This window comes from Sphingomonas sp. S2M10 (assembly GCF_012650175.1).
In the GTDB taxonomy this organism is placed as follows: Bacteria; Pseudomonadota; Alphaproteobacteria; order Sphingomonadales; family Sphingomonadaceae; genus Sphingomonas.
On record NZ_JAAILI010000086.1, the window covers coordinates 111,392 to 168,372 of the forward strand.

Consider the following 56,981-nt stretch of genomic DNA (forward strand, 5'->3'; position numbering starts at 1 on the left):
CACGGGTGCGCGCACGATCACGACATTGGTGCCGCGGCCGTCCGAAGAATAGGGTTCCACCCAGGCATCACCGAACGCGATGTCGGCGGTTTCCGCGACGACGTCGTCGCACATGTTGCACGCGCTGTTCTGGAAGAATCCCGCGCCCCAGTCGCCGTCCGCCAGATGCCACCAGTCCTGCCAGCGCGCGCTGCCGTCGGCGAGGGTCAGGTGCGCGGTGTACCAGTTGGCAGGGCGATCGGCATCCTTGCGGCGATATTCGACCGCGGCAACCGCGCCCGGATCGACGTCCAGCTGCCAGGCGAAGCTGTCGACCAGCCGCCCGCTCTTCATGTGCCCGCAGAACAGCCCGAGCGTGGCAGTGATGCGTTCGGCGAGCACCGGCTCGGCGGCGCGGGCGAGGTGCACCGCCTTGATGAAACAGGGCACGCCGACCACGGCATAGCGTCCTGGCACGCGGCGGATCTCGTCCAGCACATGGGCGAGATGCACCGGATGGTAGCGCGAGCGGGCACCCTCGGCGATCTGCGCCAGGCTGCGGGAGATGCGATAGCCGAAATGCGGCGCGCCGGGTCCCGGCAGCGGCACCACATGCGCGACGCCGTCGATCATTCCCCGCCGCAGCAGCTCCGCCGCGACCCAGCTGACCATGCCGCCCGAGCTGCCGCCGGCGCGGAACGCCCCTTCGGCGACATGGCCGACATAGGCGGATTCGAAACGGCCGATCCGCGCGTCGGCCACCGGCGCCTGGGCGAAGCGGTCGCCGGCGATGGCATCTTCGTCCGCCGCTTGCGGTGAGAAGGGGCAGGTGGCGGCAAAGCGCGGCGTCGGCGTCTCGCGCCAGCCGGGCGGCCCTTGCGGCTTCAGCTGGCGATAGCCGTCCCAGCCCATATGCCCGCCGCCGTCATCCGACGCACAGCCGCCGCAGCCGATGCACAATCCGGAGCGAACAATGGCGGCCGGGCTGAGCGCCTCAGCCAAGCACCTTGTCCAGATACGCGTTCGACTGGTCACGCATTGTCGCGATCCGGGTGCCGATCGCGGGGGGCAGCGGCGCGTCGAGGATCGCGGCGAGATCGATCGGGGCGCCGGGCACGAGCAGATGCCGCTCGGCGCCGACCATCTCGGTCAGGTCGCGCACCTTGTTCATGCGGTACGGCGAGGTTGCGCAGGCGAAGGGCCTGTCGTTGAGCAGGGCGAACACGCAGCCATGGAAGAAGTTGGTGAGCACCGCCTCCGCGCCGGCCATCGCGGCGGCGAAATCATGCGGGCCGGCATCCAGCCACTGTTCGTCCGCCCAGTCGTTGCGATAGCCGATGCTGACCAGCCGGATGCCACGCGACGATGCCCAGGCACGCGCCGCGTCGGTGAAGGCGTCGGGCATGCTATGGCCGTAGACCAGGGCATAGCGCCCTTCGGGTACCGCCACCGCCGCGTCGGGCGCGGGCGGAAACTGCAGGCAGGGATCGAGCACCAGCGCCGGGTCGCGGCCGATAGCCTCGGCGACCAGTCGGCGGCTGTTGGCGTCGCGCACCGCGATCATGTCGAAGCGGCGCAGCTGGTCCTGCCAATAGCCGTCGAGCCCGGCATCGGCGTCATAGCTGCCGAAGCTGGCGGCATAGGCCGCGACGCATTCGGCGTTGAGGCCCTGGCCGAAGAAGATCGACGCACCGCCATACCAGGGGTGGCGCAGGTTCCACACCTCGTCGCTGCCGACCAGCACGGTATCGACATGGGGCATCTCCAGCGGATCGACCAGGTCGAATCCCGGGGACAGCGGCAAGGCGTCGAACGCGCAGAGGAATTTGCGCAGCTTGGCGCCGTAATGACGCCGATCCTCGGCGCTGGCGCGCACCGGAAGCGTCGGCTGGAGCGCGCTTCGCCATTCGGCGCGCGTCACGCGCGGCGACTCATGATCGAGCAACATCACCCGATGGCCGCGTGCATGGACGCCCTCGGCCAGGCAGCGCGCCTGCCAGTACGAGCCGTAGTTGATGCAGCGATGGAAGGTGAGGATGCCGACGCTGCGCGTGTCGCTGCGCAGGTCGTGGAGAAGCGTCGAAGAATCGTCGGTCCCGGGCAGCTTCATGCGCGCGCGCACCCGGTGCCGAAAACGGCCGAAGCCATGTGATGTCCTCCCTCTGGTTGCGCGTTGAACGTAGGGGAGGGCGGCGGGTTTCGCCGCGGTGCGAAAATTTCGAACCGGTCGCGCCTTGGTTAGCGTCCGCGGCGACAGGACGCGCAGACAGACGTTGGTCCGGCCGAGTGATGCGCGGCCGGTGACCCCGCGAGCTGGTCCGCTACTCCCGATCGGCCGGAAATATTCTGGCATCGCATCGACGGTCTTGTTTGCTTCCCGCTTTTAGCTATCCCGGGGGGCCATGCTACGTGACGACATGCGGCCGGTGATCCGCGTTATTGCCCTAAAGCTGCTAGCTTTTTCCGTACATAGTGGAGCTTTTCGGCGGGCCCCGCGGGCGTATCTGATCGCCTGCTGGTGGTATTTGCGGGGGAAGAGGCTGCGGGCGCGCAACCAGTTCGCTCCGCTGCTGGGGGCGAGCAGCGGAGCCTTCCAGCTCTGGAGGCTGCGGAACGCGGCGCGGCCGGCACCGATCGGGGGCGGGTACGTGCCTATCGTCGCCTTGATCGACGCTCACGGTGGGGGCAGCGTCGAGGCGACGCTGCAAAGCCTGGATGCGGCCGGCATCGCTGCCATCGTCGTCGACGGTCCCCATGCGCGCGATGGGGCAGGCCTCCTCGAACGACTCCCGGGTCCGCTGCAGGATACATGGCTGATGCCGCTTTATGCCGGCGATCGCGTGGCGCGGGGGGCTGCCGCAGCCTATGTCGGCGCCATTGCCGAGGCTGAGCCGGACGCGGCGTTGATCTACGCTGATGACGACATCGTCGATCCGAACGGCCACAGCCATACACGCCCGCACTTCAAGCCGGCATGGAATGCCGAACTGTTTTGCCACTTCGACTATCTTTCAGGCAGCTGCATTCTACGCGCGCGCACCACGGAGATCGGTGCGGTGGAAGGCGGGGCGGATTGGGTCGCCCGGCTCGTGCACGCCGTTGCCGATCGGGCGCATCCCGTTCGACTGACGGAGATCCTGCATCATCGGCAGCGCAGACCCCGAAAGACCCCCATCGCGCCGCTGACGATCGTTCGGGACGCGCTGCCGCCGGTGACGGTGATCGTGCCCACGCGCAATCGGGCCGATCTGTTGGCCGTGTGCCTGGATGGGCTGGCGGCCACGCAATATCCCGGATTTGATACGATCGTAGTCGACAATGGCAGTGACGAGCCGGAGGCCCTTGCACTGCTGGCGCAGATCGATGGCAGATCCTGCCGCGTTCTCCGGCACGCAGGACCGTTCAATTTCTCGGCGATCAACAATCGGGCGGTGGCGGAAGCCGATGGCCGGATGATCTGCATGCTCAACAACGATGTCGAGATTGCCCAGCGGGACTGGCTGGCCATTCTGGCGACGCAGGCAGGCCGTTCCGATGTCGGTGCGGTCGGTCCAAGACTGCTGTACCCCGATGGGCGGATTCAGCATGCCGGCGTGGTATTGGGCGTGGGAGGCGGGGCTGCACATGCCCATCGCCTGCAGGATCCCGAGGAGGAGGGATATTTCTGGCGGCATGCGCTACCGCAGTTCACCTCCGCCGTGACCGCCGCGTGTCTGGTGGTCCTGCGCGAGCGGTTTCTCGAAGTCGGCGGACTGGATGCGCAAGCCTTTGCGGTCGCCTTCAACGACGTGGATCTATGCATGAAGTTGAACGCGCGCGGCTGGCGCAGCCTCTATGAACCGCGCGCCACGCTCGTTCATCACGAATCGCTGTCGCGGGGCTTTGACAAGGACCCGGTGGGGGCGGCCCGGCTTGCGCGCGAGCTGGCCGCGCTGAAAAGCCGCTGGGCCACGGACCATCGCTCGGACCCCTTCCATCACCCGGATCTTAGCCGTTTCAGCGAGCAGTTCGTGGTCGGGCTGTGAACGGGCCCGTCGCACCAGCCGCCACGCGCGCGGCACCCGACCGATTGAAGCTTCCCGCGGTAACCCTGTGCGCGGTCACCTCCGTCAACGTCGCGGCGACCCTCGCGGCGGTCGAATGCTGCATCTCCCAGATCCAGTTCGGCGCCGTGGTGATCCTGACGGACGCGGACCTTTCGCCACCCGATCCCGAAATACGCGTCGTAGCGATCCCGCGCATCTGCTCCGCAGAAGACTATTCGACCTTCATGATAAAGTCGCTGCATGCATATGTTGAGACCTCGCACTGCCTTGTTGTGCAGTGGGACGGCCATGTGCTTTCGGCAGGCAGGTGGCGCCCCGAGTTTCTCGACTATGACTATATCGGAGCGCGGTGGCCCCAGTTCAGGGACGGGGCGGACGTCGGCAACGGCGGGTTTTCGCTGCGGAGCCGGCGATTGCTCGACGCGTGCGCCACCGGGGATCTTCCTTATGCCCATCCCGAGGACCTGGCCATCTGCCGGGCGTATAGACCCCAGCTGGAGGAGCAAGGTCTCCGCTTCGCGCCCCCCGATGTCGCGGACCGCTTCTCGACCGAGCGCGCGGGCCTTCTGCGCGACAGTTTCGGCTATCATGGCGTGTTCAACATGCCCCGCGCGCTGGGCGCCGAACAATTTTGGCGGCTATACCGGTCGCTGGACTCGCGCGGCTCGGTCGTGCCGGACTTCTGGGCGATCCTGTTCCAGGTGGCGCGTGGCACAAGGGGCTGGCGGCGCGCAGCCCTGCTGATCCTCCACAGGCTGCGGGCCGCCCGGCCCGTACGGTGGGTGCTTCGTTGATGCAGCCTTCGACTTGGCGGCCGTAAGGAACGACGCTGCGTCCCGCACCGCGCGATGCCCCGCACGACCACCGATCACGGCGTCCGGGCGGGGCTCAGTCGATGCCGAGCCTCGCGAGTTCGGTTTCGATCAAAGGCACGTCGCTGGGATTGTTGAGCTCGATGACGTTCCACGGAAGCGCGTCGATCTGCAGGAGCGACACCGGCAGCCCCAGATGCAGGAAGCGGAGCTGCTCCAGACCCTCGACAAGCTCCAGCGGCGACGGCGGCAGGGCGACATACTGCTCCAGGGCGCTGGGCCTGTAAGCATAGATGCCCAGATGCAGGTGCACGTCCGCCAGGTCCTGCGGTTTGCCGGTCCGCGGGATGTAGGGGATGATGGCCTTGGAGAAGTAGAGTGCCTGCCCCGCGGCGTTCATCACGACCGTCGTCCCGCCCACACGGCCGGCGGCTGCGTCGGTCAGGAGGTGCTGCACCGTCTGGGCCGATGCCCGCACGGCCGGCGTGGCCATCGCCGCGGTCGCGTCGGCGGTGAGCCGGTCGATCAGGGCGGGGATCAGGCTGGCGGGGGAAAGCGGCGCATCGCCCTGCAGGTTGACGATCACGTCCGCGACATTGCCCAGCGTTCGCAGCGCATCGGCGCAGCGTTCGGTGCCGTTCGCGCAATCCGGCGATGTCATCACGATCTGGCCGCCGAATCCATGGACCTCCGCCACGATGCGGTCGTCATCCGTCGCCACCCAGACGCCGGCGCAGTCCGGTACCTGCATCGCGCATTCCCAGCTGCGCTGGATCAGCGACTTCGAAATGCCGCTGGCGCCCTTGAGCTTGGCCAGGGGCTTCCCGGGGTAGCGTGTGGACGCATACCGCGCGGGGATGATGATGGCGAAGCTCGGCTTGCCGCTGGTGGTCATGCGAGGCCCAACCGGATGAAGTCATGGACGTGTACGATGCCGACCGGGACGGCATCCTGATCCTCCGGACGGCACACGAAGGCGCAGGTTATCTTCTCGTCATTGAGGAAGCGCAGTGCATCTTCCGCAAGAAGATCCGCGCCGATGATCCGCGGCGTGCGCGACATCACCGTTTCGGCCGTGGCGCGTTGCAGCACATCAAAGTGCCGGCGAATGTCGCCGTCCGTGATCACGCCGAGCAGCTTGCTGGTTTCGTCCACGACGCCCGCGATACCGAACCCGCCGGCCGTCATGACGCTGATGACCTTCTTCATCTCTTCCGTCGGGCTGACAAGGGGCATGCGGCTGATACCGTGCATGATCTCCGAAACCGAGGTGAGACGCAGTCCGATCGCACCGCCGGGGTGCAAGGCCTTCATGCCATCGCGCGAGAAGCCGCGAGCATCCATCACCGCCATCGCCAGGGCATCGCAGAGCGCGAGCTGGACCGTCGTGGACGTCGTCGGCGCGATGTTCGCCGCACAGGCCTCGCGGAGCGCCGGGATGCACAATTTCACGTCGGCAAATTGCATGACCAGTGAATCGACCCGCGATGCGATCCCGACAACGGGGACGCGGATCGTGCGCGCATATGCCAGGAACGGACGAAGCTCATTGGTGTTGCCGGAGTTCGACAGCACCACCAGCACGTCGCCCGGGACGAGCATGCCGAGGTCGCCATGGGCTGCCTCCGCAGGGTGCACATAGCTGGAGGGCGTTCCCGTTGCGGACAGCGTCGCCGCGAATTTGCGCCCCACATGACCGGACTTGCCCATGCCGGTGATGACGACCCGTCCCCGGCAGCCGAGGATCGCTTCGCACGCCGCGATGAAGGTGTCGTCGAGTGACTCGGCCAGCTTGGCGAGAGCATCCTTCTCGATATGGACAACCTCGATACCGCGTTCGAGCAGCTTCTGAACACCTGTATCTGATTGCGAGTGAATAGCTGTCGCCATCTTGCTGAACCCCTTACAAACCCAACGCGTTAAGATCAATTGCAGGAAATGAAATTTACTGATCCGAACTGGAATAGCTCATGATCTTTTTGTATTCTTTCAGAGCTATACCGAAATCGGGATATTCTTCTATGTGGCCGTCGTTCAACAGTAGAAATCTGTTGCAGACATCTTCCAGATAGCGCCTGCTGTGTGAGACAAGAAGCATGGCCTTGTCTTTGCGCTTTTCGAACAATTCCACGCGGCAACGCTCACGGAAACGTTCATCACCTACCGCGATGACCTCGTCGATCAGAAAGCAATCAAAATCGATCACCATGGAAATGGCAAATGCCAGTCGCGCCTTCATGCCCGACGAATAAATCCTGACGGGCTCGTCAATGAAACTGCCCAGCTCGGAAAAATCCTGGACGAATTCGAAGCGCTCCTTGAAGTCGACTCCATAGATGCGGCAGATGAAACGAAGATTGTCCGCGCCCGTAAGCCTGGCGTGAAAACCGCCGTTGAACGCGAGCGGCCAGGAGACGCTCATCTCCCGCTCGACTTTGCCGGCGGTGGGCTTTTCCGCGCCACTCACAATCCGGGTCAGCGTCGACTTGCCCGCACCGTTGCGGCCGAGAACGCCGATGCGCTCGCCGGGACGAATGTCGAAGTTCACCTTGTTCAGGATCGTTCGTTCGCCGCCCTTCACGGGGTAGCGTTTGGTGATGTCCAGAAGCCGGATCATGATTCTTGCTCGCTGCCGCCAATCAGGCGCACCTGGCTCAGTCCGAACAGCGACAGGCCGAGATTCCATGCGCACAGATACGAAAGGCTGTAATGGGCCGTGAAATGCGAGCCGAAAAAGCCGTCCCGGATGAATTCGACGGCATGCAACATCGGCAGATACAGGACGATTTCACGCGCCTTTTCGGGCAAGGTGTCGGCGATGAAGGCCGCGCCCGAGAAGGGGAACAGCATGTACGACAAGGGCGACCAGAGCTTCTCGACGATTTCGTACCGGTCCGCCAGCGCTGCCAAGGTCAAGGCAAGGCCGATGCCGAACCAGGCCAGCAGCAGCCAGCCGGCAAGTACCTGCAGGGCATCCTCGGGCGGCACCAGCCAGCCATAGACCCAGAACAGCACGCCGAGGACGACGAAGCTTGTCGTCACCGCGCCTTCTTCCAGCAGGATTCGTGAATAATAGACGTCGATCACCGTGACCTGCCGATGGTGCAGCAGGTGGATGTTCGATTGAACCGCACTCATGCAGCGCCCGGGCAGGTTCCGCCACAGGAGCATGGCCGAATATCCCGTCAGCGCGAACTCGGTGATGGGAATGTCCGAACCGTGGATGCTCCTCGTCGCCGTCCAGATCAGCGTGATCGCGATCGTGAACATCATCGGCTCGAGAAACAGCCACAGGAACCCGAGATTGTTTCTGCCGTAGCGTGTCAGCAGTTCGCGCATCAGCAGCGCGTAGATCACGCGCAACTGTACGCGCAGAGCGCCGCGAAAACCGCGTTCCAGGCCGACAGGCGTGTGGCGCTCAGCTGCCATGTTCACGAATACCCGAATACAGCATCGACAAGATGCCCCAGCTGACCAGCCCGATCAGCAGCGTCGCGATGATGCCCCGCAGGCGCCGCGGCTCCTCGGGGGATTCCGGCAGGGCGGGCTCCACGATGCGCTCCACATAGGCCTGTTTGCGCCGCGCGTCGTTCCGTGCTTCCTCAAGCGAGGCCAGGGCACCCGCGAGTTGCTTCTCGGCGAACTGGTTCTCCAGCGAGAAGCGTTCATAGTCGACCGCCGATGCGGCCAGCGAGGTCCGGCCACCGGCGATCATGCTCATCTGCTTCGCGATTTCCGACTGGATATCGGAGATGTTGCGCTGCAGGATGGGGATTTGCGGGTTGGCAGGCGTGAAGGCGCGAAGCTGCTTCAACTGCGTCTGCGACAGGATCAGCTGGTCCTGGAGCTTGGAGATCATCTGCAGGCCTGCCGTGGCCTGGATCTGCGGATCGACGATATGGTTGCGGTTGCGGTACGCGGCGAGCGCGAGCGACGCCCTGCTCGCCTTTTCCTTCGCTTCCTGAACCTCCGTCGTCGCGTAGCCGATCAGATCCTGCCGCGCGCGCTGATTTATCTTGTTGACGGTCGCCTCCGCCATTTCCAGCAGCCGCTTGTTGATGCGCAGCGCGTCCTGTGCCGTATACGCCCGCACCGACAAGGTGCTGATCGACGTCGTGCTGTCCTGCTGAATGGTCACATGCGACTGGTAGAACCGATAGAGATCCTCGAAGGAATCGTTCACGCCCATCGGCGCGAACCGATCGACGATCGAGATGGCCGGTCGCGTCGAGGCCTTTTGATAGAAATCGTCTTGGTTCAGCGCGCGGAGCGCGTCGCGCGACTCCACAAAGGCCTTGGCGGCGAAGGCCTCGTCGCTGGCGTTGGAAAAGCCTGCGGTCTGCAGGATCATGCCCAGTCCGGTCGCCGCCGGCTTTTCCGGGCTGCGAACGACGAACTTTGATTCCGAAATATAGATGTCGGAAGCAAGAAAGCCAAAGTAGACAATCGCGATCATCACCGGCATTGCCACTGACAACATGAACAGCCCGTCGATCTTCTTGGGCCAGCGGCGCGCTGCACTCAACATGGTTTCGGTTCTAATCTTCTCAAAGGGCGACCGCGTGCGGCACGGCGCGCGTCGGTACGTTTGCACAACGCGCTAACCATGCCGCAAATGTAAGTCCAGCACATAACCACGTGCGGATCAAACCGCGAGACCGGGCCGCTCGACGCGCGACTGAAAGCGGCGCGAGGGTGACCCGGGGAAAGAGTGAAAGACAAGCGGCGCACGCCATGGAAGGAGCGGGCGGTCAACCCGCTCCTCCACGCACCGCCTATGCCGCGAGCGCGTCGCGATCGGCTGCGGCTTGGTACTGCCGGTTTTCCTCGAGCCAAAGGTCGCCATAATCGACCTCACGCCATTCGTCGAACCAGGGCCCGCCATTGGTATAGTGGATGACGCGCGGCGTCATCGCCGGCTTCTCATATTCGCCGACCAGAAAATTCCAATCGAGCGCGAGCGCGCCGATATCCTCGTCCTTGGCGATCCAGGCAAGCCTGTGCAGATGTGCCGGCGAAGCGCTGTTCACCACGTCGGGCGTGAGCGCCTGGACATCCGGGTGCGCACAATTGAACACCATGAACGACGACCAATTCTTGCGGGGATAGGTCGTCTGCTGCTGGTTGTCCATCTTCACCGCGAATGCGGGCGTGTAATCATGTTGGACGCAGTACAGCGCCTTGCTCGGGTCGAGGCCGTCCAGCACCGTCCGGACGTCGGTGGTGAACAGGAAGTCGCAGTCGCAGAACACGACCCACCCGGCCGTCTGCGCAGCGAGATACGGCGTCAGGAACCGCGTGAGGGAAAATTCGGTCGAGGCCGTCTTGTCGAAGGGGCGCGTGTATAGCCCAAGTTCGCGGAGCATCGGCTGGCGGAGCGGGATGCTGCGAACCGCATCGCCCGAATGGCGAGCGATGGAGTGGCGACATACCTGCCACGCGATATCTTCCCGGCTGTCATAGCCTACGAAGACCTTCAAAGCTGTTTCGTCTGTCAAAACCCCGATCCCATATTCCCAAGAAATCTGACAAGCGCCCGGCGACATGGTGCGCCGGGCACGGCTCAGTCGCGCCCGATCGGGGCGAAAGATTTCACAACGCGATCAATCGCCTGCATCTGCTGAAGATAGCCGCTAAGTGCATGGAGTGGAAGGGCGCACGGGCCGTCGCACAGCGCCTTGTCCGGATCGGGGTGCGCCTCGAGGAACAGGCCCGCGATGCCGAGCGCGATTCCGGAGCGCGCCAGCGCGAACGCCTGGTCGCGACGGCCATCGGCGCTGTCGGTGCGGCCACCCGGCTTCTGCAGCGCGTGGGTCGCGTCGAACACCACCGGCGCCATCGGCTTCATCAGGTCCATGCCCAGCATGTCGACGACGAGGTTGTTATAGCCGAACGAAGAGCCGCGCTCGCACAGGATCACGCGATCATTGCCCGCTTCCTCGCACTTGCGGATGATGTGCGCCATCTCGAGCGGCGCGAGAAACTGCGGCTTCTTCACGTTGATGACGGCGCCGGTGCGCGCCATGGCGACGACGAGATCGGTCTGGCGCGCGAGGAACGCGGGCAGCTGGATGATGTCTGCCACCTCGGCCACTGGTGCTGCTTGGAAGGGCTCATGCACGTCGGTTAGGACCGGAACGCCGAAGCGTTCCTTGACTTCGGCCAAAACCTCGAGGCCCTTTTCCATGCCGGGGCCCCGGAAGGACTTGATCGAAGAGCGATTCGCCTTGTCGAAGCTGGCCTTGAAAACATAGGGAATCCCCAGTTCCTTCGTCACCTCGACGAACTTCCCCGCGGTCTCCAGAACGATGTCGCGATCTTCGATCACGTTCATGCCGCCGATCAGCACGAAGGGCGCATCGTTCGAGAAGGTTACGGATTCGGACAGAACGATCTCGGAAGGCACGATAATTCCTAACTAGATTAAGGATGAACAGGGTTCAGACGCGAAGCGCCTCTTCGTCGCAAATAACCGCCTGACCTTCCCGCGTCTCGGACCTGGCGGCTGCGACGGGACAGGCGGTTCCGACGGTGAAGTGCTTCAAGAACAGCTTCATCACGTGGCTAACGCCCTCCGGAGTTACCTCGCGAAGGTCTTCGCCGAAATAGCGCCCTCGATTGAAGTTGCCAGTGATTATTTCGAAGGAGGGAAAATATTCCACCCAGTCATGTGCTGCCGAAAGCTCCTCGGCTGCCACGCGCAGCGCCGCCTTGCTGTACGTCGTCGAAGTCAAAACATGGTTGGGCGCGTATGTAGCCTCGAGCGGGACCGGCGAAACGGTCAAGATGACGCGAGCGGAGGCATTAACGCTGCGAAGCTTCTTGAAAAACTGCGTCATTTCCACAACTATTTCCGCTGCGGAATAGTTGTGGAAGCGGTATTTGGCGGTGTCCATTTCCCCACCCACAACGCCGGGAGCGAGCGGGAACACCGCACCGTCGGACACTGCTTGCCAGCTCTCGGTTAGCCCGAGCGTAAAAACGAACACATCGAGCGATCGCCACATCTCGTTGACGCTCGCAAAATGTGCATCGCGGTCGCGCAGCAGGGATTCGACATCATGAAAGCCGTCCGGCTCTACTCTTGGGCGGAATGGATCCACGAGGCTCCCGTCACTCCGCGTCCAAGCCATGTCCTCGGGCTGAAACGCGCCTGCCGCGCGATCAAATAGCTGATTGAGTTGCGCTGCGGTGTAGATGTTGCCGTAGCGCGCCGAGAACGTGCCGAATTGGCGGTGGAGTCGCTCGGTTTCGTCTGCAGGGCCTTGTTCTGCGACGAAGTAGTTATACCCCGACTTGGAAAGCGCCTTTGCGATGTGCTGCGCAAAGCAACTACCTGCGGTAGCAATGCGGTCGTTTCGGCCGATACGCTTCATCGGCGGCGTCACGGGATCGAAATCCTCCATCCGTACCGAGGAAACGCCCTTTCGCCAGAACTGGCGATCCGGCAATCCGCGATAAGGATGCGAACGGCCGGAGGATGCTGACTGCCGCTTTGCGTGATTATCGATGAGCTCCGCATAGCGCTGGTCATCCAGCCGTGAGCACTGCAGATCAGCAGGATCATACTGGTTATATACATCATAGCTCGCGGACACAAAGCTTTCCAGCGAATAAGCGGTTAGCTTGTCGCCATAGGCACGCTTCCCGCTAGGCGGCTTGAAGATATACTCGCCGTCGCAGCCGAAGGATTGGGCGAGCTCGGGGTAAATAGGCCAAATCATGTGTGTAGTTAGCTGGTCCGGAATCAGCCCTTCCGGGAAACGGAGCGCCGGCTGTTCACCCAGCTTCTTGACGAGCGCCCTTGCCAAGCCAGCGAGAACGATCGGCTTCGGGTGGTTTGGCGTGTGCATAAAAGGCGCGGATCGCATCCAACTGGCCTGCTCGGCGGCCAGATCGAGATCGCACTCCTCGGCGTCAGACGCCAATTCCGCCATCGCCAACTGTAGATAGTCGAAGTAGCCCAGCCTTCGATAGCTGCTCTCGTTGAACAGCGTGATCGCCTCGTGGACAGGAAGCTTTGCCTTCCAAGCAGCGAATGCAATCGCGGAGTTGCTATTGTGAAGGGGTGTGGAGATCAAACCCTTGGGGCCGCGCACGAACACGCAATCCGGGTGGAAGCCAGTAAAATAGACCGTCGGACAAAGAATAACTTCGCGCTCGATGCCCGCCTGCTGTAGTGCTGCTCGGACCCGCTTTTCCATAACCGTCTGCACGATCAAGGTATCGGCCGTGACAAGCTCGTCTAAAGAAATAATGCCGGTGTTTATTTCCCGAGAAAAACCAGGAAGGAATATGGCATTTGGTAGCATCGCGGCCAGATAATCGCTGAGAGGGCGCGCTTGGCAGTTGCCAATCACAGCGAAAGTCTTATTAGTCATGTGCTTTGACGCTCCACGTTCCAAACTCCTCGGGGCAAAGATTGGTCGCATAGCCCGAGACAGCAACGATGATCGAATATCTCGTTTAGGCACGCGGCATCTTTATTGGCGTCGCTGTGGCAAGCGAACGCGAGGGGTCCATGTCCCGCGTTATTGACTTCCGTTCGCACCATAAGCAAGAGCCCCACTCGATGGAACAGGTTAAAAGTGCGCTATCCACGACGACCCCCCTTGCTGCCGGGGCCGACGAGGGTGAGGTCGGAAACGCGAAGCGAACCTGCCTTCTGATATTGGGAATGCACCGAAGCGGCACGTCCGCTTTGACCAGGACGCTCTCGCTTCTCGGCGCGGCATTGCCGTCGACGCTGCTGGGCGAAGATGGTTCGGGCGTGGCGAGCAATCCGCTGGGTCATTGGGAGCCCGAAAGGGTCGTGGCGCTGAACGACGCGGCGTTGCAGGCGGCGGGTAGCAAATGGCGTACACCGTTCGGCGTGGACCCTAGCTGGTACGAGACCGGCGAGGCGCGCGCGTTTCGCGAGCGCGCCGTGGACCTGCTCGCCCGCGAATACGGGGCCGCCAGGCTGTTCGTGCTGAAGGATCCGCGCACCTGCCTGCTGGCGCCCCTGTGGCTGGGTGCGCTGGAGGATGCTGGCATCGCCGCGGCGCCGGTGCACGTCTATCGCAGTCCGGCCGAAGTCGCGGCATCGCTGCAGAAGCGGAACGACATCGATCCGCCGCTGGGCGAGCTTCTCTGGCTGCGCTATGTTCTCGATGCGGAGCGGGCGACGCGGGGGCTGGTGCGCTGCCACCTCCGCTATGACAGCCTGCTCGTCGACTGGATGGGCACGGCGGAGCATGTCGCCGATGCGCTGGGGATTGCGTGGCCGGTCGCGCCGACGAGCGCGGCCCAGGAAATCGGTGCATTCATCGCGCCGTCGGCCCGGCATCATGTCGACGAACAGCCGAGCAGGGCGGTGGGCTCGGTCGACGACGTTTACCGGTTGATGAAGCGCTGGGCCGACAAAGGCGAATCGCGCGATGACTGGGCCGCACTCGATGCGGCGCGCGAAGATCTGGATCGTAGCGTCCGGATTCTGTCCGGCCCGATCGACGCGGCATTCGACCTGACGGCGAAGGCGGCGAAGCTGCGGAAAATCCGTGCCGGCCTCGATACCGAAGCGGGGGCGCTGCGCACCTCCAAGGACGCGCTGGAAGCCCGGGTAGGCGAGCTGGAGGGTGCGCTGGCGCAGACGGAGGCGGCGCGGCGGACCGACGAGATCGCGCTTGCCGAAGCGCGCACCGCCGGCGAAATGGTCGAACGCGAATGGAAATCGCGCCTCGCCGGGCTCGAGGCGCTGATCGCGGTCCTTCGCGAGAATGCCGACGCCGCCACCGCGCGGGCCGCGAGGCTGGAAGGCAGCCAGAACGAGCATCAGACCGCCCTTCTCGAAAGCGTCAAGAGGGCAGCGCAGCTGGCCGAACGGCTCAGCGTCGCCCAGGCCCAGCTGGGCCAGTCCGAAGTTCGTGCGAAGGAGCTCGAATCCGCGCTTGCCGGGGAGCGGACGCTTTCAGCGGAACGGATGCAGCTGAAGGCGGAGGCGTTCGAAGCCGCGCTTGCCGGGGAGCGGACGCTTTCAGCGGAGCGGATGCAGCTGAAGGCGGAGGCGTTCGAAGCCGCGCTTGCACGCGAGCGAATGCTGCGGGAAGCCGTCGACGCTGCGGCTGCCGCTCGGCAGCAGGACGTGGATGCGCTGCTGCGCAGCGACGGGCGCAGGAGCGCCGTCGAGGAAGAACTTGGCAGGACGCTGAAAGAACGGTCGCAGGCGCGTGCGGCCCTGGCGGAGCTCACCGCGCAGCTCAGCGACGCGAACGATCGCGCAAAGGCCTCTGCCGAGGAACTGGCGCGGATGCGCGCCCGTCTCGCCGCCGCGGAGGCCGGGCGCAAGGCGATGACGTCCGAACGTGACGCGCTGACCCGGAAGCTGGCCGAAGCGTCAAAGGCGAGTGCGGAGCGTGCGAGCCTTGCGAAGAAGCTGGCCAGCGCCGCCGCCGCGGAAAAGGCGCTCCGCGCGACCGTGTCCGAGCTGGAAGCGAAGGTGGAGGCGGGAACGCGCCTCGCCAAGGAGCGCCAGACCGCGATCGAGCATCTGCGCCGCGACCGGGCGGCAGCGGTCGCAAAGCGGGACGCGCGGATCGAGGCGCTGTCGGCCTCGATCCACAGCCTGGAGGCGGTGCAGACAGCCCCCCGGCACAAAGCGTCGCTCGGGAAGCGTATCGGCCAGCTGTTCGGCGCGATCACCGGCGGCCGGCGACGCGAGCAGGACGCGTCGGTCCGCAAGGCGGTGGAGGAAAGCGGCCTCTTCGACGTCGCATATTATCTTCGCCGCTACCCGGACGTCGCCGCCGAGGGGGTGGATCCGCTCGGTCACTATCTACGCCATGGCGGGCTTGAGGGGCGCGGACCCAGCGCGGCGTTCAACGGCAAATTCTACCTCGAGCAGAACCCGGATGTTCGGGCGGCGGGCATGAACCCGCTGGTGCACTATATCACCTATGGTCGCGCGGAGGGCCGGCGCGCACAGCCCGATGCGGTGGCGCTGCCCAAGCGCCACGGGCTGCCCAAGTCCGGCGCGCCTTCCCCGGTGCCCGCGGCGCCGGCACCGGTCGCGCCGAGGCAGGCCGCGAAGCGCGCAGTCGCAGCCTCCCGGCCCGTAGAACCGGCGCCGCCGGCCGTTCCGCCGCGCCTATGGCGCGCGCGCGCGCCGCGATATGCCGCGCTGGCCGACGTGATCGCGCCCTGGTGCAAGACGTCCGACCTTCCCCTTGCGGGCGCGTTGATCTTGCGTTCGGCGGTCGTGGCGATCGCGCCGCCGGTGCAGGGCGCGCCGCATGCCGCCCTGGACTGGCTCGCATATCTGGACGGCGACGCCGCACGTCCCGCCGCACCGGCCCGGGAGGCGGTTCGTCTCCGTCTGTGCGCGGGGACGGTGTCGATTGACGACATCTGGTTCGAGAACGACACGCTGCTCCACTTCCGGATCAGCTGCGCGGGCCGGGCTCCCGACAACCGCCATTATGGTGCAAGGGTGTTTCAGGTCGACGCGCAGGGGGGGCTCGACATCGTCGGCGAGGCGGTCTTCGCCACGCCCGGCCTGCAGCGAGTCGCTGCGGCGGTCGTCAGCCATTTCAGGCCGCTGCTGGTCGTCATCACGGACGATGCGGGCGTCTATCAGGATGCGACGCTTCTCGCGTTTCCGTCATTGTGCCGGCGCGGCGCACATTTCGCCGAGCTGGCGGCGGCGCACCCCGATTCCACACCGATGGACGCGCTCGGCATGTACACGGCCGGGATCCTCGAGCAGGTCGATCCAGCGACGGACCATGCCGTGGCGCGTGTGCAGATCGATCTGGGCAGCGCCATTGGTACGGAGCCGCTCTTGCAGCCGGCACTGGCCGGCTGGCTCCAGCAACTGGGCGTGGCCGTCAGCGGGGCGGGCGGCGATGATGCCGCGTCGCCTGCCCGGGCGGCACTGTCCGATCAGCTACGCATGGCGGCCGGCGCGCCCGGCCCGATGCGCGTGACGGGAGGTCTGCTGAAGGTCCCGGCCGATTGCATTCCGTCGCTTTCGGTTTTGTTTGCGCGCTCGGGAGCTACCGCAGACGATGATCGGGTGACGGCAATCGGTACCGGTAGCCTGGCGGCAGAGCCGCAATATGCTCTGTCCATCCCGCCGCGTTTCGCCGGCGCCTCCACGCCGGCAGGCGAGCAGGTGGTGCTGCCCTATCTGGCCGGCGATGGCGGGGCGGCCCGCGGCCTTGGCGCGCAACCTCTGGCGTTGCGACCATCGAGCATGCTTGCGTCGCAGGATCCGCGCCGGCTGTTCCCGGTCCCGATGGATGCGCAGCATCCCCTGCTCGCGCCGGAAGCAGAGCCTGCACGCATGTCCGTGATCCTGGACTGTCATGACGCGGAAGAGGCCGGGCTTCTCGCCTGCGTCGAGGGCGTGCTCGCGCAGACGGGTGCGGACGTGGCGGAATTCGTTCTGATCGGAGCGGGGCGCAACGATGCGGCGTCGCTGATCGCGCGCAACGCCTCCGCTGCCCGCGTGCAGGTGACGGCACCGGCGCAGGATGGACCTGCCACGCCGGGCATGTTGATCGCGGCCACCCGGTCTGCCGATAGCGAGCATGTGCTGTTTCTCCGACAAGGCGTGGTCCTGTCCGATCGCAGAACGGCGGCGGTGCTGGCGTCGATGCTCCGGCAGCCCGACATCTTCGCCGCCGGCTGCGCGCTCGCCAGCGACCTTAGCGGTCCGCGCGGACGCGCGGTGCAACGCCTCGTGTGTGGTTCCATGGCCATGGGCGAGGGGCAGATTGGCGAGGTCGATCTCGGCCACGCGGTCTTGCCGCTGCTGTTTCCGGTCGCGGCGCCGTCTCCTCGGCTCTATCTTGCCCGCCGCGGGGCCTGGATCGAGACGGCCGAGAAGCTCCAGTCCACCATCGACATGGACGCATTTCATCGGGCGGTCGCGCTGGAAGCGATCAAGGCCGGCGCGTGCAACCTCGCGACGACCTCGCTGACGGCCTTCGACCCGCTCGGGGCAATCGACACGCAGGTCGTGGAGGCAGACATTCCCCGCGATCGAACGACCGCCCTCCGGCTTTTCCGCCAATGAAGCTCGCGATTGTCATCCCCTCGGCGCAATATGTCGAGCAGGCCGGCGCCCGCATCCGCTATCAGCGCATGGCGGTTGCGCTCGAGGCACGCGGCGTCGCCATGACGCTTATCCCCATCGATTCGCTTCCCAAGCTCGCGGCAGGCTTCGCCGACCTGCTGCTGCTGAGCAAGTGCCAGGACGCGCGGGGCGTGGCGGCGACACATGCGGCGCGCGCCGCCGGTATCGATGTCGGCGTCGATCTGTTCGACGATTATTTCAGCCAGTCGACGGACAGTCGCTTCGCAAAGCAGCGCGCGTGGCTGCGGGCAGTGGCCGATGCCGCAACCTTCGCGCTTTGCTCAACGCGCGGCATGGAGGCGATTGCCCATCGCTACATGCCGGGGAAACCGGTGCATATTCTCAACGATCCGGCGATTCTGCCCGATGCCGACGCGCTGGCAACCGCGCTTGCCGCCAAGGCGGAGCAGGTCGTCTCCACGCGGCGTCTGCCGATTCTGTGGTTCGGCATGGGGGACAATCCCAATTTCCCGGTCGGGCTGCATGATCTGGCGGTGTTCGGGCGGGAGCTGGCGGCGTTTTCCGAAGCCGGGTACACTGTCGACCTCACCATCCTCACCAATATGCGGGCGCTCGTGCCGGAGACGCTGGCGGCGCTGCGGCAGCTTCCGATGGGCTTTACCATCGACGTCTGGAGCGAGGAGCGTGAACGCCAGGCGCTCGCCGCCAGCTTCATCAGCTTTCTGCCGGTGAATGCCCAGAATTTCAGTATCGCGAAATCTCCCAATCGCGCGTTGTCGGCGCTTACCGGGGGAACGCAGGTCCTCTCCGCGGGCTATCCGCTATATGCCGGCCTTGATCCCTTCCTCTACCGCGACGCGCGCCTGATCCTTGCGGATCTGGAGGATGGCAAGCTGCGTAACGGCGCAGCATCCGTCGCAGCGTTGATGGAGAAGGTGACCAGCGTGGCGTCGCCGGATGGCGAAGCCGACATGCTGTGTCGCTTCTTCGCGGACGTCAGAAGCCGGCCGGCTTCCCCCGCGGATTCAGCGGCAGGAGCGTCCGCGATCCTGCACGGGCATCAGAGCAGCGGCGCCGTCCACAAATTTGCCCAGGGGCAGGCGTTGCTGTCGTTCGGATCGCCGTTCACGCCGGGCGGCACCGCGTTCGACGCACATTGGGGCTTCTTCGGCGAGGCCAAGACGCCGGCCCTGCGCCTTTCCAAGACGATGGTGGCGCGCCTACCGGCATCGCTGGCACGCCTCGCGGTGCCGGCACCGGCATCGCTCGGCAAGGGGCCGCCGATGGTGCTGCCGGAGGCCGCGTCATCCACAGGCCTGTCGCTGACTGCGATACAGCCGTTGCTGACGCGCAGCGCCTTCGACCGGGTAATGCTCTACCCCCGCGTCATGGAACAGACCAAGTCACTATATCGCGACCTTTTCGGGCCGCTCACCTTCACCGAATCCGAACTGGACGCCGTACTTCAAGCGGCGAGCTTGCCGGAAGCATCACCGCAAGGGACCAACCCGCGTGTCGCATGACAAACCGAATGTCGCGTTCGTTTTCGATCTGCTGCAGGATGTGAACATCCTTTGGCCGGTCGCGAAGTTCGTCGACGCGGAAACCAACTTCAACATCCTCCTGCTGATCTCCGATCGATTTGCAGCGCGCGACAAGACGGGTGCTTGGCGGCAGGAGCTCGAGCAACTGGCGGCGGAAACGGGTGCCGCGGTTCTGCATTTCTCCCAGACCTATGAGGCCTATTCGCTTCTGCTGGGCGGACGCGGGATCATCTTCGCCGGCAGCGAGTCGAACCTGGGCGCCCACGCGACCAGCCACAATCTGTTCGTTTCAGCTCCCCCGGGGTACACCCGCGTCACGTTGCAGCACGGATATGAGTGCATCGGGTTCCTGCAGAACCGCGAGCAGTCGATCGCCTTCGGTACGGAAATTCGCTTCGGGGCGGATATGCTGTGCAGCTGGATGCCGGTGGACCGCCTGCGGGAGATGGCGGCGATCGAGAAGCCGAAGGTGTTGGTCACCGGCCCCGCCAGCCTGCTGCTGCCGGGCAATGACGCCGCGCGCGGCACCTCGAACGGCGCCGCTCGGCAGGGGCTGGTGTGCGAGAATCTGCATTCGGTGCGGTTGAACACCGGCGGCGACTTCAAGGCGAGCTACATGGATACGTTCAACGTATTCAGCGAGGAGCTGCGGGCGCGGGGCAGCACCCTGGCGTTGCGCCCGCATCCTGGAGGCCAATATGTCGTCCGGAACGCCGTGCCCTTGCCGGCCAATGTCACGCTGGCCAACGAGCCGATGTACAAGCTCGACCTATCGCGCTTCGCGTACGGGATATCGGCCCCCTCGTCCGTGCTGATCGACATGGTGCTTGCCGGCATTCCCACTGCCGTGTGGCAGGATCCCGACGGGGCCATCGACGCGAGCGCCTATGACGGGCTGGCCAAGATCACGACGGCGGAGGAGTGGCTTGCCTTTGCCGAGGCGGCCATGCGCGACCCGGCACCGTTCCTGGAGCGCCAGGCGGCGTTCCTCGAGCGCACGGGTATCGTCACCGAGCGAGAAAAGGTGCGCCGTGCGTTTCTCGAGCTGATCTCGAGCACCTGCACCGGGGCCACTGGTTCCGCGCTTCGCATGCTGCTCGTGGCGAACAACGACATTGCCACTCTCCAGATCAGTTTCATGAAACCCTTGCGGGCGCTGATCGATGCAGGCTTGGCCGAAGTCCTCTTCATCACCGAGAAGCAGTTGAGGACCGAAGAGAAGCGGAAGCGGCCCGGCGCCCAATTGTGGTTCCAGCAGCATATCGACGACTTCAGGCCCGACATCGCCGTCTTTTGCCGCTACAGCGGCCTACTGTCCGATTGGGCGCTGAATTATCTGCGGGAGCATGGCGTCGCCACGATTTTTCATATCGATGACGATCTCCTCAATGTTCCGATTTCCATCGGCGAGGTCAAATACCGAGAGCATAACAAACCGGAACGTCTCGGCGCGATCGATTATCTCATAAAGAATACCGATCTCGTTTATTGCTCGACCAAAAAACTGCAAAATCGTCTACAGCAAATCGGATACGACCGCCGATACACTTATGGGAATGTGTATTGTTCCACAAAAGTTATCAACGAAGCGGAATTGCGCCCCACGCTCAAGGTGGGGTATATGGGATTTGGTCATGCGGAGGATCTTGCGCTGGTCGTGCCGACGCTCGTTCAGTTCATGCAAGAGCGTCCGGAAATAAAGTTCGAGTTATTTGGTACGATGCCTATGCCGGCCGAATTGGAGCAATTCGGTTCGCGGGTAAGTCTCGCTCCGCCGGTACGCGACTATCATGCCTTTCTTGAGTATTTCGCGACCTTTGGTTGGGACATCGGCATCTGCCCGTTGCAACGGGACGTGTTCAACGAGGTGAAGGCGAACACCAAGTGGGTCGAATATAGTGCGATAGGGGCCGCCGTGATCGCAACGTCGGGAATGGTCTATGACGATTGCTGCAGCGACGGCTGCGGCATTCTGGCGGACGACGACGCGCAGTGGCTCGCCGCATTCCGCAGGCTGGCGGACGATCCCCAATACCGGTTCGACCTTGTCCGTAACGCCCAGGCGCGGCTACGGAGGGAATATACCATCGACAATCTTCGCGCGCAGGTGCTGAACGTTTTCGATGAGGCTCAATCCATCCGCCACGAAACCATCGGGATGAAACAATGACTTCTGCCGGCTCTCCCGCGCTTACCGGAACGCGCGTCCTCATCACTGGCGGCGCCGGCTTTATCGGCTCGCGGCTCGCCAAGGCGTTGGACGCGGCGGGCGCCAGCGTGACGCTTTACGACAATCTGCTGGAGCAGGTGCACGGGCCTTCGCCGGTACTCGACCTGCCCGGTACGCTGATCGTGGGAGACATTCGCGATCGCCAGAAGCTGGACGAGGTGCTCCGCGCGACGGCACCGGAGCTGGTAATCCATCTGGCGGCGGATACGGGAACGGGTCAGTCCGCCGATGAACCCGGCCGCTACGCCGAGGTGAACGTGGTGGGCACCGCCAACCTGATCGAAGGCATGAAGGCTCTGCCCACCCCGCCGCGCCGCGTGCTTCTGGCGGCAACGCGTGCGGTATACGGCGAGGGCGCCTATCGCGGTGCCGGTGGACAGATTGCCATTCCCGCGCCGCGCGACACGGCCGCCATGGCTGCAGGCATCTTCGATGTCCGCGACGAGAGCGGAACGGTGTTGTCGCCGGTACCCACCCCGGTCGGCCTGCCGCCGGCACCCGGTTCGGTCTATGGGTCGACCAAGCTGATGCAGGAATATCTGCTGCAGCAGACTCCGGCCCCTTGGGATCACGTGATTCTGCGGCTGCAGAATGTCTACGGGCCCGGCCAGTCGCTGCGAAACCCGTATACGGGCGTCCTGTCCATCTTCACCAGCCAGGCGATGCGCGGCGAGTCCATCGGGGTGTATGAGGATGGGGAGATCTATCGCGATTTCGTCTTCGTCGACGATGTCGTCGCCGCGTTCGTGGCGGCATGCGACGCGCCGGCGATCGGCGGCAGGATCTTCAACATCGGGACGGGCGAGCCCCTGTCGATCCTGGCCGCGGCGAGGTGGATCCTGGAAGAGCTGGACATGCCGGCAAGCCGCTGCTCGGTGAACGGCAAGTTCCGTCCGGGAGACATACGCTACGCCGTTGCCGACATCGCGGACACGCTCGCAGCGCTCCCCTGGGCGCCGCAGGTGACGCCGCGCGAGGGCGTTCGCCGGCTCGTGGACTGGGCGAAGGAACAGGCTAGTATTACGGCCTGAAGGCAAGCGGCCCGGAACCCGGGCTGCGGCGGGGAATGCTGGTCCGGGCGGCCACGTACGTCCCCGCCCGATGCGCGCCGGGCGATAGCCGAGTGTCTCTTCGAGCGGCCGTGATGAAAATTGGAGTTTCAGTGTAGATGCGTTCCCGAATGTCACAGCACAGGTCTCGGGCCGCCGCCTTATGGGCGGTTCCGATGCTGTCGATCGTCCTTGCCGGCTGCACCAGCCTTGGGTCGAGCGGGCCGAGCGCGCGCGCCGTCGTCAACTCGGCCAGGGATGCGGGCGCCGAAATCAAGGTGATCGACGTCACGGACGCAGTGGCGCGGAACATCCTCCGTGCCGATCAGCACATGGGCTTTGCCGAGGCTTTCGGCGAGGGCGTGCCTGCCGCCATGATCATCGGGAAGGGCGACGCGCTGGACATCGGGATCTGGGAGGCGCCCCCGGCAGCGTTGTTCGGCACGATGATGCTGCAAAGCGCGATGCCCGGCATCGAGCCCGTCGCACGCAATGCCAATTTGCCGCAGCAGGTCGTGGACGATGAAGGCATGATCACGCTCCCCTTTGCCGGCGCGATCCCCGCCGCGGGGAAGACCCCGCGCGAGCTGGAGAAGCTGATCGTCGGCAGGTTGGCCGGCAAGGCACATCTGCCGCAGGTAGTGGTACGGATCGTGACCAACCGGACGTCCAACGTCACGATCGTCGGAGACGTCACCACCAGCGCGGTGTTGCCGCTGACCCCTAAGGGCGAGCGACTGCTCGATGCCGTCGCTGCGGCCGGGGGTGTGAAGCAGTCCGTCGGCAAGACAACGATCCAGATCGCCCGCGGCGGCAACGTCGTTACCATGCCCCTCGAAACGATCATCCGCGATCCACGGCAGAACATCTACTTGTCCGCTCAGGACGTCGTTACGGTCCTGTTCCAGCCCTACAGCTTCACTGCACTGGGTGCCGTGACGAACAATGCCGAGATCAGCTTCGAGGGAACCGGGCTAACCCTCGCCCAGGCATTGGGGCGGATTGGTGGGCTGCAGGATTCGCGCGCCGATGTGCGCGGCGTGTTCATCTTCAGGCTGGAATCGCCCGAAGTCCTGGACCCTGCGGTGGCTGCCACGGCGCGGCGAACGCCGGACGGTAAGATCCCGGTAATCTACCGCATCGACATGCGGAACCCGGCGACCTTCTTCGTGGCTCAGGGATTCCCCATCCACAATCGAGACGTTCTGTACGTCTCCAACGCCCCTGGCGTCGATCTTCAGAAGTTTGTTTCCATCGTGTCGTCGATGGCCTTCTCCGTGATCGGCGTCGGCAACGCTCTGAACTGATTGTCGCTGCGGCCGTCGCGGTGCGGCGATGCCTGGGTGGGAGAGCGGACCCGCCGCTGAAGCAGGTTCGCGCCGAGCTTCGACTCAACGGCCCGGAAGCGCGACGACGAGCGCACTGGAGCGTCTTCACCCGAGGTGAAGACGCTCCAGTGCGCCTACCGTCGCTTACACCGCCGGCTTCATCCAGCCATGCATGGTCAGCCAGCGCGCGAATGCATCGAACCAGCCGGTGCTGGTCGTCGCCTTCGGATACATGCCGAAGCCGTGACCGCCCTGTTCGTACAAATGGAATTCCACCGGTCGCCCGGCCGCCTTCCACGCCTCGATCAGGCCGAAGCCGCCATTGGCGAAAAAGGGATCGTCGGCCGCGAGGGCAACGAACAGCGGCGGGCCGTCGGCCGGGACCGTGACGCTGGCGAGCGGCCCGTAGATGTCGGCGATGAAGGCCGGCTTGGCGTCCTGCCCGGCCAGCGCGGTCGCCATGGTGAGCATCGCACCGGCCGAGAAGCCGATCATGCCGACCTTGTTCGGATCGACGCGCCATTCAGCCGATCGCTTGCGGATCAGAGCGAACGCCGCGCGCGAGTCCGCGATCTGCGGCGCGAGACCCGCCATCATCGCCGCCGGATCGGGCCGGGGCGGGCGAGCGGCGGTGGTCGAGAACATTTCCGCCATCGACCGTTCAAAGGCGTCCATCTCGCGCGGCGTCTGGTTCAGGCGATATTTGAGCACGAACGCGGCCACGCCCCGTGCGGCGAGCGCCTTGGCAACGTCCCAGCCTTCATTTTCCATCGAAAGGGTGCGGAAGCCGCCGCCGGGTGCGACAACCACCGCGGCGCCACTCGCCTTCGCCGGATCCGGCAGAAAGGGCGTGAGCGTTGCGACCACCACGTTCCGCGCGAACACGCTGCCATATTGGCTGTGCCAGCTTTCCGGATTGCTCGCGCCCGCGAGCGGGCCGGTGCCGAGATCGATGGCGCTGGGCTGCGCCGGGGTCGCGATCGGCTGCATCTTGTCGTTCTGCGCCAGTGCGGGCAGGGAATGGGCGCAGGCGAATGCCGCCGCGATCGCGATCCGCATCATGCGCCGACCGCGCACCGTGCCTGTGCGGTCCGCCGTCCCTGGGATTAGCCTCTTCGTCATTCCACCCTCTCCTGTCATTGCGTTCTGGAACGTCGGATCGTTCAATTTGCGATCCGGTTGAGCCGGGCACCCGCATTGGCGAGCGCGATGTACATCGCGCCTTCCGGTACGACATATTCGTTCTCCCCCCAGAAGAAGGGCCAGTCGTCGCGATTCTCGGGATAGTCCGGCTTCAGCACCAGCACGCCGGGCACCACGCCGCCCGGAATGAAGGAGAAGTCCGCCCGGTTGCTGCCATAGGCGACCTCCTTCGACAACGCGCCGACGCCGGATACCAGCGAACGGTCCGATGCCGGGTGGTGGCCGTGCAGGAAGTCGAGCGCGCGCTGGACCGGCGAGGCGTCTACCAGCTCGGGGAAGGCGCGGTGCAGTGCATCGCCGGTCAGGCCGAAGTTGAGAACGCTGCCGCTGCCCGCCCAGCCGCCTGTCGTGATCGGTACGCCGAAGGGGTTTTCCTTGCCCATCGCCCGCGCCTTTGCCGCCCATTCGCGCACCGCCGGTTCAAGCGCGGCGCGATAGGCCGCGGGCATGAACGGCAGCGCTTTCACCATGGTCGTCGCGGTGAAGGCGAAGCTGCGCAGCATCGCCGGGGTCAGCGCCTGCACCCGCTCGGCATAGCGTGAATCGCCGGTGGCAGCGAGCAGCTCCACGGCCGCGGCAAACTCCTCCGCTTCCAGCGGCCCGCCGGTGGTGTTGCCGTGCTGGAACAGGTCCGGCGCATGGCGATGCTCATCGGCCCAGATTTTCTGGGCGACCGCGAGGCAGCGGCCGGCGAAGGCGGCGTCGCGATCCTTCCAGGCGCGGTAGGTTGCCGCCAGTGCCGCGGCGGAGCCATAGTCCAGCGCGGATGCCTTGCTGGTGAAGGCCCAGCGATCGTCGGGCGTGCCGCTGCGCCCGCCCTTGCTGTCATATGCGCGCTCGAAGGGCTTGAGCTTGGAGTCATAGACCAGCCCGTCCGTCTTGCTGGCGGCATCGCCGAGATGGGTATACTGGCCGACATCGGGCTCGACGATGCCGTGGATCGCATGGCCGACGGCATCCTGCTGGGCGAGCAGCTGCAGGCTGCCATGCCGGATCTGCTGCAGGATGTCGGGCACGCCGTCGGGCACGTGGATCTCGACACGCCGCGTCTCCCAATCGACCGACACCGTGTCGCGGTCGATCCCGAACGTCTCCCACGCGTCCACCAGCTGGCGGATGACCTGATACTGGGTTTGGGTACGGATATCGAAATCGCCTGCATCCAGCCAACCGCCGACGGCGAGACCGGGAATATGCTCGCCGGGCTTGAATGGGGTGTCGGTCGTAGGCCCCTGGCGATAGAGATCGATATGCTCATGGTTGAGCGGCGCCTGGCGGGCATCGTCGCGGTGGGGATCGCCATGCCACACCCGATAGGCTTCGTTCACCAGCATATGGTCCATCGCGATGGGCAGATAGACGTCGCTGGTCAGGTTCCACACGTCCCGCAGGATGCCAGGCTGGATGGGAAAGGGAGCCGTCCGCGTGTCGGCATATTGGATCGCGTAGGTCCCGGGCGTCGTAACCTTGCTGAAGTCCAGTTGAAGGTAGCGGTAGCGCAGGTACCTGCCCCATTCCCGTGCCGGCGGGGTGGCGACCGGCACGAAGCGGCCCGCCGCATCCAGTCTCAGCAGGCGCGGCTGCAGGGTGCGTGCATCATCGCGGTCTAGCTCGATCGTCGCGATCTTGGGCCCCTGGGGCGTGTAGCCGACCTGGGAATGGCCGATCACCGGCGGCCGGAGCCAGCCCGGCACGCTGGTCGCGTCCAGGGTCCATTCGACGACCCGCCCGGTCCGGCCCGCGGGCAGCAGCTGGCGGACGACGTACCAGCCGTTCTGCGCCTGGTTGCGCCCGTCGAACATGGCGAGCATGCCGTCGCCGGTGCGGATGCCGACCCGGCGCGCGGGGTCCTCGGGCGCCAGCACCAGCGCGCGGCCGCTGGCAAAAGGCAGCGGCTCGGCGCCCGGCCCGTCACTGCGGCCGCTTGCCGCATTGCGCTCGGCCGTCGCGGTCATCCGGTCGGCGGGGTAGCGGGGAAACAGCGCCGATGTGCCGTCCACCGTGTAGCTGTGATGGAAATAGGCGGAGGGCACGAATTCCAGGTTGAGACCGGCCTTGCCGACCTGCGACGCCGGCAGCGGAGAATCGAGCAGCACCGAAAAGACCACGCTTGCCCCGCGGCGCTCGGCGCGGATGGTGTACTGGAAGTCGGGATATTTCAACGTTGCCTCGATCACGCCCGCCGCCTTGTCGACACGGCGGGACACGAACACACCGGCCGGGTCCCACTGGCCGGGCGTGGCAGCGAGGCGGACATCGCCGTTCGTCGCGGTACGAAGGCCCTGCTGGATCAGTTCGACCCCGCTGATCTTGGCATCAGCGAACAATCCTTCGTTGACGTTTGAAAATACCAGCCAATTGACGCCGGGAGATTCGAAATAGTCGGACCGGTCCAGCCGAAGATCGGTCTGCGCACAAGCTGGTATGGCATAGGATAGAAGTCCAGCAACGGCCATCGTGCCTCTAAACACACGCATCCAGTTCGCCCCTCTTTTATATGTTGATCCAGAAAGCTTCGGTAGATCGGCCTGAGCGGAGGTTTATAGGTTCCGAACCATGCGGGTGAGGCAATCCATCACGAAACCGGTATTTCAAATGTGCCGATGGGCAGGCGCGCGTCGTCCGCCAGATTGGTGGCGGGCGCATCGGCCCAGGCGTAGCGGACCCGGGTGATCGGCTTGTCGTCGCCGGTGAGCGTCACGCTGGTGCCCGCCGCGCGTGCCGCGGCATAGCGGCAGCTGCCCGGCGACGGGCCGCAGAGTTCGAAGCCGATCGCCTGGTCCGAACTGCTGGCGTGGAGCGCGCCCTGCACGCCGGTGAAGTGGAGCACGACATTGCCGCCCTGGCGTTCGGCCGAAGCGATCGCGGGGCCCGCGCGGCCGTCGCGCGCGCCGGCCAGCGCCGCGCGCATCGCCTGGGCGAGCCGCTGGCCGACGAGGCGCTTCTCGCCCGGGTGAATGTCCGCAGCGTCGCCGATGTCGAGCGTGACGGCCAGCCCGGCATGCGGATCGGCTGCGGCCACGCGGCGCTGCGCATCGCGCACATCGGCCCAGCCGCTTTCCGATGGCGCGGAAGCGGGCGCGCCATAATTGGCGAGCTGCGCGATGACGAATGCGGTCGACGGGCTGCCGAAGCGTTCCCGCCAATCCGCCATCATCGCGCGCAGTCGACGGTCGTAGCCGCGGATCGCGGTGTCGGACTCGCCCTGGTACCAGGCGATGCCGGCGAGGCGGATCGGCGCGAGCGGCGCGATCATCGCGTTGAACAGCGTGCCGGCACCGTTGATGTCGTCCCACGGCACCCGCGGTGCGGCGCCCGACACGGGCCGGGCGATCGCATAGCGCCAGCCGCTGCCGAGCGGGATGCTGGTGCCGTCCGCAAGCGTCAGCCGCATCGCGTCGACCGGCCCCAGCATGCCGCCGAATGCATAGACGTCGTCGTCGTTGACGGTGAAGATGTTGCGCCCTGGCTGCAGCGTGCCGGCGGGGAGCACGTAGATCCGCGGTGCCCCGGCGAGGCTGGTCCCGCCGACACCGATCCCGTTGACCCAGGTGCGGTCGGCATCGTCGATCATGCCGAGCGACAGGGTGGCGGCACCGCGCGCCTGGGCATCGGTAAGCTCGACCGTGCGCTGGTACCAGAGCATGCCGTTATAGTTGGCCAGCTCGGGCACACCCCAGCTTTCGAAATTGGTGAAGGCGGGAACCGGGCGCCAGGCGAGCAAGGCGTTCGGCTGCCATGGCTCCGATCCGGCAGTGTCGCCGCTGGCGCCGCGCCACCAGGCATCCCACAGCGCCGAGGTGCGCCGCGTCGCCGCCGCGGGATCGCGGGCGTAGAGGGCGAGCAGGTCCGCATCGTCGGCAAGTCCGCTGCGGCGCAGGGCCGCATCGCTCATCCAGGCGCTGATCCGCGAACCGCCCCAACTGGAATGGATCGCGCCCACCGGCACGTCTCGGTCCCGCCGCAGCGACTGGACCATGTACAGGCAGGCGGCGGAGAAGGAAGGCGCCGTATCCGGGCCGGCGATTTCCCAGCGGGGCACGGCATCGAACTGCGCCAGCGGGCTGGCTGCGGACTTCTTGGCCACCGTCAGCAACCGGAGGCGATCGTCGACCGGCGCATGCGCCTCCGGGAAAAGGCTCTGCGCGTCGCGGACCTTCATCTCCATGTTGCTCTGGCCCGAGCAGAGGAACACGTCGCCGATCAGAATATCGTCCAGCACCGTCGCGCCGCTGGGTGCCGCCAGGGTGAGGGTGAAGGGGCCGCCGGCAGGCAGGGCGGGCAGTTGCGCCCTGAACCGGCCGTTGCGATCGGCCGCGATGCTCAGGCTGCGGCCGGCCAGGCTGATCATCACGGTTTCACCCGCGCGAGCGCTGCCGGTCAGGGTGATGGGCTGATCCCGCTGGAGCACCGCATGGCTAGCGAACACCCCGTCCAGCCGGGGCTGGGCGTTCGCACCGGTGGCGGCGAGCAGGCCCGCCATCAGGGCTGCGAGGTCGATCCATTGCCTGGGCATCCGTCTACTCCGTGGTTCAGATTGGCTGGAGGCCATGGTGGACGATCCTGTCGATCAGCGACCGGTGCCTGGGCAGACCCTGCAGCAGCCGATCGGTGTAGATCTTGTTCTCCCGACGGAGACGCGCGGCCTGCTCGGCATCGGCCTCGAAGGTGCCCGGCGGAATCCTGGTCCGGTGCCCCATGCCGTACAGGACATATTGGTAGCTGGCGGAGGGAAACACTTCCTCGACGCGATCGAATTCGTCGTGCAGCCACGGCGCGTGATATTCCCACAGCGCCATCAGCGCCCGCAGGCGATCGGGGATCGTCTCCGCACGCTGGTTGTCGCGCCAGAAGTCGGTGTCGGTACGCTTGGTGAGCGCGTAATGGAGCTTCAGGAAATCGATGATCCTGCCCCAGCGATACGAGGTCGTGTCGTTGTAGCGGCGGGCAACGGTGTCCATCACCTCGCGGCAGGCGGGCATTTGCTCGGCAATGATCTTGGCGGAAAGCTCGATCAGCACGATCGCGGAGGCTTCCAGCGGCTCGAGAAAGCCGGCGGCAAGGCCTACCGCGACGCAGTTCCGCTTCCAGAACGTCTCGCGATGGCCGGAGCGGATGGCGAGGCGGCGGACGGACAAGTCGCGCGCGGCGGGGCCGACATAGTCGCGAAGCGCGCGCTCGGCGTCGTCGACGCTGGTGTGGCTGCTGGAAAAGACGTGGCCGACGCCGCGGCGGGTGGGCAGGCCGATGTCCCAGATCCAGCCGGCCGATTGCGCCGTGGAAATGGTGTGGCTGGCGATGGGGTCCTTGGGATCCGCATAGGGGACCTGCATGGCGAGCGCGGTGTCGCAGAACAGCACATCGTCGCACGCGCGAAAGCCGACGCCCAGCGCCTCGCCGATCAGCAGTGCCGCGAAGCCGGTGCAATCGACGAACAGGTCGCCGGCGATGGAGGTGCCCTGCGCGGTTTCGAGACGGTCGATGTCGCCGCTTTCGCTCAACTGCACGTTGGTCACATCCGCGAGCACGTGCCGCACGCCGAGCGTGTCGCAGCAATGCCGCTGCAGGAAAGACGAGAATTTGCCGGCGTCAAGATGATAGGCGTAGTTGGCGATGCCGTCATATTCCGCCGTGGCGATGGTCTTCGGCGCGAGCCCCGCGTCGCAGATTCTCCCCTGGGGAGTGACCGCGTCGCAAAAGCTCTGCTGGTCCTCGTCCGCCAGCCAGTGCGGCACGAGGTTGGTCTGGGCAAAGCCCTGGGGCAGCATCAGCGGATGATAATAGCCGTCATCGGCGGTGCCGGTCGTCCAGCGGTTGAAGCGCGCGCCCTGCTTGAAGGCGGCGTCGCACTGGCGGAAGAATTCGGTCTCGGACACGCCGATCTTGCGCAAGGTGGTGCGCAGCGTCGGCCAGGTGCCCTCGCCCACGCCGATGATCGGCACGCTGGGGGATTCCACCAGCGTGACGGTAAAACCCTGCGCGCGGCGGGCCTGATGGCGCGCGGCGATGACGCCGGCCGTCAGCCAGCCCGCTGTCCCGCCCCCGACAATCACGATGTTCTTGATTTCGCGCATAGGTCTGCCCGATGCCGATGCCGATGCGGGGGCGGGGTACGGCTGCGCGCACCCCGCCCGCGGATCATTGGTACGCCGCGGTATCAGAACCGATAGCGCACGCCCAGCGTGTACCGCCGACCATAGTCGAACACGTCGAGCAACTGGTTGCTGTAGCGACCATGGGTGCTCTGCTGGTTGTTGTTGAGGTTCAGCGCTTCGGCGAAAACGCTGAATTGCTTCGAGATGTCGTAGCTCGTCGTGAGATCGACCTGGAAGCTCTGGTTCACGAATGTCGGCTCCGCACCGAACGAACCGGTATTCTGGTTCTGGCCGAACTGGAGCAGATACTTGTCGCGCCAGTTCAGGGCCGCGCGGATCTGGAACCCGCCCTTGTCGTAGAAGCCGACGAAGTTGGCCGAGTTGGCGAGGCCGGTGACCGCGAACCCGGTCTGCGAGATATTCTTGTCGTCATAGGGTCGATTGGTGTCGACCAGCGTGGCGTTGGCCTGAAAGCCGAAGCCCGAATTGCCGAAGACGTGCTGCAACGCAAGCTCGACACCCCGGACCGTCGCATCCGGCCCGTTGACCTGCTGCGAAACTGCGAAGCTAGCCAGCTGCCCGGTGGTCGGATCGACCACGCCGTTGATCGCCTGCCGGGTAACGCCGCCGACGATGAAGTTCGACACGTTCTTCAGGAAGAACCCGACCGAGAGGTAGGAGTTGCGCTGGTAGTACCATTCCGCGCCGATGTCGAAATTGTCGGCGAGATAGGGCCGCAGGTTCGGGTTGCCGCCGCTCGCGGACAATGCCCCGACACGCTGGCCGCTGCCGACGTTGAGCACCGGGTTCAGCAGGTTGAGCGTGGGTCGCGTCAGCGTCCGCGAGGCGTCGACGCGCAGGATGAGGTTGTTGGTAAGTTCGAGCTTCGCGTCGAAGCTCGGCAGCAGATAGGAATAGGAGCTGTTGTTCGTGACGCCCTGGATGTCGGTATAGGTCGGCACGCTGAGCAGCGTCGGATCGGCGAGGCTGGTGACGAGCTGGGTCGGCAAGCGGCCCTGGCCTGTCGCGACCAGGTTGGTCGTCTCGTTGCGCACGCCGGCGTTGAGGGTGAACGGCATGCCTCCGACATCCGCCTTGAAGCTGGCGCTGAGGAACAGCGACCAAGTCCGTTCCCGGACGCGTAGCACGCTGCCGGGGTCCACGGCCTCGTCGAAGGTGCCGGTGAACCCGGTGACGCTGTCGTAATTATAGCCCGGGATGTTCTTCGCCTGCGGATTGCCCAGGCCGGTCAGATATTGCTGATAGGCGACCGGGCTGAAGATGAACACCGACGGCGGAAGCGCGCCGCCGAAGCCCGGGATGAAATTGTCGAGACTGATCGAGCCCTGGTACAGGCTGGCGGGCAGCGGCGCGATTCCGGTGGTACGACCCGAGGGAGCACCATAGCCGGCATAGGCCTGCCAGAAATTGTTGGTGAAGGTGCTCTGGTTGCGGAAGTTGAACGTGTCCTGGTAGAACTGACCGCCCGCCTTCAGCGTCAGATTGTCCTGCTTCCAGGTCGCCGCTGCGCGGAATTGCGCGAGGTCGTCGGTGTTCTTCTGCGTCTGGTTGACGGTGACGTGCGAGCCGATCAGCGCGGTGTTCGCCCAGTTCGCGGCATTGCCCGCCGGCCCGAAGTTGCTGATCGTCGGGAACGAATCCTTGCTGTCCCCGGTGACGTTGAAGCGCAGCACGTTGCTGAGCGTGCCGCCATAGCCGATGTCGCCGTTCTGGCTGCCGATCGTGTCCCCCGGATTGAGCCAGCTCTTCGCATAGGCGGCATCGGCTTCCAGGGTGAGGTTGTCGGACGCCGTGTACTTGACGTTCAGGCCCGTCTGGTTGGTCTGCAGGATCTGCTTGTTGAGCGCCGCGGTGAAGTCGGTCGGGGTGCCGGCCTGGGTGAAGTCCACCGCGGTGCCGTTCTCGTCCAGCGTCACGTTGCGCAGATCGCCCTGGTTGAACCAGACGCCGAACGCGTAATTGTCTTGGGTGATGTTCTGGCGGGAGAAGTTGTTGTCCAGCGTCACCATCAGTTCTTCGGACGGATGATACTGGAGCGAGATGCGGGCATCGACGCGCTCGTCGCGCACGCGCTGCTGTTCGGCACCATATTGCTGCGGGAACCAGCCCGGCAGCGTCTTGTTGGCAAGCTGCGCCGCGGTGCAGGCCGCGGTCAGCTGGCATGGCGCGAAGTTGCCGCCCGGCCAGCCCGACACATAGACTCGATTGGTATCAGTGTCGCGGCGGGTATAGATCACGTCCGCCAGCACGCCGATCGTGTCGTCGGCGAAGGTGTTGCTGAGCAGCAGGCCGCCGGTCGGCACGATCTTGTCGGCACGATCCTGGATCGAGCCCGATGCCGTGGCGGCCATGCGGAAGCCGGGATGATCGAAGGCGTTGGGGAACTTGATGTCGACGGTGGCGCCGATCGAGCTCGAGGAGAGCGAAACGTCGGGCGTTTTCAAGACGGACAATTGCCCGATGAAATCCACGCCCACCGTGCTGAAATCGATCTGTCGCCCGCCGGTTGCCGTGGAAATGCGGCGGCCGTCATACAGCGTGGTGTTGAAGTCACCCCCGAAGCCGCGGACGGTGATCCCGGTCGGCTCGCCGCGCGATCCGGACCGCTGGATGGACACGCCCGGCAGGCGCTGCAGCGACGCTGCGACGTTCGAGTCCGGAAACTTGCCGATGTCTTCCGCAGAGATGACATCGACCACGCCCGACGACTCGCGCTTGATATCCAGGTTGCGCTGCAACGAACCGCGCAGGCCGGTGACGATGATTTCCTCATCGGGTCCGGGGCTTGCCTGCACGTCCTGCGGCGCGGCGCCGGTCGCGGCCTGGCTCTGTGCTTGGCTCGGGGCCGCCGCCACGAGGGCAACGACGCTCGTCGCGCAGGCGAGGGTGGGTAACGTTAACGAAACTTGCGTGCGAACGCGACTCGAGAACGAAAAGGCCATCTCGGTATCCCCTCTCTCAGTCGCGCCCCTTCTGCGGTGAGGGATCACGACATGTGAACCCGCCGGTGGAAGCGGGGGAGCGTTCCTCCCTCGACCCCGACAAGTTAGCGGTAACAATATCAAAGCCGCTACCGGATGCAAGTTTATAAGTCGGAGCAAATATCACGCTTGGCCGCATCGGGCAGGACGGTGCATCACGGGGCCGAAAGATCGATAACGACGCGACGAGGAGACGGCAGTGGAACAATGGGAAAGCCTCAGCTTCGAGCAGCATGCCGGGCTCCGCGTATCGCAGGCGCCCGACGCCCGCCGCCACTTCGTCCAGATCGTCGCCGACGAGTTCGTTGCGGCGGCGCAGGAATTCGCCATCTTCTTCACCAAGCACCCCCAGACCGGAGGCTTCTATGCGGGGGCGGTGCTGGGGCTCAAACCCCATCAGAGCTTGAGCGGCGAGAAGGGGCGGCTGACGGGATACAGGCCCGCCGATCTGGAACGGCAGGGCTTCTACCTGGTGGAGGACGGCATCGTCATCGATCGGAATCACGCGGTGTTCTCGGCGGTGGAAGGAGAGCGTCTGTTCGAGGCGGATGGCGAACCCAGCGCAGCGCTGCGGCGGATACAGCGGGCGCTCGGCACGCTGCAGGTCGGCCTGCCGGCAACGGATGCCGCCATTGCACGGCTGCTCGATCACAGGCTGCTGGAACCGATCGATATCAACCTGAACTTCGATGATGGGAGTTCCATCCAGCTCGACGGCCTCTACACCGTCAGCATGGACCGCCTGCACGCGCTGCCCGATGCCGCCGCGCTGGACCTGTTCCGCCGCGGCGATCTCCAGCTCGCCTATGCGCAATCCTCCTCGATATCCCATGTCCGTCGACTGGCACGTCGATACAATGACGGCCTGGCAGCGTGACCCCGGTTCCGGCGACCCTGGCGGAATCGGCGCTTGAGGATCCGGCCGCGTTCCAGGCTGCCGTGATGTATCGCTGCGAACCCATCGTGCTGCGCGGAGCGGCGCGAGCGTGGCCGATCATCTCCTGCGCAGACCTGCGGGAGACCGCAAAGCAGATCCTTGCGTTCGACACGGGCAAGAATGTCGACCTGTTCGTCGGCCGCCCGGAAATCGGCGGCCGCTATGGGCATGCCGACGGGGACCTGCGCGCGTTCAACTTCACGCATCGAACGATGCCGTTCCGGGAAGCATTCCAGCGCATTCTCGACACGGCGGACGTGCCCGGCCACGAAACGCTGTACATGGGATCGCTGACGTCCGAGACCTATCTGCCGGGCATCGAGCGCCTGACGCCGCTCGCCTTCCTGCCCTCGACGCTGCGACCCCGCTTCTGGATCGGCCATGAGTCGAGTGTCGCCTGCCACTATGATGCGATGGATAACCTGGCCTGCGTCGTCGCCGGCAAGCGGCGGTTCATGCTTTATCCCCCCGATGCGATCCACGACCTGTATGTCGGGCCGATCGACAATACCATCGCGGGCCAGCCGATCAGCCTGGCGGCCGCAAGCACGGTCCCGGACGAACGCTATCCCCGATTCGAGAAGGCGCGGCATCGTGCGCTGGTCGCCGACCTGGAGCCCGGGGATGCACTCTATATTCCGAAGCTCTGGTGGCACCAGGTGGAGGCGACCGGCAGCGTCAACATGCTGGCGAATTTCTGGTGGGACGGGTTCGCTGCGGGGCCGGACCAACCCTATACCACCATGTTGCTGGCAATGATCGCCATTGCCGAACGGCCTCCCGCCGAGCGCGCCGCCTGGCGGGCATGGTTCGACCACTATGTCTTTCGGCCGGACGGCCATCCGCTCGCTTTTCTCGAACCCGCGCAACACGGCATTCTCGGGCCGTTGCGGGAGGGCAATTACGGCCGCATCCGAGCCGCTGCGATGCGCTTGCTGCGACTGGGCGCGCAATAGCGGCGCGCCCCCGGATCCGGTGGGGCATGTGGCAAAGGGCAGCAGCGGTACATCTGAGAGGTCGCAGGCGTTGGGTTCGCGCCGGTTGGCCTTTGGTGGGATGATCGGCAGGATGTCGCGGATCAACAGGTTCGCCCGGACGGCATCGCCGTCATAGCCTTTGTCGGCCAGCAGCGCCTGAGGTTGTTGATCGGCAGCGCCATCAAGGTCGTCGACGGCGCCGTAGCCCGACGCTTCGCCTCCGGTCAGAACGAAGCCAAGAGGGCGTCCTTGATTGTCACGGCGGGCGTGGACTTTGCACGTAAAGCCGCCGCGTGATCGACCAAAAGCCTCCCTATGAGGCCCCCTTTAGCGCCAACTGCCGCAACATGGCCCCGGCCCGAATTTATCGCGGCGCGCCACGTCTTAACCTTGCGACCGATCGCGACAATGTCCTGCTGGAGCGGATCGGCAACGACGAGGGCGGCGACGTCCTGGGCGGGAGTCAACAGCATTGCAAGTGCGAGATGGATGACTTCACTCACCCCATTTTCATCTTGTCGTGTTCGTGGTGGACCATTTCGGCAGATCTCTGAAATGTCGGAATGACCTGCCGCTCCTGCTTGCGCTCAGCGACACGGGCGCTGCCCTGCGCTGTCTTCCGGCGCGTAGCGAAAGCGGCGTCCCGAGCCTATTGAGCGACACGACCTTGCAGGAGCCCAGCCCGATATCCTGCCGCTTCCCATTATTCTGGCTGCTCCCTTACCATTGATTTCGAGAAACAAGCCATCTCCGTCGGAATAGCGGCCGGGCTCGGTGAGCGACCGGATCTGAGCGCAGTACGCTTTCCCACGCAACCTCCACCTCATTCTTCCCCACACTTCGCGTGAGATCGTGTCGGGTAGAGTGAAACACCGCGAAACGGAAAGCCGCTCATTTGTGCGGCTTTCTAGCAGTTTTCAGCGGGTTTTGGGAGCTCCAAAAAGGGCGCAGGTGGCGGAGCGGGAGGGATTCGAACCCTCGATACGGTTTTGCCGTATACTCACTTTCCAGGCGAGCGCCTTCGACCACTCGGCCACCGCTCCGCAGGATACCTGGAAGGCGCGGCCCTACCGTTCCTTGGGCGGCTAGGCAAGCGCCCGTTGCCGTGCCAAGCTTTCCCCATGGCAAAAACCCTGCTCGCCCTCGCCGCGACCCTCGCCGCCGCCCCGCTCGCCGCCCAGAATGCCCCGCAGACCGCCGTGCCGCCGCGGCCCGCGCCTGCGGCGGCCGAGCCTGCGCCCGAGGACTGGCGCGACATCCCCGATGACGAGATCCTGCTGATCCAGTTCGCCAACGGCAAGCAGGTCGCGATCCGCCTCGCTGCGCGGTTCGCCCCGGCGCATGTCAGCAACATCCGCAAGCTCGCCGCCGCGCGCTGGTGGGACGGCGAGAGCGTCTACCGCGTGCAGGAGAATTGGGTCGCGCAGTGGGGCGATGCCACCGAGAAGAAGCCGCTCCCTCCCGAGATTATTGCCCGCCCGCCTGCTGAATTCGAGATCGGCGCCTTCACCCCCGCGCAGCGGCTGCCCGGGGCCGACTCCTATGCGAGCGCGACCGGCGTCACCGCCGATGGCTGGCCGATCGCCACCGACGGCAAGGCGGCCTGGCTGACCCATTGCTACGGCATGGTGGGCGTCGCGCGCGACCAGCTGCCCGACACCGGCACCGGATCCGAGCTGTTCACCCCGATCGGCCAATCGGCGCGGCGGCTCGATCGCAACTATACGGTGGTCGGGCGCATCATCGAGGGGATGTCGCTGCTCTCCTCCCTGCCGCGCAGCGACGCCGCGATGGGAGTCTATGCGACCGAAGCCGAGCGGACCGGCATCGTCTGGGTACGGCTCGCCAGCCAAGTTCCGCCCGACGAGCGGCCGCACTTCCAGGTCCGCGCGACCGATAACGCCCGCTATGCCGCGATGCTCGCGCTGCGGCTGAACCCGGCACCGCCGACGGTGGCGACCGGGCTCAACGTCTGCGACCTGCCGGCAGCGATCCGCCGCCGGCCCTGACCGTTACTTGCCGACCCAGTCCGCGACCTGGTCCGCGACCTGGTTGGCGGCCTGGTTGAGCGCCGGGCCGACCGTGGCGGTGTCGATCGCGGCGACCGGCACGCGCGCCTCGAAGCGGCGGCGTTCGAACGCCTGGGTGCCTTCGCGCCCCAGCGCGGCATCGAAGGTGACCACCGCTTCCATCCGGGTCGCGTCGACGCCGAAGCTGCGCAGGTCGCCGCCCAGGCTCGCGCTCGGGGTGGAAAGCGACTGGCGGCGGCTCAGCACGATACGGCCGGTGCGCGCGGCGACGGTGTCGGCGAGCAGCCGGCCGAACAGGCTGGCGGGCCCTTCGACCCATTGCGCATCCTTCACATAGGCGATCGTGGTGCCGCCCGGGCCCGAATGGACCGGCACGCGGGTGGTCGCCAGTTCCTGCGGCGCATTGACCGGGCCGATCGTCACCGCCTTGACCGTGCCCGACTGCTGGACCTCGCCCGCCGGCAGCACCGCCGCCGGCTGCAGCGTGAGCAGCGAGGCGGGCGGCTTGGCCGCGAAGGAAATGCAGCCGGACAGCGGCACGGCGGCGAGCAGCGCGGCGATGGCGGGCTTGTTCATCCGGAACCTCATTGCTTCGGCCTCACTTCTTCGGCTTGTAGGTGGGCAGCGCAGGCGCCCCGATCAGGCTGGAGGCGCCGCCCTGATCGAGCTTGTGCGCGACGCTGGTGAGCGCCAGCGACATCTCGCGCAGATCCTGCACCAGCTGGCCGACCTCGGGCATCGTCTTGTTCGAGAAGGTCTGGATGCCCGGACGGGCATCGCCGATCGTCGCGTCCAGCGTCTCGACGCTCTTGCGCGCCGAAGTGATGGTGGCGTTCAGGTTGGCGATCGTCGGCTTGATATCGCTCGACACCAGGCCGTTGGTCGTCTCGGCAAGCTGGCCGATCTGCTGGGCGGCCATACCCGCCTGCTGGATCGCGACGCGCGTCTCGGCCAGCGTCGCGGCGATCTCGGGCCCGCGATCCGCCAGCGACTTGGTCAGCCGGTTGGTATTGGCGAGAATGCCCGAAATCGAGGCCTGGTTCTTCTCGTCGAGCAGGTCCGAGACGCGCTCGGTGAGCGTGGTCAGCCGCTCGAGCAGCTTCGGCGCCGAGCTCAGCAGCGCGCCGAGGCCGCCCTGCTTGGTCGGGATCACCGGCACGCCCAGCGGGCAGGCGGCGCGGGGATTGTCCCTGGGGCACTCGATCGGGGGCTGGCCCTTCACCGCACCGTCCAGCTGAACGGTGCTGGGCCCGGTGAAGCTGCCCTGGATGGTGGCGTTGGTGCCTTCCAGGATCGGCACGTCGGGCTGCACGCTGATGCGCACGCGCACCAAGCTCGGGTCCGGACGCCAGAACTGGATTTCCTTCACCTGGCCGGCGGGCACGCCCGAAAAGCTCACCGAGGAGCCGCGGCTGAGCCCGTCGACCGACTGCTTGAAGAAGATGTCATATTCGCGCTCGTCGCCGCCGCCCAGCCGCGACAGCCAGACGATGAACAGACACAGCACCGCCAGCAGAATCAGCACCACCGCGCCGACCAGCACATGATTGGAACGCGTTTCCATCAGCCCCTCTTATCCTCATGCACCGGCCGGTTCGGGCCCGCGACCGCGGCGCGCCCGCGCGGTCCGTTGAAATATTCCTGGATCCAAGGATGGTCCAACGCCAGCAGCTCCGGAATCGTGCCCACCGCGATCACCCGCTTGTCCGCCAGCACCGCGACGCGGTCGCAGATCGCGTAGAGCGTGTCGAGATCATGGGTGATCAGGAACACGGTGAGCCCGAGCGTCTTCTGGAGCGACGCAGTCAGCTCGTCGAACGCCGCCGCGCCGATCGGGTCGAGCCCGGCGGTGGGCTCGTCGAGGAACAGCAGCTCGGGATCCAGCGCCAGCGCACGGGCCAGGCCGGCGCGCTTCTTCATGCCGCCGGACAGCTCCGCCGGATATTTGGGGCTCGCCTCCGGCGGCAGGCCGGTCATCACCACCTTGTAGGCGGCGATTTCCTCGAGCAGCGCCTGGTCCAGCCCCGGATAATATTCCTTGAGCGGCACCTGGACATTCTCGGACACCGTGAGCGTGGAGAACAGCGCGCCGCCCTGGAACAGGATGCCCCAGCGCTTGCGAATGTCGACCGCCTCGGTCTCTTCGCGGCCGATCGTGTTCTCGCCGAACACCTCCACCGTGCCGTCGAGCGGCGGCTGAAGGCCGATGATCGAGCGCATCAGCACCGATTTGCCGGTACCCGACCCGCCGACGACGCCGATGATCTCCCCGCGGCGGACGTCGAGGTCCAGCCCGTCATGAACGATCTGCTCGCCGAAGCCGTTGCGCAGGCCGCGGACACGGATGATGCTTTCCGGCGCATCCATCTGGTCGCTCATATCCAGCCCACATTGGTGAAGAACACCGCGAAGAAAGCATCGAGCACGATCACCAGGAAGATCGCCTGGACGACCGCAGTGGTGGTGCGCTGGCCGACCTGTTCGGCATCGGCTTCCACCTGCATGCCGTGGAAGCAGCCGGCCATGGCGATGATCGCGCCGAACACCGGCGCCTTGACCAGGCCGACCCAGAGATCGGTGAGCGGCACCACTTCGCGGATGCGCTGGATGAAGGTGATCGGTGGAATGCCCAGATCCACCCAGCAGAGCAGCCCGCCGCCGAGGATCGAGATGATCGAGGAGTAGAAGCCGAGCAGCGGCAGCATGAACACGACGGCAAAGACGCGCGGCAGCACCAGCGCCTCCATCGGCGAGACGCCGATCGTGCGCATCGCGTCGATCTCTTCGGTCAGCTTCATCGTGCCGATCTGGGCCGCAAAGGCCGATCCCGAGCGGCCGGCGATCATGATCGCGGTCATCAGGATGCCGAGCTCGCGCAAGGTGAGGCGGCCGAGCAGGTTGATCGTGTAGATTTCCGCGCCGAACTGGCGCAGCTGCACCGATCCCTGCTGGGCGATGACGATGCCGATCAGGAAGCTCATCAGCCCGATGATGCCGAGCGCGCCGACACCGACCACTTCGAAGCGCTGCACCGTGGCGTTGAAGCGGAACCGGCGCGGATGGGTGACGACGTGCCAGAAGGCGAGCACCGTCGCCCCCATGAAGCCGAGCAGGCCATAGAGCGTCTTGCCCGAATTGATCACCGCAGCGCCGATCTCGTTCAGCGCGCGGGTGAACGAGCCGGGCGGCGGCGGCGGCAGCTGGATCGGATGCTCGGCGGCGACGACCTGATCGAGCAGATGCTGCTCGTCGGCGTTCAGGCCCTCGATCGCCGCGCCGCGATCCCGGGCGAAACGGTGGATCACCCACGCGCCCACCGTGTCCATTCGGCCGACGTCGCGGAGATCGAGCCGGGTAACGGCGCCCTCCACCCTGTCCAGCCGCGCCGGCAGATCGCCCAGGCAGGCAAGCGAAAGATTGCCGGAGAAGCGGAGCACCGCCTCGCCGTTGTCGTCGGACCGTTCAAAGTCGGCGGGTGCCCTCATCGAAACCCCCTTTCCGCGATTCTGGCTGGAACGGCAAGTTCCTCCGTGGCTAGAGAGCGCAATGCAACGCCTCGCCATCTACGACATGGACAAGACCATCACCGCGAAACCGACCTGGACCCGGTTCCTGCTGCACGTGGCGCGCACCCGCGCGCCGTGGCGGCTGGGGCTGTTTCCGGTGGTGGCGCTGGGCGGACTGGCCTATGTTGCCCGCCGGATCGATCGTGCCGGGCTCAAGCGACTGTCGCACCGGCTGCTGCTGGGCCGCGCGCTGCCGCCCGCCGAGATGACCGCCGTTGCCGAGGCCTTTGCCGAGCTGGAGCTGAGGAAGGGCGTGCTGCAGGGGGCCCGCGCACAGATCGAAGCCGATCGCGCCGCGGGCTGCCGGCTGGTGATGGCGACCGCCTCGCATCATTATTATGCCGAGGCGATCGGCAGGCGGCTGGGCTTCGACGATGTGATCGGCACCAATGCGAAGCGGGACGGGCAAGGACATATTCTCTCCGAACTCGAGGGCGAGAACTGTTACGGGCCCGTAAAGCTCCACATGATCGAAAATTGGCTGGCGGCCGAGGGGCTGCGGCGCGCCGACTGCCATGTCCGCGCCTATTCCGACCATGTCTCCGATGCCCCGCTGCTCGAATGGGCGGACGAGGCCTTCGCGGTGAACGCGCACGGTCCGCTGGCGATGCTGGCCAAGACACGCGGCTGGTCGCAACTGGACTGGCGCAGGGCCTGAGTTTTTCCTAGCACTTCCAAAAGGTTCGCAACCGAAACGGCGTTTCACGCATTTGTCTGGCGGGTTGCCGAGATCACTGAGGAAGCAGGACGCGTGCAGAGAGACGACGAGCACCAGCCGGCCGCGACCGGAGAACCGGCAGGCGATCTGAAGGATTCCACCTCCTACAGCCCTACCGGCAACCATCCGACCCACCATTGGAAGCGCGCGGTCATCGGCGCACCGGGACTGGGCGATCGCAGCACGGTGTTCTTCGCCGCGCTGCAGATGACGCGGATGCCGATGATCCTCACCGATCCGCGGCAGGACGACAATCCCATCGTCTTCGCCAACAAGGCGTTCCTCGATCTGACCGGCTATGAGGAGGGCGAGATCCTCGGCCGCAACTGTCGCTTCCTGCAGGGGGCCGAAACCGATCGCGATGCCGTGGCCGAGATGCGCGCCGCGATCGATGCCAAGGAAGCGATCGCGCTGGAAGTGATCAATTATCGCCGCGACGGCAGCTCCTTCTGGAACGCGGTATTCATCGCCCCGGTGCTCGGGCCGGATGGCGAGTTGCTCTATTTCTTCGCCAGCCAGCTCGACGTGACGCGCCGGCGCCAGTCGGAACAGGCCTTCCGGCAAGCGCAGAAGATGGAGGCGATCGGCCAGCTCACCGCCGGCCTGGCGCATGATTTCAACAACCTGCTGCAGGTGGTCTCCGGCAATATCGACATCGTGGCGGGGCAGGTGGAGGACGAGCGGCACCAGCGCCTGCTGACCAATGCAGCGCGCGCCGCGGATCGCGGATCGAAGCTCACCCGCCAGCTGCTCGCCTTCGCGCGCAAGACCCGGCTTGAGCCCAAGACTGTCGACATGAACCAGCTGATCCACGAGTTCGGCGACCTGCTCGACAATACCGTCGGCGCGCAGATCCGGCTGGTCACTGCGCTCGAACGGCGGCTTCCGGCGGTGCAGATCGATCCCACCCATATGGAAATGGCGATCCTCAACGTGCTGCTCAACGCGCGCGACGCCATGCCCCGGGGTGGCACCGTCACCATTTCCACCCGGCTGTGGAAGCTGAACGGCGACGCGCCGATGCACCAGCTGCCCGAAGGCGACTATGTCGTGCTCTCGGTTCGTGACGAGGGCACCGGCATGCCCGACGATGTCCGGCGCCGCGCGACCGAGCCCTTCTTCACCACCAAGGGCGCCGAACGCGGCACGGGGCTCGGCCTTGCCATGGTGCATGGTTTCGTCCAGCAATCGCTGGGGCGGCTGGAGATCGACAGCGCGCCGGGCGAGGGGACCGAGATCCGCATGCTGTTTCCGGTCGCCAGCGCGATGACCGGCGCCACGCCGCCGCCGGCCCCTGTGTCGAGGCAGGCGCCCGGCCAGGGTGCGGCCGGCGGCAGCGAGACGATCCTGCTGGTCGAGGACAGCGACGACGTCCGCGCGCTGGCGCAGGAGCAGATTGCGGCGCTCGGCTACCGCGTGGTGCTGGCCGCCAGCGGCGAGGAGGCGCTGGAGCGGCTGAAGACCGAAACGATCGATCTGCTGTTTACCGACATCGTCATGCCCGGCGGGATGAGCGGGCTCGAACTGGTGGAGCAGTTCCGCGCGCGCCATCCCGACACCCCCGTGCTGATGACCACGGGCTATAACGAGGACCTGGTGGCGGACATTCCGCGCGGGACCCATCTCGACGTGATCGGCAAGCCCTATCGCCGGGAGCAGCTGGCGGACCGCATCCGTGCCGCACTCGATCGGCGCACGGCCGGACCTCGCCGCGACGTCAATCCCATCGTGCCGGCCGAGGGATGAGCGCGCCGGCGGGCATCGACGCATCCGGCGGAAACCCGCTGGATCGGCTGCTCGCCGCGCGCGATTGGTCGACTTCGCCGCTGGGGCTGCCGGAGAACTGGCCGCAAAGCCTGCGCGACGCGCTCGCGGTGCTGCTGCCGTCGCATGCCCAGATTGCGCTGTTCTGGGGGGCGGACTATGTTGCGCTGTACAACCCCGCCTATGCCCAGACGATCGGGAACAAGCACCCGGACGCGCTCGGCAACCCTGCCCAGCCCTATTGGGCGGAGAGCTGGGACGAGCTGGGGCCGATGCTCGCCCATGTCCGCACCACCGGCAGGACGCTCTCGGCGCGCGACCGCCGCTTCTACACCGAACGCTATGGTTTCGGCGAAACCGTCTATTTCGACATTTCGCTGTCTCCCGTGCGCGATGAGCATGGAGCGGTCGCCGGGGTGATGTCGGTCGTCTCGGAGACGACCGAGCGGGTCAAGGCCGATCGCCGGCTGCGCGAGAGCGAGGCGGCGCTGCGCGCGAGCGAGGCGCTGGCGCGGGAGCAGGCCGACGAACTCGCCGTCATGTACGACAATTCGCCGGTGGGGCTGGCGGTGCTCGACACCGATTTGCGCTACGTCCGCATCAATCGACAGCTTGCCGAGTGGAACGGTCTGTCGATCGCCGAGCATATCGGCCGGCATGTAAGCGAGATCGTGCCCGAACTTACCGATCAGGTGGTGGCAGCGCTGATCCGGGTGCTGGGCGGCGAGCCGCTGCTCGGCATCGAGATTACCGGCCCGACGCGGGGGCGGCCCGACGGCCGCTCGACCTGGCGGCAGAATTGGGTGCCGGTCTATGACTGGGACGGCAAGATCCACCAGATCGCGATCTCGTGCGAGGACGTGACCGAGGAGCGCCGCGCCCAGGCCGCGCTGGAGACGCTCAACCGTGTCGGCGCGGCGCTGTCGGCCGAGCATGATCTCGAACGGCTGGTGCAGATGCTCACCGATGCCGGTGTCGAACTCACCGGGGCGAGCGTCGGCGCCTTCTTCCACAACGTGATGGATGAGAGCGGCGAGCGGCTGCACCTGTTCACGCTTTCGGGCGAGGAACGCGAGCGCTTCGAATCGCTGGGGCGCCCGCGCGCGACGGCGGTCTTCGGGCCGATCTTCCACAATGTCGTGATGCGCTCCGACGACATCACGCGGGAGCCGGAATATGGCCGGAATGCCCCGCATCACGGCATGCCGCCGGGCCACCCCGTCGTTACCAGCTATCTCGCCGTCCCGGTCGTATCGCGCGACCGTTCGGTGCTGGGCGGGCTGCTGTTCGGGCATCCGCTGCCCGGTCGGTTCACCGCGCGCCACGAGGCGCTGGCCCGCAGTCTCGCCGCCCAGGCCGCCGTGGCGATCGACAATGCCCGGCTGCTCGCCGACGTGCGCGCCGCCAACGAGACGCTGGAACGTCGCGTCGAGGAGCGCACCGCGGCGCTGCGCGAGACCGAGGCGGCGCTGCGCCAGAGCCAGAAGATGGAAGCGATGGGCCAGCTGACCGGCGGCGTGGCCCACGATTTCAACAACCTGCTCACGCCGATCATCGGCAGCCTCGACCTGATCCTGCGCAAGCGCGGCGACGATCCGGTGCTGCACCGGCTGCTCGACGGGGCGATGCGATCGGCCGAGCGGGCGAGCACGCTGGTGCAACGGCTGCTTGCCTTCGCGCGGCGCCAGCCGCTCCAGCCCGCCCCGGTCGACATGATTGCGCTGGTCGACGGGATGGTGCCGCTGCTCGCCAGCACGCTGGGCCCCAAGATCGCGCTGTCGGTCACCAAGCCCGAGCAGCTGCCGCCTGCCCGGGCCGATGCCAACCAGCTGGAAATGGCGCTGCTGAACCTCGCGGTGAATGCCCGCGATGCGATGCCGGAGGGCGGTGCGCTCGAGGTTCGGCTGGGACTTGGCGACGCGGAGGCGGCGCCGACGCCGCTCGCGCCCGGGCACTATGTCCGGCTGGCCGTGCGGGATACGGGTGCGGGCATGGACGCGGCGACGCTCGCCCGCGCGGTCGAGCCGTTCTTTTCCACCAAAGGGGTAGGGCGCGGCACCGGCCTCGGCCTTTCGATGGTGCATGGCCTGGCAAGCCAGCTGGGCGGCACGATGGGGCTGGCGAGCAAACCCGGCGGAGGCACCGTGGTCGAGCTGTGGCTGCCGGTGAGCGACGACGCGCCCGCCGCCCTCGCCGCCCCCGCCCGCCACGAGCCGCACGATGGCGCCGGCACGGTGCTGCTGGTGGACGACGAGGACATCGTCCGCGGCACCGCGGCGGAGATGCTGCGCGCGCTCGGCTACGCGGTCGAGCAGGCGGAATCGGCCGAGGCGGCGCTGGTGCTGCTCGACGGCGGGCTGGTCCCCGATCTGCTGGTGACCGATCATCTGATGCCCGGCATGACCGGCACCGATCTCGCCCGGGAACTGCGATCAAGGCTGGGCGCGGTGCCGACGCTGATCGTCTCGGGCTATGCCGATGTCGAGGGGCTGGGGCGCGACTTCGCGCATCTCCCCAAGCCCTTCCGCCAGGCCGATCTCGCCCGCGCTCTGACCCTGCTCGGGGTGCGCTGAACTATCCGCTGAGGATGCGGCGGTAGAGCGCGATATAGGCGTCGGCCATCGCCGCCACCGAGAAGCGCGCCTCGATCGCGCGACGGCAGGCGGCGCGATCGATCGACGCCGCGCGCGCGACCGCGGCGACCGCCTCGTCCGCCGAGCCCACCAGCAGGCCGGTTTCGCCGTCGTCGATCAGTTCGGGCATCGAGCCGCGGCGGACCGCGATCACCGGGGTGCCGCACGCCATCGCCTCGATCACCGACAGGCCGAAGGGCTCGTCGAAATTGATCAGGTGAAGGAGGGCGCGGGCGCTGCCGAGGGCGCGGATGCGTTCCTCGCCGCCGACCGGGCCGTGATAGACGATGCGGTCGTTCAGGTGCGGCTGGACCGCACGCTCGAAATAGCCCTGGTCCTGGACGATGCCGTAGAGGTTCAGCCGGCGGCCCGTCGCCTGCGCGACGGCGATGGCTTCCGCCGCGCCCTTGTCCGGGTGCATCCGGCCGAAGAACAGCAGGTCGTCGCTGCCTTCGGCATCGAAGGCGAAGGCGTCGAGCGGAATGCCGTGGTGGATCGTCGCGGCATAGCGCAGCGCCGGATGCCGATCGGCATCCGAGATCGCGACATAGTGTACGCGCTCCTCGAACGGCTTGTACATCGGCAGGATGCGCTCGGAGGAGAAGCCGTGGATGGTCGTCACCATCGGCGTGTCGATCAGCGGCGTATAGGCGTGGGCGGGGAAATCGGCCTGGTTGTGGATCAGGTCGAACTCGGCGGCGCGGGCGAAGAGGTGCGACTGTTGGGCATATTCCCATACCTTTGCGTCGATCGCCGGATCCTCCGCATAGCCGCGCGGGACGACCCCGGCGAGGCGGGCGGTGGTGACCGAGTCCTGCGTGGCGAACAGGGTGACGTCGACGCCCTTGGCAACCAGCGCCTCGGTGAGCAGGCTCGTCACCAGTTCCCAGGGGCCGTAATGCCGCGGCGGGGTGCGCCATGCGATCGGGGCGAGCATGGCGATCTTCATGCGATCTCGTGCCCCCGCGAAAGCAGGGGTCCAGGGTTGGAGAGCGAATCACGTGTGGCACTGGGCCCCTGCTTTCGCAGGGGCACGGGGAGGATGGTCATGCGAGCAGGATGCCTTGGTTCGGGGCGAGGGGGAGGGCAGCGCCATCCACAATCCCGCCGTCATCCCCGCGCAGGCGGGGATCCATTGGTGGGAACGCTCCGGTGCCATCCCCGGCCGCACTGGCAAATGGATCCCCGCCTGCGCGGGGATGACGGGTGGGGGGTGTCGTAAGCGCTGGAGAAAGCGAACGCGCCCATTCCGGCAGTGCCAGCGTCTGCGGCGCATCGGACAGGTTGAGCGCCACCAGCACGCGCGCGTCGCCATGCCGCCGTTCGTACGCCAGCACCGCGCCGTCGCTCGAAACCGCATGCCAGCTCCCTACGGACAGCGCCGGGTGCGCCCGCCGCAGCTGGAGGAGCGCGCGGGTTAAGGCCAGCATCGAGTCCGCCGCTTCGCGCTGCGCCATCACGTTGCGCTCCGCCCAATCGGGGTTGAGCGGCAGCCAGGGCTCGACGCTGCTGAACCCGGCATGCGCGCTGGCATCCCAGGGCATCGGCGTGCGGACCTCGTCGCGGTTGAACGCGGTGTCGGGCTCGCGCAGCGCCTGAGGGTCGCGCACCCTGTCGGCCGGGATCGCCACATTCGTCATGCCCAGCTCGTCGCCCTGATAGAGCGTCGGCGTGCCGCGCAGCGTGAGCAGCAGCATCATCGCGACAGCCGCCTGCGCCGACCCCACCCGCGAGGCGACGCGCGGCTTGTCGTGGTTGCCGAGCACCCAGTTGGGCCAGCCATCGGCGGGCAATGCATCCTCATAGTCGGCGATGAGTCGGGCCAGCGCCGCGGCGTCCCATGCTGCGTCGAGCAGGTGGAAGTTGAAGGGCAGGTGCACGCCGTTGCCGCCCTCGCCATAATAAGCGACGAGGCGGGGGATCGGCAGGTAGATCTCGCCGATCAGCACGCGCTCGGAATAGTCCTCCGCGACGCCACGCATCGCGGCGATGATCTCCATCATCTCGGGCTGGTCGGCGGAATGCGCCGGCAGCAGCCGCTCGATATCCTGCATGCCTTCGCGCCAGTCCGGGTTGGCGGGATTGTCGGGGAAGTCGGGATGCTTGATCGCCAGCCACAGCACGTCGATGCGGAACCCGTCGACGCCGCGATCGAACCAGAAGCGCATCGCCGCCAGCATCGCCGCGCGCAGGTCCGGATTGCGCCAGTTGAGCTCGGGCTGCTCCTTGAGGAACTGGTGAAGATAATATTGGCCGGTTGCCGCGTCCCATGCCCAGGCGCTGCCGCCGAAAAAGCTCTGCCAGTTGTTGGGCGGACCGCCATCGGGGGCGGGATCGCGCCAGATATACCAGTCGCGCTTGGGGTTTTGCCGGGAGGACCGGCTCTCCAGGAACCAGGGATGCTCGCTCGAGCTGTGGTTGGGCACGAAATCGAGCAGCAGCTTGAGGCCGCGGGCATGCGCGGCATCGCGCAGCGCCTCGAAATCGGCGAGCGTGCCGAAGCGCGGATCGATCCCGCAATAATCCGCCACGTCATAGCCGAAATCGGCCATGGGCGAGGGGAAGATCGGCGACAGCCACACCGCGTCGACGCCGAGATCGACCAGATAGTCGAGCCGCGCGGTAATGCCCGCCAGATCGCCGATGCCGTCGCCGTTCGAATCGGCGAAGGAGCGGGGATAGACCTGGTAGATCACGCCCGTCTGCCACCAGAGGGGGTCGGTCATTGGGGATTCCTCGCGACAATTCCTCCCCGGAACGGGGAGGGGGGTGTAGCTGCCGACAGCGATGTGCCGGGGGCACATCGCGGCAGCGAAACCGGCTCGCGAAGTGAGCCGTGGGCGCAGCATGGTGGAGGGGCCGCCGCGGCACGCGGCGGTAGTCCGACGCGCGTCCCCCGCACCGCGCCTGCGGCGCGGCCCCTCCACCACCGCCTTCGACGGCGGTCCCCCTCCCCGTGCCGGGGAGGAATTTCAGGGCCACTCACCGGAATCGCGCCTTCGGGATATGCGTGATGCGGCACGCCAGATCCGCCTCGCCGCTCGCCACGATGTAGCGCTCGCCGGCATCGACCAGCCCGGTGGTGAACACCACCGGCGTCGGCAGATACAGCTGGTGGGCGATGTCTGCGGTCAGCGCCGGATTGGCCTCGAGCAGCGGCACCTTGTCCTCCTGCCGCAGAATCACGCTGGGATCGTCGCGGTCGAGCAGCGCCCAGAAGCTGCGATAGATGCCGACCGATTCGCGCTTCTCGACGCCGTGATAGATCAGCAGCCAGCCCGCATCGGTGAGCACCGGCTGGCTGCCGCCGCCGATCCGCTGGTTCGAGCTCGATCCCTTGCGCGCGCGGAGGCCCGGCTGGTCGAGCGGCTTCCAGTGCAGCCCGTCGGGCGAGCGGGCGAGGTGGATCGACGGGCCGCCCAGCCAGGGGGACTCCTCCGGATAGGCGAAATAGACCTCGCCGAGCGGCCGGGTCAGCGCATGGAAGAACCCGCCGATCCGGCCCTCGAACAGCAGCATGTCCTTGTTCTGGTGGTCGAGTACCACCCCGAGCAAGTCCCAGTCGAGCCCGTCGGTCGAGCGGTACATGGCGGTGCAGTGCCGCTCCGCCGAGACGCCGCACACCGTCATCCAATAGGTGCCGTCGATCAACGTGATCCGCGCATCCTCGACGCCGTAATCCATGTACGAGGCGCTGGGTGCGATCGCCTTTTCGTAATGCACCGCCACCACCGTACGGGCATCGGCATCAAGCTCCACCGGCAGCAGCCAGGAGAGCGAGGTAAGCCCGAGCAGCTTGGGATTGCGGTGCTTGAGTGCGAACTGGCGCGGATCGGCCATGTCGAGCCCCGCCACCGGATGGGCATCGAGCACAGTGCCCGAGGGCGTCCAGCGAATCGCCCGCGCATGGCCGTCGACCACCGGATCGCGCAGCGCCTCGGCCACGCGCACCATCAGCAGCAGGTTGCCGTTCGGCAGCCGTGCGAAGCCCGGATTGAACGCGCCGAGCACATAGGTCGGCTCGTCGATCCCCGCGCGCAGCGGCGAGCGGGTCAGGTCGACATCGTCGGGCCGGAAGATCAGATAATCGTCGTGCAAGCGCTCGCCCCCTCGGGTTTCACGCCCAGCAACGGAGTCAGGCCCCCGGGGTTCCGGCTTCCTGCGCCTGGCGGTGGTGCCGGATCACCTCGTCGATGATGAAGCGCAGGAATTTCTCGGAAAATTCAGGATCAAGATCGGCATCCTGGGCCAGCGCGCGCAGCCGGGCGATCTGCGCCTCCTCGCGGCCGGGATCGGCGGCCGGAAGGCCGGTTTCGGCCTTGTAGCGACCCACCGCCTGGGTCACCTTGAACCGCTCGGCGAGCATGAAGACGAGCGCCGCATCGATATTGTCGATGCTCTGGCGAAAGCGGGTCAGCGTCGCGTCGGTCATGGCAATCTCCTTTGCCGCTGCGGCACGGCCATGCAAGCGCCTCTTGCCTTTGCAAGGCACAAAGGCCAGAGGCACCTGCATATGAGCGCTACCGTCCACCGCCTGGGGTCGCGAACCCAGCCCTCGCTCGATCCGATCATGGCGCTGGTCGCCCAGGACATGAACCTGGTGAACGCGGTGATCCTCGATCGCATGCAGTCGGAAATCCCGCTGATCCCCGAACTCGCCGGCCATCTGATCGCCGGCGGCGGCAAGCGGATGCGGCCGATGCTGACGCTGGCGAGCGCCCGGCTGCTCGGCTATGCGGGCACGCGCCACCACAAGCTGGCGGCGGCCGTGGAGTTCATCCACACCGCGACGCTGCTCCACGACGATGTGGTCGACAGCTCGGACCTGCGCCGCGGCCGGCGCACCGCCAACATCATCTGGGGCAATCCGGCCAGCGTGCTGGTCGGCGACTTCCTGTTCAGCCGCTCGTTCGAGCTGATGGTGGAGGCGGAGAGCCTCAAGGCGCTGCGCATCCTCTCGGGCGCCAGCGCGATCATCGCCGAGGGCGAGGTGAACCAGCTCACCGCGGTGCGCCGGATCGACCTGTCCGAGGATCGCTATCTCGACATCATCGGCGCCAAGACGGCCGCGCTGTTCGCCGCCGCCTGCCGCGTGGCGGGCGTGGTGGCCGAGCGGCCCGAGGCGGAGGAGCTTGCGCTCGACGCCTATGGCCGCAACCTCGGCATCGCCTTCCAGCTGGTTGACGACGCGATCGACTATGTCTCGGACGCATCGACCATGGGCAAGGATGCCGGCGACGATTTCCGCGAAGGCAAGATGACGCTGCCGGTGATCCTCGCCTATGCGCGCGGCAACGAGGCGGAGCGGTCTTTCTGGAAGGAAGCGATCTCGGGCCGTCGCATTACGGACGAGGATTTCGCCGAGGCCATCCGGCTGGTGCAGAGCTGCCGTGCGGTGGACGACACGCTGGCGCGTGCCCGCCATTACGGGCAGCGCGCGATCGATGCGCTGGGCGGCTTCCGCGCCTGCGAGGCGAAGGATGCGATGGTCGAGGCGGTCGAGTTCGCGGTGGCGCGCGCTTACTGACGCGCGCCACCTCGCCCGGGGATCACTCCTCGGTCGACTTCTCTTCGCCTTCGTCCTCGTCCACTTCGAGCGCGTCTTCCTCGTCCATGTCGAGCACCTCTTCGATGCCCTCGACGATCAGGTCGAGCTGCTCGTAGCTCGCCGTCATCTCGATGGTCTCACCGTCCTCGTCCTCGAGGTGGAGGGTGTAATCGCCGTCGCTGTCGGGGGTGATGGTGAACTGGGAAAGGATTCGTGCCATGTCGCGCTCCTCTGGCGGTGAGTCCGCCTAACCACGCTTGTCCCGAATGGTTGCACCCCGATGACGTCCTCCCTGCCGATCCACGCGGTTTTGCCGGCGCTGCTCGATGCGCTGCGGGCGGGGAGCAACGCGGTGCTGGTCGCGCCGCCGGGGGCGGGCAAGACGACGGCGGTGGCCCCGGCGCTGCTCGGCGAGGCATGGTGCACCGGGGAAATCCTGCTGCTTTCCCCCCGCAGACTTGCGGCGCGGGCGGCGGCGGAGCGGATGGCGGCGTTGGCGGGGGAAAGCGTCGGCAAGACCTATGGCTACGCCACGCGGATGGACAGCAAGCGCTCGGCGGCGACGCGGGTGACCGTCGTCACCGAGGGCATTTTCGTCAACCGTATCCAGTCCGATCCGGAGCTGGCCGGCGTCTCCGCGGTGCTGTTCGACGAAGTGCATGAGCGCAGCCTGGACAGCGATTTCGGGCTGGCGCTGGCGCTCGACGCGCAGGGTGCGCTGCGGCCCGACCTGCGGCTGGTCGCGATGTCGGCGACGCTCGACGGCAGCCGCTTCTCGGGGCTGATGGGCGATGCGCCGGTGGTGGAGAGCGAAGGCCGCAGCTTCCCGCTGACGCTGCGTCATCTCGGCCGCGCGGCCGAGGCGCGGATCGAGGATTCGGTTGCGGCGGCGGTGCGCCAGGCGTTGCGGGAAGAGGAGGGGGGCATCCTCGCCTTCCTGCCCGGCGTGGCGGAGATCGAACGGACTGCTGAGCGGCTGGGCGACATCGGCGGCGCGGTGCTGCACCGGCTGCACGGCAGCCTGGAGCCCGCCGCCCAGCGCGCCGCGATCGCGCCCGATCCGGAGGGACGACGCAAGATCGTGCTGGCGACCTCGATCGCGGAGACCTCGCTGACGCTCGACGGCATCCGGGTGGTGGTCGATTCGGGGCTGGCGCGACGGCCGCGCTACGATCGCGCGGCGGGGATGACGCGGCTGGTCACCGAACGGGCAAGCCAGGCGGCGGTGACCCAGCGCGCCGGGCGGGCGGCGCGGCAGGGGCCGGGGAGTGCCTATCGGCTGTGGGAAGAGGCGGCGACGGCGGGGCTGCCGCGCTTCGATCCGCCGGAGATTCTGGAAGCCGATCTGTCGGCGCTGATGCTCGATTGCGCGCTGTGGGGCGTGACCGATCCGCGCCAGCTCGCCTGGCTCGACTCGCCGCCCGAGGCTGCGATCGCCGAGGCGCGCACGCGGCTGGGGGCGCTGGAAGCGATCGACGCCGACGGGCGCCCCACCGACCACGGCAAGGCGATCGCCCGCCTGCCGCTGCCGCCGCGGCTGGGGCATATGCTGGTATGCGCCAGCGCGCGCGGGATGGCGCGGACGGCGGCGGAGGTCGCGGTGCTGCTCGGCGAGCGCGGGCTTGGCGGCAATGATGCGGATCTGGAGCTGCGCCTGCGCCGATGGAAGGGCGAACGCGGCCAGCGCGCGGAGAATGGCCGCCGCCTGGCCGACCGTTGGAGCAAGCTGGTTCCCCCTCCCGCAAGCGGGAGGGGGCTAGGGGGTGGGCCCCCGCTCTCCAAGCGCGATTCCGGTGCGGATGCCGGGGGGCCACCCCCCGGCCCCCTCCCGCGCGCGGGCGGGGGAGCGCAGGGAGAAGACGTCGCCCTCTGCGTCGCACTCGCCTTCCCCGATCGCGTCGCGAAGCGCCGCGACGGCTCGGGCGAGACCTGGGCGTCGGTCGGCGGGCGCGGGTTCAAGCTGGACCCCACCTCGCCGCTCGCCCGCGCCGAGTGGCTCGCCGTGGCGGAGACGCAGGGCATGGCCGCCGGTGCGCGGATCCTCTCGGCCGCGCCGATCGACGCCGCCACGGTCGAATCGCTGTTCGCCGACCGAATCGAGACCCGCCGCACCGTCACCTTCGATCCAGCCACCGGCCGGATCGGAGCGCTGCGCGAACGCCGCCTCGGCGCGATTCGCCTCTCCGGCGGCAGCGATTCGGGCGCGACACCGGCGGAAATCGAATCGGCGTTGCTGGAAGGCGTGCGCACCCATGGCCTCCACCTGCTCCCCTGGTCCGACACCGCGCAGGCGCTCCGCACCCGCGGCGCCTATGCCGGGATCGACGCGCTGGCCGACGAAGCCCTGCTCGCCACGCTCGATTACTGGCTGCCCGCCGCGCTGGAGGGCAAGCGAAGGCTCGACGCGATTCCGCCCGAATCGCTCACCCAGGCGCTGCAGAACCTGCTCGGCTGGGATCGCCAGAAGGCGCTCGACCGGCTCGCCCCCGCGCGGTTCGAGACGCCCGCCGGCTCCTCCCACGCGATCGACTATGCCGCCGAGGCCGGCCCCACGGTGGAAGTCCGCGTCCAGGCACTGTTCGGCCTTGCCGAGCATCCGATGATCGGGGCGGGTGTCCCGCTGGTGCTCAGCCTCACCTCGCCCGCCGGCCGCCCGATCCAGACCACCCGCGACCTGCCGGGGTTCTGGAAGGGCAGCTGGGAAGCGGTGGCCAAGGAAATGCGCGGCCGCTATCCGCGCCATCCCTGGCCCGAGGACCCGGCCGCGGCCTCCGCAACGCTACGGACGAAAAACGCTGATGCAAGGGCGCGCGGGGCGCGCTAAAGGGTGGCGCCATGAAGTCCGCTCGCATTTATCAGCGCGTCAAGAACGCGATGCAGTCCGGCCGCGCCCGGACCGACAACTGGGTCCTCGAGTTCGAGCCGCACACGCCGCAGCGGCCCGATCCGCTGACCGGCTGGGCCGGCGGCGGCGAGACCGCCAACCAGGTCCGCATCGCCTTCCCGACGCTGGAAGCGGCCAAGGACTATGCCGAGCGCGAAGGCTATGCCTATCACGTCGTGCCGGCGCCGCAGCGCAAACTCAAGCTGCAGGCCTACGCCGACAATTTCCGCTGATCGCGGGTGCTTCCTCTGCCAGGAGGCGACGGGGCACCGAGACAGCGACGTAATATTCGCGGTCATCCCCGCGCAGGCGGGGATCCATTTGCCAGGACGGTTCGGATGGAGCCGTAACGAATCTACCAATGGATCCCCGCCTTCGCGGGGATGACCGGTGTGTTGGCTTATCTGACGGCGTTGTTGCTGATCCGTAGAAGCTTGTCTCAGCCGCGCCCGAGCAGCGCGCCGCTGAGCAGCAGCAGCATCTTCACGTCCACACCCATGCCCTGCGCGCGGCAATCGGCGATGAACGCGGGGAGCTCGGCCATCGGCACATGGTGGACGTTGATGTCCTCGCCATCGACGCCGCCGCCGTCGCCGATCCGGGTCAGGCCGTGCGCGCGCACCAGCGTGAAGCTCTCGCTGACCATGCCGGGCGAGGCGAAATACTCGCCGAGTTCCTCGACGCGCTCGCAGGCATAGCCCGCTTCTTCCTCCAGCTCGCGGCGCGCGGCGGCTTCGATCGTGTCGCCTTCTTCCGTGTCCCCCACCAGCCCGGCGGGGAGCTCGATCGAGCGCCGGCCCATCGGCACGCGATACTGGTCGACCAGGATCACCCGGTCCTCCGCGTCGATCGCGACGATCACCACGGCGCGGATGCCGCGGGCGCGGGCGACATATTCCCATTTGCCCTGGCGGCGCACGGTGATCCACTTGCCCGCCCAGGGGGTCTCGATCGGTTCGTCGGTCATGGGAAAGGCCTTAGAGCTCGATCAGCCGATCGGGAAGCTCGTTCACGTCGTCCGCGGCGCGCGGGAAATGTTCGGCCAGCACGGCGCCGATCTGCGCCACCGCCGCCGCCATCCCATCGGCGACGCGGCCCTCGCGCACCTCGGCGAGCAACGCCGCCATCGCCGCACCCCATACTTCGGGGGTGACGCGCGAATGGATCGCCGAGTCGGCGAGGATCTCCGCGCGGTGCTCGGCGAGGCTGAGGTAGAGCAGCACGCCCGTCGATCCGGTCGTGCGCTTCTCGGCCGCGGTGCGGAACAGCGCCAGCGCGCGAGCATGGACCCGCCGCGTCTTGATAGAACCCGGCGTCAGGGCGATCCGCAGCGCGTCCTTGGCTAGCGCGACGCGGACGACCAGAAAGCTGAGCGCGGTCACCGCCAGCGCGGCGGTGAGATACCAGTGCGCCGGCACGGTCTGCGCCCAGGGATCGATCATCCGGCTGTGCAGCCACTCGATCGGCGCGGGCTGCCAGGCGAGCAGCGCCAGCACCAGCAGCATCGCGAGCACCGCCCAGTGCAGCGCGACATCGGCATAATCGTCCGAGCGGCGGG

44 protein-coding genes and 1 tRNA gene (1 of these 45 cut by a window edge) are annotated in these 56,981 nt (G+C 66.5%); 18 read left to right on the forward strand and 27 right to left on the reverse strand.

The window, feature by feature from the left end; all coding sequences use genetic code 11:
- Positions 1 to 981, reverse strand: partial view of a Coenzyme F420 hydrogenase/dehydrogenase, beta subunit C-terminal domain gene (locus S2M10_RS21545; protein WP_247650952.1) — the 5' portion only. Its footprint begins 387 nt before the window's first position; 981 of the gene's 1,368 nt are visible here — the first part of the coding sequence; its start codon is at positions 979 to 981; its stop codon lies beyond the left edge, outside the window.
- Positions 974 to 2,089 carry a polysaccharide pyruvyl transferase family protein gene (locus S2M10_RS21550; RefSeq protein ID WP_168847909.1) on the reverse strand — a complete coding sequence of 372 codons (1,116 nt, stop codon included), beginning with the start codon at positions 2,087 to 2,089 and terminating at the stop codon, positions 974 to 976. The genes S2M10_RS21545 and S2M10_RS21550 overlap by 8 nt, the downstream gene beginning before the upstream one ends.
- A 307-nt stretch (positions 2,090 to 2,396) precedes the next feature.
- Here S2M10_RS21550 and S2M10_RS21555 point away from each other — a divergent pair, with 307 nt between their 5' ends.
- Both S2M10_RS21555 and S2M10_RS21560 read left to right on the forward strand, forming a co-directional pair.
- Positions 2,397 to 4,004 (forward strand): glycosyltransferase family 2 protein, encoded by a 1,608-nt coding sequence (locus S2M10_RS21555; protein WP_168847956.1) that lies wholly within the window; start codon positions 2,397 to 2,399, stop codon positions 4,002 to 4,004.
- 44 nt (positions 4,005 to 4,048) lie between these two features.
- Positions 4,049 to 4,819 carry a DUF5672 family protein gene (locus tag S2M10_RS21560; RefSeq protein ID WP_168847910.1) on the forward strand — a complete coding sequence of 257 codons (771 nt, stop codon included), beginning with the start codon at positions 4,049 to 4,051 and terminating at the stop codon, positions 4,817 to 4,819.
- 94 nt (positions 4,820 to 4,913) lie between these two features.
- Here S2M10_RS21560 and kdsB read toward each other — a convergent pair whose 3' ends face one another.
- The 8 genes from kdsB to S2M10_RS21600 all read right to left on the reverse strand — a co-directional run bounded on the left by kdsB (position 4,914) and on the right by S2M10_RS21600 (position 13,218).
- On the reverse strand, positions 4,914 to 5,732 hold the full coding sequence (kdsB, locus tag S2M10_RS21565; protein WP_168847911.1) for a 3-deoxy-manno-octulosonate cytidylyltransferase: 819 nt from the start codon (positions 5,730 to 5,732) through the stop codon (positions 4,914 to 4,916).
- Positions 5,729 to 6,727 (reverse strand): KpsF/GutQ family sugar-phosphate isomerase, encoded by a 999-nt coding sequence (locus tag S2M10_RS21570; RefSeq protein WP_168847912.1) that lies wholly within the window; start codon positions 6,725 to 6,727, stop codon positions 5,729 to 5,731. The genes kdsB and S2M10_RS21570 overlap by 4 nt, the downstream gene beginning before the upstream one ends.
- A gap of 55 nt (positions 6,728 to 6,782) precedes the next feature.
- Complete coding sequence (locus S2M10_RS21575; RefSeq protein ID WP_168847913.1) at positions 6,783 to 7,454, reverse strand: ABC transporter ATP-binding protein; 672 nt, start codon at positions 7,452 to 7,454, stop codon at positions 6,783 to 6,785.
- Positions 7,451 to 8,266 carry an ABC transporter permease gene (locus tag S2M10_RS21580; RefSeq protein WP_168847914.1) on the reverse strand — a complete coding sequence of 272 codons (816 nt, stop codon included), beginning with the start codon at positions 8,264 to 8,266 and terminating at the stop codon, positions 7,451 to 7,453. Before S2M10_RS21580 ends, S2M10_RS21575 begins: the two co-directional genes overlap by 4 nt.
- Entirely contained in the window at positions 8,256 to 9,365 is a 1,110-nt protein-coding gene (locus S2M10_RS21585; RefSeq protein WP_168847915.1) for a hypothetical protein, read from the reverse strand. The genes S2M10_RS21580 and S2M10_RS21585 overlap by 11 nt, the downstream gene beginning before the upstream one ends.
- Before the next feature lie 247 nt (positions 9,366 to 9,612).
- Positions 9,613 to 10,317, reverse strand: coding sequence for a glycosyltransferase (locus tag S2M10_RS21590; RefSeq protein WP_168847916.1), 705 nt, complete (start codon positions 10,315 to 10,317; stop codon positions 9,613 to 9,615).
- 83 nt (positions 10,318 to 10,400) lie between these two features.
- On the reverse strand, positions 10,401 to 11,243 hold the full coding sequence (gene kdsA / locus S2M10_RS21595) for a 3-deoxy-8-phosphooctulonate synthase (protein ID WP_168847917.1): 843 nt from the start codon (positions 11,241 to 11,243) through the stop codon (positions 10,401 to 10,403).
- Between the two features lie 34 nt (positions 11,244 to 11,277).
- Positions 11,278 to 13,218, reverse strand: coding sequence for a GSCFA domain-containing protein (locus S2M10_RS21600; protein ID WP_168847918.1), 1,941 nt, complete (start codon positions 13,216 to 13,218; stop codon positions 11,278 to 11,280).
- A gap of 320 nt (positions 13,219 to 13,538) precedes the next feature.
- On the opposite strand from S2M10_RS21600, the gene S2M10_RS21605 reads away from it, so the two are divergent.
- The 5 genes from S2M10_RS21605 to S2M10_RS21625 all read left to right on the forward strand — a co-directional run bounded on the left by S2M10_RS21605 (position 13,539) and on the right by S2M10_RS21625 (position 24,045).
- On the forward strand, positions 13,539 to 17,894 hold the full coding sequence (locus tag S2M10_RS21605; protein ID WP_168847919.1) for a hypothetical protein: 4,356 nt from the start codon (positions 13,539 to 13,541) through the stop codon (positions 17,892 to 17,894).
- Entirely contained in the window at positions 17,891 to 19,438 is a 1,548-nt protein-coding gene (locus S2M10_RS21610) for a hypothetical protein (RefSeq protein WP_168847920.1), read from the forward strand. Before S2M10_RS21605 ends, S2M10_RS21610 begins: the two co-directional genes overlap by 4 nt.
- Positions 19,428 to 21,629, forward strand: a complete 2,202-nt coding sequence (locus S2M10_RS23165; RefSeq protein ID WP_168847921.1) for a glycosyltransferase — start codon at positions 19,428 to 19,430, stop codon at positions 21,627 to 21,629. Before S2M10_RS21610 ends, S2M10_RS23165 begins: the two co-directional genes overlap by 11 nt.
- The gene (locus S2M10_RS21620; protein WP_168847922.1) at positions 21,626 to 22,720 is read left to right on the forward strand and encodes an NAD-dependent epimerase/dehydratase family protein; all 1,095 of its coding nucleotides are present in this window, start codon (positions 21,626 to 21,628) and stop codon (positions 22,718 to 22,720) included. The genes S2M10_RS23165 and S2M10_RS21620 overlap by 4 nt, the downstream gene beginning before the upstream one ends.
- Positions 22,721 to 22,914: 194 nt before the next feature.
- Positions 22,915 to 24,045: a polysaccharide biosynthesis/export family protein gene (locus S2M10_RS21625; protein ID WP_211091214.1), complete on the forward strand. Its 1,131-nt coding sequence runs from the start codon at positions 22,915 to 22,917 to the stop codon at positions 24,043 to 24,045.
- A 165-nt stretch (positions 24,046 to 24,210) separates the two neighbouring features.
- Here S2M10_RS21625 and S2M10_RS21630 read toward each other — a convergent pair whose 3' ends face one another.
- The 5 genes from S2M10_RS21630 to S2M10_RS21650 form a co-directional block, all read right to left on the reverse strand.
- Positions 24,211 to 25,128, reverse strand: a complete 918-nt coding sequence (locus tag S2M10_RS21630; RefSeq protein WP_168847957.1) for an alpha/beta hydrolase — start codon at positions 25,126 to 25,128, stop codon at positions 24,211 to 24,213.
- A 101-nt stretch (positions 25,129 to 25,229) separates the two neighbouring features.
- Positions 25,230 to 27,746: a glycoside hydrolase family 9 protein gene (locus S2M10_RS21635; RefSeq protein WP_247650953.1), complete on the reverse strand. Its 2,517-nt coding sequence runs from the start codon at positions 27,744 to 27,746 to the stop codon at positions 25,230 to 25,232.
- Between the two features lie 98 nt (positions 27,747 to 27,844).
- Positions 27,845 to 29,785, reverse strand: a complete 1,941-nt coding sequence (locus S2M10_RS21640) for a sialate O-acetylesterase (protein WP_247650954.1) — start codon at positions 29,783 to 29,785, stop codon at positions 27,845 to 27,847.
- Positions 29,786 to 29,801: 16 nt separating this feature from the next.
- Positions 29,802 to 31,343 (reverse strand): tryptophan halogenase family protein, encoded by a 1,542-nt coding sequence (locus S2M10_RS21645; RefSeq protein WP_168847924.1) that lies wholly within the window; start codon positions 31,341 to 31,343, stop codon positions 29,802 to 29,804.
- 83 nt (positions 31,344 to 31,426) lie between these two features.
- Positions 31,427 to 34,327: a TonB-dependent receptor gene (locus S2M10_RS21650; protein ID WP_168847925.1), complete on the reverse strand. Its 2,901-nt coding sequence runs from the start codon at positions 34,325 to 34,327 to the stop codon at positions 31,427 to 31,429.
- A gap of 238 nt (positions 34,328 to 34,565) precedes the next feature.
- Here S2M10_RS21650 and S2M10_RS21655 point away from each other — a divergent pair, with 238 nt between their 5' ends.
- The 4 genes from S2M10_RS21655 (at position 34,566) to S2M10_RS22490 (ending at position 36,834) form a co-directional block, all read left to right on the forward strand.
- Positions 34,566 to 35,243: a SapC family protein gene (locus S2M10_RS21655; RefSeq protein ID WP_168847926.1), complete on the forward strand. Its 678-nt coding sequence runs from the start codon at positions 34,566 to 34,568 to the stop codon at positions 35,241 to 35,243.
- A complete protein-coding gene (locus S2M10_RS21660) occupies positions 35,240 to 36,259 on the forward strand; it encodes a cupin-like domain-containing protein (protein WP_348770655.1) in 1,020 nt (339 codons plus the stop codon). The genes S2M10_RS21655 and S2M10_RS21660 overlap by 4 nt, the downstream gene beginning before the upstream one ends.
- 186 nt (positions 36,260 to 36,445) lie before the next feature.
- A complete protein-coding gene (locus S2M10_RS23040) occupies positions 36,446 to 36,577 on the forward strand; it encodes a hypothetical protein (RefSeq protein ID WP_282098076.1) in 132 nt (43 codons plus the stop codon).
- Complete coding sequence (locus S2M10_RS22490) at positions 36,574 to 36,834, forward strand: hypothetical protein (RefSeq protein WP_211091215.1); 261 nt, start codon at positions 36,574 to 36,576, stop codon at positions 36,832 to 36,834. The genes S2M10_RS23040 and S2M10_RS22490 overlap by 4 nt, the downstream gene beginning before the upstream one ends.
- 398 nt (positions 36,835 to 37,232) lie before the next feature.
- On the opposite strand, the gene S2M10_RS21670 is transcribed toward S2M10_RS22490, so the two are convergent.
- Positions 37,233 to 37,323, reverse strand: a tRNA-Ser gene (locus S2M10_RS21670).
- A gap of 78 nt (positions 37,324 to 37,401) precedes the next feature.
- Here S2M10_RS21670 and S2M10_RS21675 point away from each other — a divergent pair.
- Entirely contained in the window at positions 37,402 to 38,289 is an 888-nt protein-coding gene (locus tag S2M10_RS21675) for a peptidylprolyl isomerase (RefSeq protein ID WP_168847927.1), read from the forward strand.
- Between the two features lie 3 nt (positions 38,290 to 38,292).
- Here the strand turns inward: S2M10_RS21675 and S2M10_RS21680 are convergent, their stop codons facing one another.
- The 4 genes from S2M10_RS21680 to S2M10_RS21695 are packed head-to-tail and all read right to left on the reverse strand — an operon-like array spanning position 38,293 to position 41,795.
- Positions 38,293 to 38,886 carry an ABC-type transport auxiliary lipoprotein family protein gene (locus S2M10_RS21680; protein WP_168847928.1) on the reverse strand — a complete coding sequence of 198 codons (594 nt, stop codon included), beginning with the start codon at positions 38,884 to 38,886 and terminating at the stop codon, positions 38,293 to 38,295.
- Between the two features lie 22 nt (positions 38,887 to 38,908).
- Entirely contained in the window at positions 38,909 to 39,874 is a 966-nt protein-coding gene (locus tag S2M10_RS21685; RefSeq protein ID WP_168847929.1) for an MlaD family protein, read from the reverse strand.
- Complete coding sequence (locus S2M10_RS21690; protein ID WP_168847930.1) at positions 39,874 to 40,689, reverse strand: ABC transporter ATP-binding protein; 816 nt, start codon at positions 40,687 to 40,689, stop codon at positions 39,874 to 39,876. Before S2M10_RS21690 ends, S2M10_RS21685 begins: the two co-directional genes overlap by 1 nt.
- Positions 40,686 to 41,795: an ABC transporter permease gene (locus S2M10_RS21695; protein WP_168847931.1), complete on the reverse strand. Its 1,110-nt coding sequence runs from the start codon at positions 41,793 to 41,795 to the stop codon at positions 40,686 to 40,688. The genes S2M10_RS21690 and S2M10_RS21695 overlap by 4 nt, the downstream gene beginning before the upstream one ends.
- Before the next feature lie 61 nt (positions 41,796 to 41,856).
- Between S2M10_RS21695 and S2M10_RS21700 the strand changes: the two genes are divergently transcribed.
- The 3 genes from S2M10_RS21700 to S2M10_RS21710 all read left to right on the forward strand — a co-directional run bounded on the left by S2M10_RS21700 (position 41,857) and on the right by S2M10_RS21710 (position 46,931).
- Entirely contained in the window at positions 41,857 to 42,534 is a 678-nt protein-coding gene (locus S2M10_RS21700) for an HAD-IB family hydrolase (RefSeq protein ID WP_168847932.1), read from the forward strand.
- Between the two features lie 93 nt (positions 42,535 to 42,627).
- On the forward strand, positions 42,628 to 44,340 hold the full coding sequence (locus S2M10_RS21705; protein ID WP_168847933.1) for a histidine kinase famiy protein: 1,713 nt from the start codon (positions 42,628 to 42,630) through the stop codon (positions 44,338 to 44,340).
- On the forward strand, positions 44,337 to 46,931 hold the full coding sequence (locus tag S2M10_RS21710; protein WP_168847934.1) for a PAS domain-containing protein: 2,595 nt from the start codon (positions 44,337 to 44,339) through the stop codon (positions 46,929 to 46,931). Before S2M10_RS21705 ends, S2M10_RS21710 begins: the two co-directional genes overlap by 4 nt.
- A gap of 1 nt (position 46,932) precedes the next feature.
- Here the strand turns inward: S2M10_RS21710 and S2M10_RS21715 are convergent, their stop codons facing one another.
- The 4 genes from S2M10_RS21715 to S2M10_RS21730 form a co-directional block, all read right to left on the reverse strand.
- On the reverse strand, positions 46,933 to 47,940 hold the full coding sequence (locus S2M10_RS21715; RefSeq protein ID WP_168847935.1) for a glycosyltransferase family 4 protein: 1,008 nt from the start codon (positions 47,938 to 47,940) through the stop codon (positions 46,933 to 46,935).
- Positions 47,941 to 48,037: 97 nt separating this feature from the next.
- Complete coding sequence (locus tag S2M10_RS21720) at positions 48,038 to 49,717, reverse strand: alpha-amylase family glycosyl hydrolase (RefSeq protein WP_168847936.1); 1,680 nt, start codon at positions 49,715 to 49,717, stop codon at positions 48,038 to 48,040.
- Positions 49,718 to 49,973: 256 nt separating this feature from the next.
- The gene (locus S2M10_RS21725) at positions 49,974 to 51,089 is read right to left on the reverse strand and encodes a glycosidase (RefSeq protein WP_168847937.1); all 1,116 of its coding nucleotides are present in this window, start codon (positions 51,087 to 51,089) and stop codon (positions 49,974 to 49,976) included.
- Positions 51,090 to 51,126: 37 nt separating this feature from the next.
- Positions 51,127 to 51,423, reverse strand: a complete 297-nt coding sequence (locus S2M10_RS21730; RefSeq protein ID WP_168847938.1) for a chorismate mutase — start codon at positions 51,421 to 51,423, stop codon at positions 51,127 to 51,129.
- A gap of 81 nt (positions 51,424 to 51,504) precedes the next feature.
- Here S2M10_RS21730 and S2M10_RS21735 point away from each other — a divergent pair, with 81 nt between their 5' ends.
- Complete coding sequence (locus S2M10_RS21735) at positions 51,505 to 52,518, forward strand: polyprenyl synthetase family protein (RefSeq protein ID WP_168847939.1); 1,014 nt, start codon at positions 51,505 to 51,507, stop codon at positions 52,516 to 52,518.
- A 22-nt stretch (positions 52,519 to 52,540) separates the two neighbouring features.
- Here the strand turns inward: S2M10_RS21735 and S2M10_RS21740 are convergent, their stop codons facing one another.
- Positions 52,541 to 52,759 carry a hypothetical protein gene (locus tag S2M10_RS21740; protein ID WP_168847940.1) on the reverse strand — a complete coding sequence of 73 codons (219 nt, stop codon included), beginning with the start codon at positions 52,757 to 52,759 and terminating at the stop codon, positions 52,541 to 52,543.
- Positions 52,760 to 52,819: 60 nt separating this feature from the next.
- Between S2M10_RS21740 and hrpB the strand changes: the two genes are divergently transcribed.
- Together hrpB and S2M10_RS21750 are read left to right on the forward strand one after the other, a co-directional pair.
- Complete coding sequence (hrpB, locus tag S2M10_RS21745; RefSeq protein WP_168847941.1) at positions 52,820 to 55,363, forward strand: ATP-dependent helicase HrpB; 2,544 nt, start codon at positions 52,820 to 52,822, stop codon at positions 55,361 to 55,363.
- A gap of 11 nt (positions 55,364 to 55,374) precedes the next feature.
- The gene (locus S2M10_RS21750) at positions 55,375 to 55,656 is read left to right on the forward strand and encodes an ETC complex I subunit (RefSeq protein WP_168847942.1); all 282 of its coding nucleotides are present in this window, start codon (positions 55,375 to 55,377) and stop codon (positions 55,654 to 55,656) included.
- Positions 55,657 to 55,862: 206 nt separating this feature from the next.
- Here the strand turns inward: S2M10_RS21750 and S2M10_RS21755 are convergent, their stop codons facing one another.
- A complete protein-coding gene (locus S2M10_RS21755; RefSeq protein ID WP_168847943.1) occupies positions 55,863 to 56,390 on the reverse strand; it encodes an NUDIX hydrolase in 528 nt (175 codons plus the stop codon).
- Positions 56,391 to 56,400: 10 nt separating this feature from the next.
- Positions 56,401 to 56,981, reverse strand: a 581-nt coding sequence (locus tag S2M10_RS21760; protein ID WP_168847944.1) for a hypothetical protein, incomplete at its 5' end; no start/stop codon positions are given.

Bases quoted from the DNA above. Each gene is read 5' to 3' on its own strand.
- S2M10_RS21550 (WP_168847909.1), bottom strand. From the start codon at position 2,089: ATGAAGCTGCCCGGGACCGACGATTCTTCGACGCTTCTCCACGACCTG.
- S2M10_RS21555 (WP_168847956.1), top strand. From the start codon at position 2,397: ATGCGGCCGGTGATCCGCGTTATTGCCCTAAAGCTGCTAGCTTTTTCC.
- kdsB (WP_168847911.1), bottom strand. From the start codon at position 5,732: ATGACCACCAGCGGCAAGCCGAGCTTCGCCATCATCATCCCCGCGCGG.
- S2M10_RS21570 (WP_168847912.1), bottom strand. From the start codon at position 6,727: ATGGCGACAGCTATTCACTCGCAATCAGATACAGGTGTTCAGAAGCTG.
- S2M10_RS21575 (WP_168847913.1), bottom strand. From the start codon at position 7,454: ATGATCCGGCTTCTGGACATCACCAAACGCTACCCCGTGAAGGGCGGC.
- S2M10_RS21580 (WP_168847914.1), bottom strand. From the start codon at position 8,266: ATGGCAGCTGAGCGCCACACGCCTGTCGGCCTGGAACGCGGTTTTCGC.
- S2M10_RS21585 (WP_168847915.1), bottom strand. From the start codon at position 9,365: ATGTTGAGTGCAGCGCGCCGCTGGCCCAAGAAGATCGACGGGCTGTTC.
- S2M10_RS21600 (WP_168847918.1), bottom strand. From the start codon at position 13,218: ATGACTAATAAGACTTTCGCTGTGATTGGCAACTGCCAAGCGCGCCCT.
- S2M10_RS21610 (WP_168847920.1), top strand. From the start codon at position 17,891: ATGAAGCTCGCGATTGTCATCCCCTCGGCGCAATATGTCGAGCAGGCC.
- S2M10_RS21620 (WP_168847922.1), top strand. From the start codon at position 21,626: ATGACTTCTGCCGGCTCTCCCGCGCTTACCGGAACGCGCGTCCTCATC.
- S2M10_RS21625 (WP_211091214.1), top strand. From the start codon at position 22,915: ATGCTGTCGATCGTCCTTGCCGGCTGCACCAGCCTTGGGTCGAGCGGG.
- S2M10_RS21630 (WP_168847957.1), bottom strand. From the start codon at position 25,128: ATGATGCGGATCGCGATCGCGGCGGCATTCGCCTGCGCCCATTCCCTG.
- S2M10_RS21635 (WP_247650953.1), bottom strand. From the start codon at position 27,746: ATGCGTGTGTTTAGAGGCACGATGGCCGTTGCTGGACTTCTATCCTAT.
- S2M10_RS21640 (WP_247650954.1), bottom strand. From the start codon at position 29,785: ATGCCCAGGCAATGGATCGACCTCGCAGCCCTGATGGCGGGCCTGCTC.
- S2M10_RS21645 (WP_168847924.1), bottom strand. From the start codon at position 31,343: ATGCGCGAAATCAAGAACATCGTGATTGTCGGGGGCGGGACAGCGGGC.
- S2M10_RS21650 (WP_168847925.1), bottom strand. From the start codon at position 34,327: ATGGCCTTTTCGTTCTCGAGTCGCGTTCGCACGCAAGTTTCGTTAACG.
- S2M10_RS21675 (WP_168847927.1), top strand. From the start codon at position 37,402: ATGGCAAAAACCCTGCTCGCCCTCGCCGCGACCCTCGCCGCCGCCCCG.
- S2M10_RS21680 (WP_168847928.1), bottom strand. From the start codon at position 38,886: ATGAACAAGCCCGCCATCGCCGCGCTGCTCGCCGCCGTGCCGCTGTCC.
- S2M10_RS21685 (WP_168847929.1), bottom strand. From the start codon at position 39,874: ATGGAAACGCGTTCCAATCATGTGCTGGTCGGCGCGGTGGTGCTGATT.
- S2M10_RS21690 (WP_168847930.1), bottom strand. From the start codon at position 40,689: ATGAGCGACCAGATGGATGCGCCGGAAAGCATCATCCGTGTCCGCGGC.
- S2M10_RS21695 (WP_168847931.1), bottom strand. From the start codon at position 41,795: ATGAGGGCACCCGCCGACTTTGAACGGTCCGACGACAACGGCGAGGCG.
- S2M10_RS21700 (WP_168847932.1), top strand. From the start codon at position 41,857: ATGCAACGCCTCGCCATCTACGACATGGACAAGACCATCACCGCGAAA.
- S2M10_RS21710 (WP_168847934.1), top strand. From the start codon at position 44,337: ATGAGCGCGCCGGCGGGCATCGACGCATCCGGCGGAAACCCGCTGGAT.
- S2M10_RS21715 (WP_168847935.1), bottom strand. From the start codon at position 47,940: ATGAAGATCGCCATGCTCGCCCCGATCGCATGGCGCACCCCGCCGCGG.
- S2M10_RS21720 (WP_168847936.1), bottom strand. From the start codon at position 49,717: ATGACCGACCCCCTCTGGTGGCAGACGGGCGTGATCTACCAGGTCTAT.
- S2M10_RS21730 (WP_168847938.1), bottom strand. From the start codon at position 51,423: ATGACCGACGCGACGCTGACCCGCTTTCGCCAGAGCATCGACAATATC.
- S2M10_RS21735 (WP_168847939.1), top strand. From the start codon at position 51,505: ATGAGCGCTACCGTCCACCGCCTGGGGTCGCGAACCCAGCCCTCGCTC.
- S2M10_RS21740 (WP_168847940.1), bottom strand. From the start codon at position 52,759: ATGGCACGAATCCTTTCCCAGTTCACCATCACCCCCGACAGCGACGGC.
- hrpB (WP_168847941.1), top strand. From the start codon at position 52,820: ATGACGTCCTCCCTGCCGATCCACGCGGTTTTGCCGGCGCTGCTCGAT.
- S2M10_RS21750 (WP_168847942.1), top strand. From the start codon at position 55,375: ATGAAGTCCGCTCGCATTTATCAGCGCGTCAAGAACGCGATGCAGTCC.
- S2M10_RS21755 (WP_168847943.1), bottom strand. From the start codon at position 56,390: ATGACCGACGAACCGATCGAGACCCCCTGGGCGGGCAAGTGGATCACC.